We start from the raw sequence: 57,499 nt of genomic DNA, 5'->3' as shown, positions 1-57,499 counted from the left end.
TTACTGGTGTAGTTGCCATTACGAATACACCAATCAGCAGTTGATGCAGAACGAGCTGTGATTCCACGACACTGAAGTAAATCACCGAAGCGATGGCGATACCGGCTGTTCCCCAGCTTGTTCCGAGAGTCGGTGCGTGAATACGGTCGTAGAAACTGCGTAAGTGGTAAAGTCCGAATGAACCGACCAGTGTCAATCCGGCACCGATCAGCAGAAAAAGGGCAATGAGCAATGTGGCCCATATCGGCAGGTCAGCAGCATGATTCATTCGATTACCTCCCCGCGCATCAGAAATTTAGCCAATGCCACGGTTGCCACAAAACCCAGCGCACCAATGATCAGGGAAATTTCAAAATACAGTGAATTACCGGTGCGTATGCCAAAAACGAGCATCAGCAGCATCGAGTTATTGTAGAGTGTATCCAGCCCCAGCACTCTGTCCTGAGCACGCGGTCCGCTGATCATGCGGGCCAGTGCCAGTACCATGGCAATTCCCAGAGCAATTTGTGCCGTGGTAACGGCCCAGAAAAGAATAGTGGCACTCATTCAAATATCTCCTGTAACAGGTATTCATAGCGATTCTTGATCAGATTCAACCAGGCGGTCTCATCAACCAGATCAAAAACATGCAGTATCAGGATATTACGTGCAGAGTTGTAGTCGATCCAGGCCGTGCCGGGGGTACCCGTTATGATGATGGCCAGAATGGCCAGTCCCATGGGGTCGCGCAGATCGAGCGGAATGGTCATGAAACCGGATTTCCCGACTTTTCTACCCCCATGCAGAATGATTCCGGCTACGGCGATGTTGGAACGCACGATATCGTAAAACACGATGGCAAAGAGTCTGGGCAGTAAATCCCAGCGCCGGAGTCGTGGTTTTGCCGGGTGCAGCGCGGCCAGTCCCCAGGTGGCGATAATTGCAGTGAGGGTGCCAAGCAGAAACTGGCCGACTGAGAAACCGGCCAGCATCAGCCATGTGATGATCAGTAAGATGATCAGCAACGGGTATGGGAACAATCTGTTCATTCTGTCGTTTCCATCGGCTGTGGTAATACCGCACTCTGTGTCTTCATGACCCCTTCAATGTATGGCCGTGGTGCGTGCAGGCTGTTTGCGGTTGCTTCCATGAAACGCATCACCGGTCCCGCCTGTATGGTCAGTACGAGTGTCATGCACAGCAAGGCGGCAACCGGTACGATTTCGATCAGCAGTACCCGTGGCAGTGCCGTATCTACCGGGGGTGCCCAGAAAGTACGTATGCCGGAGCGGCTCATGGCGATCAGGGTAGCCAGCCCGGAAAAAATGAGCAGCGCCAGGAACCACCAGAGAGTGGCGGGAATGAAGTGCATCTGCCCTGATTCACCGGGACTGAACAGGGCGTTGAGGATGACAAATTTGGCAATGAAACCCGAAAGGGGCGGCAAACCGGCCAGCAGAATGGTGCAAGCGGCAAAGCATGTGCCCAGCACGGCAATCGTTCTTGGAATGGCCACTCCGATGATTTCCTCGTTTTCCGTTTCTTCATCGTCATAACCGAATGCTTCCATGGTAACGGCCAGAACGCTTGCTGCCATATTCTGCCCTCTTTCAACCAGTTCGATGAGCATGAACAGTGCGCTGATCGCCAGTGTGGAGCTGGCGAGATAAAACAGGGCACCGGCAGTTACTTCGGTTTGTACCAGACCGATGCTTGCCAGCAGTGTACCGGATGAGATCAGCACTGAAAAACCGGCAAACCGTCCCGGTGTCTGTGAAGCAAGTACCCCGACAGTGCCAAAGCTGATCGTCGCCAGACCGCCATAAAGCAGTATCTGTGCTCCCAGACTTTCCGGAAAACCAGGGTCACTCCCGAAAAACAGCAGTGACAGACGCAGCAGCACATAAATGCCGACTTTACTCATGATGGCAAAAATGGCTGCTGACGGCGCTGGTGCTGCGGCGTAGGTCGTGGGCAACCAGAAATTCAATGGCCACATACCTGCCTTGATGAGAAAGGCCACACTCAGAATGGCTGCCCCAGATTCCAGCATCGTGCGGTTTGCCTCATTGATTTGCGGGATACGTATGGCCAGATCGGCCATGTTGAGCGTGCCGGTAACGCTGTAAATCAGAGCTACTCCGATCAGAAACAGCAGTGAAGCGACAAGGTTGATGGCAATGTAGTGTAACCCCGCCTTCACCCGCAATAATCCTGATCCGTGTAATACCAGACCGTAGGATGCTGCCAGCATAACTTCAAAGAATACGAAGAGATTGAACAGATCTCCGGTCAGGAATGCGCCATTCAACCCCATCAGCAGCAACAGAAACAGGGTATGAAAATGGACACCGGCCTTGTGCCAGCGCCCGAGTGAAAATACCAGAGAAGGTAGAGCGAGCATCGCGGTCAGAACCAGCATCATCGATGACAGGCGATCCAGCACCAGGTTGATGGCAAATGGGGGTGGCCAGTTACCCAGCAGGTAGACCGCGATCCTGTCTTCATTCACACTGTTATCCGTATGCACAATGCACAGAAGCAGGATCGATATCACCAGCAATACAATGGTGGATAGAACAGATACGAAGGCTTTGACGTGCCGCGCACGATCATCGAGAAAAAGCAGCAGTACTCCGGCGATGAATGGAATCAGAACCGGTGCAATGACAAGGTGTTCCGGAGATAAATTCATCGGTCGGGTTCCTTGCCATCAACATGATCGGTGCCCGTCAGACCGCGTGAGGCAAGCAGGACAACCAGAAAGAGTGCCGTCGTGGCAAAACCGATGACAATGGCTGTCAGTACCAGTGCCTGAGGTATCGGATCGGCAAATGTTGTCGGATCAATTTGAGCACCTGCCTGCGTGACCGGCGGTTTGTCTGTTACCAGCCGTCCCATGCTGAAAATGAACAGGTTGACAGCATAAGAGACCAGTCCCAGCCCGATGATGACTTGGTAGGTGCGAGGACGCAGCAGCAGCCATACACCTGATCCAACCAGTATGCCGATACCGAGAGACAGAACCAGTTCCATTAATCTTCCTCCCCGGTTTTTTCAGTGTCGGCGGAGCGCGTGCGATAGCTGCGAAGGGATTGATGGGCTATTGCAATCAGCATCAGTGCGGTTGCACCGACAACCAGTAACAGGACACCCAGATCGAAGAACAGTGCTGTGGCGACCGGTAATTCTCCGATCAGTGGTATTTTCAGATGATCGAAATGAGAAGTCAGGAAAGGGAATCCAAACAGCCATGATCCTGTTCCGGTCAGCACCGCTAGCAGTAAACCAGAGCCAATCCAGCGAACCGGCCGAATATAGAGACGGTCTTCCACCCAGCGGGTTTCACTGGCGAGGTACTGTAACAGGAGGCCGATAGCCAGTGTGATACCGGCAGCAAACCCGCCGCCTGGCAGATCATGGCCGCGCAGAAAGAAATAAACCGCCAGCAGAATGATGAACGGGAACATCCACTGCATGACGATTGAAGGTACCATCAGATAGTCATGCATGGTTTCTCCAATGCTGCGTTCGGGATGATTGTCATCAAAAGCATTCTGTCTGCGCTGCTGCTCGGGAATATCGATACTGTCCGGTGCAGGCCGGAAACGCCGCAGCAGTGCGTAAACGGTGAGTGCCACGATGCCCAGTACGGTGATTTCACCGAAGGTATCAAAACCACGAAAATCGACCAGGATGACATTGACGACATTGTTACCACCTCCTTCCGAATGAGCTCGCTCCAGAAAAAATTGAGCGATCGAATCGGGCAATGGTGTATTGGTCATTGCTTTGTAGGCTATTAGTGCCATTCCCCCCCCACAGCCGACAGCCAGCGTCAAATCCCGGAATCTGCGTATCCAGGCAACCGGTGTCAGAGCATTGTCGATTTGTTCTACCCTTTTTGGCAGCCAGCGCAGACCCAGCAGGATCAGAACGGTAGTGACGATTTCTACCAGTAACTGGGTCACTGCCAGATCGGGTGCGGAAAACCAGACAAAGGTGATACAGGTGACGAGACCTGCTCCTCCCATCAGAATCAGTGCAGCCAGACGGTGATATTTGGCCTGATAAGCAGCACCAAGTGCACAGGCGATGCCGATTCCCCAGAGTATTGCAAAAACAGGGTCGATTCCAGTCAGTATCGGCGAACTGAAATCGATACTTGTTTCAAAGAACGGCCAACTGCCGGCAATCAAGGCAATCAGCATGACCAGAAACAGTTGCGGTTGAAGACGATGTGTGCCGAAAAACTCTTCCAGCCAGCGTGCCCATCGCCACGAGAGCGTAACCAGCATCCTGTCAAAAATATGCTGACCTTTGAAATGACTCAGACCAGGCGGGCCATCTTCACATCGGGCAAGATAATTTTTCAATAACAGATAAAGCAATACCCCGCTGATGAGTGCAATCACACTCATGATCAGCGGAGTATTGATGCCATGCCATATGGACAGACTGTACTGCGGGGTGTGTTCACCCAGTACCGAGGTCACGGCGGTATGCAGATAAGGGCCGACAGTCATGCCCGGAATGATGCCGACAATGAGACAGGCCAGCACCAGAAACTCGATTGGCAATCGCATCCAGTGTGGAGGTTCATGGGGTTCGCGCGGGAGATCCAGTGCTTTTTCACCGAAAAAGACGGTATGGATGAAACGTACGGAATAGGTCACGGCAAAGGCACCTGCAATCGTTGCGACATAGGGAAGCATGCCATCCAGTACAGAACCGGAATGTTGCCCGAGTGTTTCGGCAAAAAACATTTCTTTCGAAAGGAATCCATTGAGGAGCGGTACACCTGCCATGGCAGCACTGGCCACCATGGCGAGCGTGGCCGTGATCGGCATGTAGCTGAACAACCCGCTCAGTTTGCGCATATCCCGTGTTCCGGCTTCATGATCGATGATGCCGGCAGCCATGAACAGGGATGCCTTGAAAGTAGCGTGATTCATCATGTGAAAAATCGCTGCTACAGCGGCCAGTGGACTGCCGAGGCTCAGTAGTGTGGTAATCAGGCCGAGATGGCTGATGGTCGAATAGGCCAGCAATCCCTTGAGATCCTGTTGGAAAATGGCGAAGTAAGCGCTGAGCAGCAGCGTACTCATGCCAGCCAGCCCGAGTATGAAAAACCATTCATCAGTACCGGACAATACCGGCCACAGCCGGGTGAGCAGAAACACACCTGCCTTTACCATCGTGGCTGAATGCAGATAGGCGGATACCGGTGTGGGGGCAGTCATTGCGTTGGGCAGCCAGAAATGGAAAGGAAACTGCGCACTTTTGGTCAGTGCCCCCAACAGGATGAGTACCAGTGCAGGAACGTACAGCGCATGCTCCCGGATTCTGTCGCCTGCTGCCAGAACGCTGTCGAGGTCATAGCTGCCGACGATGTGACCGACGAGAATCAGCCCGGCAAGCAGGCAAAGCCCACCGGTTCCTGTGATGATCAGCGACATGCGCGCTCCTTCGCGTGCTGCCGCATTGTGATGCCAGTAGCCGATCAGCAGAAATGAAAAGATGCTGGTGAGCTCCCAGAAAATGGCCAGCAGAATCAGGTTGCCTGCGATGACCATCCCCTGCATGGCACCGGCGAAAGCCAGCAGAAAGGAGAAAAAACGCGGAACCGGGTCTCTGGGGGACATGTAGTAACGTGCATAAAGCACCACTAGAAACCCGATGCCGGTAATCAGCATCGAGAACATCCACGCGAAACCATCCATCCTGAGTGTAAAGTTCAGGCCAGATCCGGGCAACCATTCGATTTCATTACGAAGAGCTTCTCCTTCGGAAATGAATGGATAAAGGCCGGCAGCGATGATAAACGCCGCGATCATTACGCTACCCGCCAGCCACGCTTCCGTATTACGGGCATTGGCCGGCAGTATTGCAGCCAGTGCACTGCCGGCGAAAGGTAACGCTATCAGAAAATACAGGAGATCCTCGCTGTTCATCCTCAGAAAAATAATGTAAATGGTATTGCCGGAGATGCCGGCAGAATTAAATCAGATGATCGACACCAGTGATTGCACCGGGCTGATATCCGACAGGGTAACAGTTCGCAGTTGCCGGAAATATGTATCAGGCATACTTCGGAAACCCGTTGATCCCGATCCGGGCACAGGTTCCGTGATGAGTTGCAAATTGCTGGAAATTATACTGTCGATAATCCGGTGGTACCCGCCGGATTAAAAATGATTTCCCGGTCTGATTTTATTTTTGTCCGGTCAGTCCGGTAATAGTAACAAATCTCAAATGTTGCTGCACGGGCGAAAAAGATTACTTCAGGAACCTCTGATCAACCGGAACAGTCTGCCTGATCTGGTCCGAGTACGGAATGCAGTACAATCATTCGTGGCGCAGGGCTTCCACCGGTTTGAGTGCAGCAGCTTTCCGGGCGGGATACAGGCCAAAGAAAATGCCGATAATCGAGGAAAAAGAGAATGCCAGGGCGATCATTCCCGGTGTGATCACAATTTCGAGTTCGGCAATTCGGCTGGCCAGCCAGGCTCCCCCGATTCCCAAGGCGATACCGGTGATCCCACCCAGGATACAGATCATCAGCGATTCCAGCAGGAACTGAGTGAGAATCATCCGCTGATTCGCACCGATTGCCATACGGATGCCAATTTCACGAGTACGCTCCGTGACGGATACCAGCATGATATTCATGATGCCAATACCTCCCACCAGGAGAGAAACCGAGGCAACTGCGCCCAGCATCCATGCCATGACCCTGGCAGTGTTGCTTGCCACGGAAGCGAGTGCAGTCAGATTGCGAACGGTGAAATCGTTTTCCATATGGGCGCTAATACGGTGGCGCTGACGCAGCAGGCGGGTGATTTCTGCTTCGGCGGCTTCCATGCTGTCTGCCGTTTTTGCCCGAACTGTCATGTGATTGATCGATCCGGGGAACTGGTTGCCGATGATCTGCCGTTGTGCGGTGGTGAGCGGAATGAATACGTTATCATCCTGGTCACGTCCTGAAAGGCTTTGGCCTTTGGCAACCAGAACGCCGACAACTGTGAACGGCCGGTTGGCAATCCGGACAATCTTTCCTACTGGATCTTCGTTTCCGAACAAGCTGTTTGCTGTGATCTGGCCCAGCACGGCTACGCGGGTGCCGGAGCGTAAATCTCCTTCGGTAAAGATCTCGCCATCGGCCATTTCCCAGTTGTTGACGGAAAAATAGTCCGGGGTGACGCCTGTCAGCACGGTGCTCCAGTTGTTGGCACCATAGTTGAGCTGTGCGGTACCTGAAATCACCGGTGCGGTTGCATCGACCATGGGCAATTCTGCAATCGCGTGCGCATCCTGTACGGTCAGCGTTTTGACACTGCCGCTGCCCCAGCGCAGTCCGCCGGATGAAGTTGCGCCGGGCATGACGATCAGCAGATGGCTGCCCATTGAGGCAATGGCACTGTTGATGCTGGTTTGTGCGCCCTGTCCGATGGATAGCATCAGTACCACTGCAGCCACGCCGATGATCATGCCGAGCATGGTGAGCGCAGTTCGCAGGCGGTTGGTCTGCAGTGCCCGCGTGGCCTCACCGATGATAGTCAGTAAATTCATGATTTGGAAAGAGGAACGACTGGTTTGGCTATCGGCCTGTCTTCAATGATTCGCCCGTCCTTGAGCCGGATCAGACGGCGAGTCCACGCAGCAATGTCTTCTTCATGCGTAACGATGACGATCGTCATGCCTTCTTCACGATTGAGGCGGTCGAACAATTGCATGATTTCGTGGCTGGTTTGGGTATCCAGATTGCCGGTAGGTTCATCCGCAAGGATGAGTTGCGGCTGATTGATCAGTGCCCGACTGATGGCGACACGCTGTTGCTGTCCCCCGGAAAGTTGGCCGGGTTGATGCATGACAAACTTTTCCAGCCCGGTTTGCTGCAGCAGCGACATTGCCCGGCGACGACTTTCTGCCCGGCTGTAACCTGCGTACAGTAATGGAATGGCCACGTTATCCAGCGCAGTCATGCGCCTGAGCAGATTGAACCCCTGGAATACGAAACCAATTTGCCGGTTGCGCACGCTGGCGAGCTGATTGCCGGAAAGGGTTGACACATCGTGTCCTGCCAGCCGGTAGTGGCCGCTGGTAGGCGTATCCAGACAGCCGAGTATGTTCATCAGAGTGGATTTTCCGGAGCCGGAATGCCCCATGATTGCGACAAACTCCCCACGCCGTATCGTGAAACTGACATCGAACAGTACCTGCAGGTTGAGGGAGGTACCGGCGTGGTTACCCAGCCGGTAGATCTTGCAGAGCTTTTCCACCTCAATCAAAGGTTCACTGGAACCGCCGGGATGGACCATCAGAACATCCTGAATCTGAAATTGCTGGCAGCCGACTTATCCTGTTTTTTACCGATCGTTTCTTCGATGATGAGCGGATCGTTCACATTGAGTTCATTGGAGAGAATTTCAGTGAAATTACCGTCGGTAATGCCGGTGGTTACACTGATCGCTACCGGCCGATTGCCCTCCAGCCGGTAGAGCAACCGTTTGCCAGGTTGTGTTTCCGCTGTGGCGATCAGTTCTTCCAGACTGGGTTTATAGCGCAGGGCGGCATTGGGTACACGCAATACTTCTGTTTTTTCGTTGACGATGAAACGCACGTTGGCTGTCATCCCGGGCAGCAGAGTGCCCTCTTCATTGATGACGGTTGCGATGACATTGTATGTCACCACGTTTTCCTGAACCGTGGGGTTGAGGCGTATCTGCTTGACGATGGCAGAGAATTCGCGATCCTGGAACGCATCCACGGTGAATACCATCGTCTGGCCGGTATGGATCTGACCGATATCTGCTTCTGCCACACTGATATTGATCTGCATCTGTTTCAGATCACGCGCGACCTGAAACAGGGTGGGTGTCTGGAAATTGGCGGCAACGGTCTGCCCGATATTGACGTTCCGGGCGACGACGACACCGGAAATGGGTGAGCGGATGATACTGTAATCCAGGTTGGCCTGATCACGTGCAACCTGTGCCTGGCTGACGATGACCTGTGCCCGTGCAGAATCGAGTAATTCTTTGACTTCATCCATTGCTTCTTTCGAGAGGAAGCCTTTTTCAATCAGGTTACGGCTGCGGTTGGCTTTATTGATGGTGACCGATAAGGCAGTCTGCGCACTTTTCAGACTGGCCTCGGATTGCCGCAGTTGCGCATTGAGCAGAGCCGGATCGAGTTTTGCCAGGATCTGGCCGGTTTTTACCTGATCATTGAAATCGGCGAACAGCTCGATCACCCTGCCGGAGATCTGTGTGCCGATATCGACCAGTTCCAGCGGTGTGAGCGTGCCATTGGCGGATATCGTGCGCACGATATCTCCCTGGTCGGCAGCCCGGGTTGTATACCGTATTTTTCCGGATTCTCCCTGTAGTGAAAAATAGCCGTAAATGACACTCGTAAACAGGATGATCAGGAAAAGAACGATTTTTCTGCGTGAGCTGAACATGAAAACAATACCTTTATCGAATGAGGCGTATCGGGCCGCTGAATTTTTAGCAGAAGAAATGACCGAATGGAATCTATTTTTTTTCTTTCTCTGCAGCCACGAATTCCTTGATCTGTCGCAGACGTGCTTCCACGCTGGATAACTGGTAGAAATTATCATGTTTATGGCGCAAAGCGATCTGGAGCTGCTCTATTGCTGCCCGCAGATTACCTTCGCGGATCAGGGCCTCGGCTTCAGCCTGATGTTGCAGCAAGGCATTTCCCAGTGCGGCATGGCACTGGGCCGTAAGCCGGTAAAGCCGGATATCGTCATGGATGAACTGGGACTGGCCATTGATGAAATCCAGCGCAGCCTGTGCATCCTTGTGTTGCAGCAGTGCATCGGCGTAACCGTAAACCAAAGCGCGATAATGCGGGAAGGATTGCAATGCAGACTGATACAGCCGGAAAGCGTCATCGGTCTGCCCACTGGCAAATTTGACGCGTGCTGCAAGTGTTTCAATCATGGCAGCGGATTGCAGATAATCCCCCTCCACCTGAATAGATTTTCCCAGACGATGATTCTTGAGTGGCTGGGCCGAAGAATCGGATTGAATGGTCCGGTAAAGCGTATTCAATTCTTCATCTGCTAGTTTGAACTGTCTCGCACGCAGCAAAGCCTGGATCAGGCCGTATCGTTCTGCAATTTCGTTGATATAGCGTTTATCCTGCAGACGTGCCTTGAATTCATTGATGACTGAAGCCGGATTACCGCGGGAAGCACGGATCTTGGCGCGAACCAGATGAAATTCCAGGCTGTCCGGCACCTGCCGGTAACCCAGCTCCTGAGTGCGATTCTGAATATCGGCGATACGTTCATGCGTGACCGGGTGAGTCATGAGGTAAGAAGGCATGCCATTTTCGTAATAGCGGCTGGCATGCTGCATGCGCTCAAAGAAGGATGACATGCCGTGCGGATCGAACCCGGCCTTGATGAGCATGTTGAATCCGACACGATCGGCTTCTTTTTCATGCTTGCGGGTGAAATTCAGCTGGGATTGTATGGCGCTGGCTTGAGCGGTGGCCAGGACTGCCTGGCCGGCATTGGGGTTGGAGCGGGAAGCAAGAATAGCGATGGCCAGTGCTGCGATCGACCCGAGTAGGCCTAAATACGAGGTTCCGGAGATCATTCGGGCAAGATGCTTTTGAGTAACGTGCGCAATTTCATGCGCCATGACGCCGGCCAGTTCCGATTCGTTTTGTGCGGCGGTGATCAGGCCGCTGTGAAATCCCACGAATGCGCCCGGGAGGGCAAAAGCATTGATCGAGGAATCATTGATGGCAAAAAATTCGAACGGATTGTCCGGATTGGTCTGGCCTGAGGCAGCAATCAGCCGGTTGCCCAGCCGGGTCAGGTAATCGGCAATTTCAGGGTCGTCCAGATAGCTGGAATCCGCGCGGATCTCGCGCATGATCTGTATGCCGATCTGTCGCTCCTGGTGAGGAGTGACGCTGGCCTGGGAAACATCACCCAGATCGGGCAGTTCCTGTCCAAATATATGGGCAGGGAACAGCAAGGGCACAATGATGAGAAGGTAGCGGAATTTCATATCGCGTTTGATGGTTGCTGGCAGATCGAGTTCCATCATATCGGTGAACCGACTTGTGATCCTGCAGCTGGCCCGGTGAATACAGTAATGTCATCCGGGCAGCTCAATCTGGAAACCCGGAAGTCAGCGGGAATCGCCACGATCGGCCGAAATCACGCCGGGTGATCCGGATACCGGGCGCTGCTTGTCGGCGTTTGTATTCACTGGAATGGATCATGCGCAGCACGCGCCGAACGGTTTCCTCAGGATAGCTCATAGCGATGATTTCTGCTGCCGACAGATCGTTTTCCACGTACGCCTCGATGATTGCATCCAGTACATCGTACGGCGGGAGGCTATCCTGATCGATCTGGCCCGGGCGCAACTCAGCCGAAGGCGGGCGTTGCAGAATACGTTGCGGAATGATGGGTGAAATCTGGTTGCGATAATGGCAAAGCCGGTAAACCAGTGTTTTGCTGACATCCTTGAGTATCGAAAATCCGCCGGCCATATCTCCGTATAACGTGCTGTAACCCACTGCGGTTTCAGATTTGTTACTCGTTGGCAGCACCAGCATGCCGGACTGGTTGGCCAGTGCCATCAGCAGTGTTCCGCGGATACGAGCCTGCAGATTTTCTACAGTGGCCGAAGTACCGGAATCAGAGCAAGCCTGCAACTCGGCCTGTAACGCCTGCTGGAACTGATCGAACAATCCGGTAATCGGTATCCCGGCATGGTGCACCCCCAGGTTGTCTGCCATGGTCTGCGCATCCTGAATACTGATATCGGCGGTATAAGGTGAGGGCATCATCACGGTTCTGACTCGTTCGGCACCGAGGGCATCCACTGCGATTGCCAGTACCAGTGCAGAATCAACACCACCGGACAGACCGATCAGTACGCCAGGCAATCTGTTTTTGGTGATGAAATCGTGCAGACCCAAACGCAACGCGGTGTAAATACTCCCGGCCTGATCCGGCAAGGTAGAACATTCTCCGGAGATCGACTGATTACCGTGAATCGCGATCAGAGCGAGTGCTTCCTGAAAAGCGGGCAGCTGACAAACGAGTTTACCGCTGTGATCCATCGCGAATGAAGCACCATCGAACACCAGCTCATCCTGCCCGCCGACCGGATTGATATAAACAGCAGGCAGCCCGGTTTGTGTGATCCCCTCGCGCAGTATCTGATAACGGTCGATCTGGCTGTCGATGGAGTAGGGAGAAGCATCCACGGCCAGCAGAACCTGGGCACCGGCAGCATGTAGTGACTGCAGATGAGCCGCATGCCGGTAATCGGAGCCGGTCATCAATCCAAAAAGTATACCGCTGCATTCAAACGTGCAGAGTGAGTTGCCGGCACTGAAATAGCGACGCTCATCCTGTAACCGGTCAGAGAACAAATGCTGTTTGCAATGTGTCGCCAGCAGACGGCCGTCCCGGACGGCAGAAACGGCATTGAACAGATTGCCATTCATATTGTGAGGGTGCCCGACGATCAGCATAACATCGTGCACCTGTGCGGTAAGCTCTGTCAGTGCCTGATGGCAGGCTTGTACAAACTCTCTGCGCAACAGCCAGTCTTCCGCGAGATAACCGCATAGCGACATTTCCGGAGTGATGACCAGATCAGCACCGGCTTCCCTGGCTTGCCGGCAGGCATGCAGTATTTTGAGTTGATTTCCGCGCAGATCACCTGGTGTACAGTTGATCTGTGCAAGCGCGATCTTCACGGCAAAAAGAGATGTAAGAAGAGCTGCCGGTAAGCGGCTGATGCCCGGTCAGAAGGGCAGGGCTGCATCCGGCCTGGCTTGCAGGATGACCCGTCGGAAATCCTGCTGAATGCGTTCCAGCGCAGCCTGATTATCCGCCTCGAAGCGCAGTACCGCGACCGGAGTGGTGTTGGATGCCCGGATCAGACCGAATCCGTCTTTGTATTCCACTCGCAAGCCATCGATCGTAATGACCTGGTTGGCTTCAGGAAAGTCTGCATCGCGCTGAAGCTGGGCGATCAGGGCATGATTTTCTCCTTCTTTGAGCCTGATCTGCAGTTCGGGCGTATTGATCGTATCGGGCAGGGCGTGCAGTACCGCAGCCGGATCAACCTGTTTGCTGAGCAATTCCAGCAGACGTGTACCGGCATACAGACCATCGTCGAATCCGTACCAGCGTTCCTTGAAAAAAATATGGCCACTCATTTCACCGGCCAGCAATGCACCGGTTTCTTTTAGCTTGGCCTTGATGAAGGAATGCCCCGTTTTCCACATGACTGGCTTACCACCATGCCGGATGATCCAGGGTGCCAGTGTGCGTGTGCATTTGACATCATAGATGATCTGACCGCCAGGGTTCCTGGACAGTACATCGGCAGCAAACAGCATGAGCTGGCGATCCGGATAAATGATGCTCCCGTCTTTGGTGACAACGCCCAGACGATCACCATCGCCGTCGAAGGCAAAACCGATTTCGGCATCGGTGGTAGCCAGTGTCCGGATGACATCCTGCAGATTTTCCGGTACTGAAGGATCAGGATGATGATTCGGGAAGGTACCATCGACTTCACAAAACAGTTCGATTACTTCGCAGCCCAACCGGCGATAAAGTTCGGACGCCAGCACACCGGTGACACCATTGCCGCAGTCAACAACGATCTTGACCGGCCGGGCAAGTTTGACGTCAGCGATGATTCGTTGCAGATAGCTTTGTACGATGTCATGCTGACGATAACTCCCTTGTCCGTGCTGGAAGTTAGCCTGCTCGATACGCAGACGCAGTGACTGGATTGCTTCTGCCGCCAGCGTTTCGCCACCCAGTACGATTTTGAGACCGTTATATTCAGGCGGATTGTGGCTGCCGGTCACCATGACTCCCGAGTAGCCGCATAATTCGTGTGCGGCGTAGTACAGCACCGGGGTGGGGACCATACCCACATCGATGACATCGATTCCACTTTTGCGGATGCCGTTCGTCAGTGCCTGCGCCAGCTCCGGCCCGGACAGGCGGCCATCGCGGCCGATCGCGATGGTGGTAAGCTGACGCTCGCGTGCTTCAGAGCCAATGGCGTGGCCGATAAGTTCTACTGTTGCTGGTGTCAGCGCAGTTTCTACGATGCCACGGATGTCATAAGCCTTGAAAATTTCAGGTGCGATATTACTCATGCAGTGACGACTCCCGGGTTCGGATTAAATGATGAATGGCAGGAAGGCCGGATGCCTGTCCATGTCATGAATGATGGTGATCCGGATTTGGCGTACCTTTCAGGATATATTGCGTACTGCAGTAGGGACACATGGCGCTGCCGGTTGCTTCGATCTCGAGAAAAACGCGCGGGTGCCAACTTCTTGCATCCATCAATGGATTCGGGCAATACAGCGGCAAATCATCCGGGCTGATTTCGATTTCTTGTGGATAAGCGGGTGTAGAAGAAGTATTCATTGGCAATTTCATCTGTTCAACAGTTAAACATAATGCGTCTAATCGGCGTAATGCAGCCAATCTGCATGTTTGTCTGATTTGCCGTTGACGCAGTCAAAAAATGCGGTTTGCAGTTGTTCGGTGACAGGACCGCGTTTACCGTTACCAATCATACGACAATCCAGTTCACGGATCGGCGTGATTTCTGCTGCCGTACCGGTAAAAAAGGCTTCATCCGCGCAGTAGACTTCATCACGGGTAATCCGTTTCTGAATGACCTCGATACCGGCTTCTTGCGCCAGTTGAATGACCGATGCGCGTGTGATGCCTTCCAGGCAGGCTGTCAGATCAGGTGTGTAAATCTTGCCTTTTTTGATGATGAAAATGTTTTCACCAGAACCTTCCGCGACATAACCATCCACGTCCAGCAGCAAGGCTTCCTCATAACCGTCCTGTGCAACTTCCTGATGCGCCAGGATCGAGTTGGTATAAGTGGCGACCGACTTGGCACGGCACATGTTGATATTGACGTGGTGGCGGGTGAACGAGGAGGTTTTGACGCGAATCCCGTTTTCCAGCGCATCTGCGCCCAGGTAGGTTCCCCATGACCAGGCAGCGATGGCGACGTGGACAGACAGGTTCTTGGCGGATAATCCCATGGCTTCCGACCCGTAGAAGACGATTGGACGAATATAGCCGGAGGTTAACCTGTTCTGCCGGACGACATCCAGCTGTGCCTGTATCAGCGTGGGCTGATCAAAAGGGATTTTCATTCTGAAGACATGTGCCGAGTAAAACAGACGTTCCGTGTGCTCGGGCAGACGGAAAATGGCCGGCCCCCCGGGTGTCTGATAGGCGCGCAACCCTTCGAATACACCCATTCCATAATGCAGGGTATGGGTAAGTACGTGGGTCGTGGCATTGCGCCACGGAACCATCTCTCCGTCATACCAGATAACCCCGTCACGGTCCGCCATCGACATGCTGAAACTCTCCTGTGTTAAATTTGTAAACTGAATGACGGGAAGTGTCCGTCACCCGGATCATCCGGCGCTTCCCCAAAAACCTTGCTGTATTCTAGCGTATTTTTGCCGGCGGCAATGCCGGCAGCACGCGATGGATTCGAAACCATGGCAAAAAATGTGATAATTTCGGAAAGCAGATTCACTCTTCCATCATTTCTGAGCAGTCAACGTTATTCATGCAACCACTTCGTTTCGATGCACTGATCATTGGCAGCGGTCTGGCCGGGCTGACACTTGCCCTGAATCTCGCAGAAACCCAAAAGGTCGCGCTGGTGACCAAGCGGACATTGCATGACAGCTCCAGTGCCTGGGCGCAGGGGGGGATTGCCGCCGTGCTGTCGATCGAAGATTCACCAGAAGCACATATCCGCGATACGCTGATCGCCGGTGCAGGTTTGTGTAACGAAACCATGACCCGTCATATCGTGGAAAACGGTCCACAGGCTGTCAGATGGCTGATTGCCAGAGGGGTTGATTTTACGCGGGATGATCACAATGAAACCGGTTATCACCTGACTCGTGAGGGTGGTCATAGTGTGCGTCGCATCATTCATTCTGGTGATGCCACTGGTAAAGTGGTGCAACTTACACTGACCAGACAGGCAGCACAACATCCGAATATCACCGTGCTGGAGCACCACATTGCAATCGATCTGATCACCAGCGAGAAATTGTCTCATGCCGGGGAAAATAACCGCTGCTACGGCGCTTATGTGCTCGATATCCGCGCCGGAAAAGTGCGCACGATTGCGGCACGTAATACGATTCTGGCCACCGGCGGTGCGGGTAAAGTTTATCTCTATACCACTAATCCCGATGTATCTACCGGGGATGGTATTGCCATGGGGTGGCGTGCGGGGTGCCGTGTTGCCAATATGGAATTTGTCCAGTTTCATCCCACCTGCTTGTATCATCCGCATGCCAAGTCCTTTCTGATCACTGAAGCAGTGAGGGGGGAAGGGGGTATACTGAAGCTGCCCGATGGTGAGCGTTTCATGCTTCGGCATGATGAACGAGCCGAACTTGCTCCGCGTGACATCGTGGCGCGTGCAATCGACTTCGAAATGAAAAAACGCGGGCTGGATTGTGTATTTCTGGACATTTCCCACCAGCCAGCCGATTTTCTGGTGCAGCATTTTCCAACTATTTACAAGCGTTGTCTGGAACTGGGCATCGACATCACTCGTGAGCCCATTCCGGTCGTCCCGGCAGCTCACTATACCTGTGGCGGGATCATGACCGATCAATGCGGACGGACTGATCTCGACAATCTGTATGCCATCGGTGAAACGGCGCATACCGGTCTGCACGGCGCCAATCGCCTGGCCAGTAATTCTTTGCTGGAATGTCTGGTCACTGGTCTTTCGGCGGTCGAGGATATTCTGGTTCGCTCTCCTGCGCCAGATCTGCCGTTACCGGACTGGGATGAAAGCCGTGTGACCGATGCCGACGAGGAAGTCGTGATTTCCCATAACTGGGACGAGTTGCGCCGTTTTATGTGGAATTATGTAGGTATCGTGCGCACCAGCAAACGTTTGCAGCGGGCGCAACACCGCATCAGGCTGCTGAGTGAGGAAATCGGTGAGTACTATTCCAATTTCCGGGTGACCAGTGATTTGCTCGAACTGCGCAATCTCGTGTGTACTTCCGATCTGATCGTTCGGAGCGCAATGCTGCGGCACGAGAGTCGCGGACTGCACTTCAGCCGGGATTACCCTGAAACACTGCCGCAAGCCGTTGATACGATCCTGTCACGATAATGATAAAAAATCAGCAAGGTTTGTATGTGCTCTTTGTGGTGGTGCTGCCATGCAACGGATATGATCAGCGGATAAAGTGCTTCATTCCGTGCCGGTGGGAACGGAATCGCTGATGGATGATGAATTGAAGTCGCTGGAAGACAAGATCGGCCTGCTGATCAGGTTGTATCAGGAAACTCGTGAGGAAAATGCCAAATTGTATCGTCTGCTTGAAAATGCGGAGGCGGTAAACCGCCAGCTTGCCGAGCGGATGCAAACCGCAGCCGAACGCCTCAAGGTTTTACTGAATAATCTGCCCGAGGGTTGAAGTGAACAAAGATACTGTTTTGAATGTAGCCGTAATGGGGCGGGAATTTCGTATCCATTGTTCCGGGGAAGAACGTGAAGAGTTGCTGCTCGCCGTTTCCTGTCTCAACAGAAAAATGCAGGAGATAAAATCTGCAGGAAAAATTGCCGGAACGGAACAGATTGCCATTGCCGCCGCCATCAGCATGACCCATGAATTGCTCAGTATCCGTTCACAGCGTGGTTTTGACATGAATGAATTTAAGCGTAGAATCGAGTTGCTGGAGTGCAGGGTGAGTGACGCGCTTACCGACCAGGGCATTTATAAGAATTTATAAGAATAAAATCGAATAATTTAGCGCGGCGTGTATTGTGTGCCAGAGCAATTACAACAGATTTAATCCCTGCGGTGTTTGTCAAGGTTTGTATTCTTTGAACCAATTCGTTGTATCTGGCTGCCAGTCAATGGTCGCTGTTGTGCGTACTCTCTCGTGGAGCATGCCTGATGCGGCCGACAGGCGGCCACTCTTGAACCTGTGGTTCAAGATAACAACCTGACGGCATTCGCGGGGACCCCTCTTTTCTTTTAGTAGTTTCAGTTCTCTCCCTATTCATATTCGTAAAAATATGCGTTACTGGCTGATGAAATCAGAGCCGTCGGAAGTGAGTATCGATGACCTTGCTGCTCGGCCAGGGCAGACCGTACCTTGGGATGGTGTGCGCAACTATCAGGCGCGTAATTTCATGCGCAACCAGATGCAGCCTGGAGATATGGCTTTCTTCTATCATTCGAGCTGCCCCGAACCAGGTATTGCCGGCGTCGTCGAAGTTTCACGGCTTGCTTATCCGGATGAAACACAGTTCGACCCGGCCAGCAAATATTTCGACCCAAAATCGACGCGCGAGAATCCGCGCTGGTTCAATGTCGAAGTCCGGTTTCTTCGTAAAACCCGGTTGCTTTCCCTCAGGGAGCTGCGCAGCTATCCTGAACTGGCCGGTATGCGTATCCTGCAGAAAGGTAACCGGCTGTCCATTACTCCCGTCGATCCATCGGAATGGAAATTCATCGAAGCAAAGCTGCAGTCGTGATGCCATGCACTTGCCTGTTCCTGATATTTTCATGCTTGTGCATCAGGATAGCTGAAATCACCAGTGAGATATCCCAAGTATGGAAGCATGGCCGGTTTACCTGCTGACAGGGAGTGCAGTCGGTTTCTTTGCGGGATTGCTGGGCATTGGCGGCGGTCTGCTGATGGTGCCGATACTGGCTTCCGTTTTCATGTCTCTGGGTTTTCCGGCTGACCATATTCTGCATATCGCACTGGGAACGACGACAGCGATCATTACCCTGACCGCGATTTCCAGCCTGCGTGCTCACCATGCCCATGGTGCCGTGAACTGGTGGATCGTGCGCTATATTACGCCTGGAATCATTGCGGGTGCGCTGGCTGGTTCCACTCTGGCCGGCCAGTTGTCGAGCCGGATATTGGGTATCATTTTCGTTTTGTTCATCTATTTCGCAGCCACGCAAATGTGGCTCAATCTCAAGCCGGGTACGGGTCATGTTCTGCCGGGAAAAGCCGGTATGTTTGCTGCCGGCAGCGTGATCGGTGCGTTATCCAGCCTGGTGGCAATTGGCGGGGGATTACTGACGGTACCGTTTCTCACTGCTTGCCAGATCCGGTTGCACCATGCCATCGGTACGGCAGCCGCTGTCGGGTTTCCGGTTGCGCTGGCCAGTGCGGCGGGCTATGCCATCAATGGTCTGCTGCTGACACAGCCGTTGCCGGATTATGCACTGGGCTATATTTATCTGCCTGCTCTGATCACGGTGGGGTTGGCGAGTACGGTGACAGCACCGCTGGGGGCCAGAGCGGCACATGTTCTGCCGGCAGCGTTACTCAGAAAAATTTTTGCAGGTTTGCTCTATTTGCTGGGAACCAAGTTGTTGCTGGATTTATGGAATTAGTACCGGATTTTCAATTATTAGAAAAATTTTTCAGATTATGACCGACAATTTGTTGAAATACGGGCCGCTGGGTCTGCCGGAGTATTCCGAGCGACGGTTACTGCATACCGAGCTGAATGCAGATGTTTATGAACTGGTCAATATCCCGTTACAGCTTTCTCATCTGGTCTTGCTTTCAGACCGACAGTGGGTGAACAGGGAGCGTGAGCTGATCGTCCAGATTTGTGAACATTTCGGTATCCGGATGCTCAATGGCGCCTTCGATCAGTTGAGTGTCGAACTGGGTGGTTTTCAATTGCGTTGGGAACGGCATACGGAATATTCCACTTATACTTTCTATAGTGAAGGCCCGTTCGAGGTACCTTTTGCTCAGCCTGCCATCGCCCATGTTCCTCCGGAATGGCTGGAGAAACTGCCAGGAGAAGTGCTGGTCGCTACGCATATTGCACTGGAAGACCGCAGGCGCCCCAGCCGCAGCATGAGTGAGCTGTCCTCCCTGTTTTCCTCGAACACGGTGATCGGCTCCAAGGTTTCGGCAGGGAGCGCCAGTGTCTGGAGTGATAACCAGATTCATCCGGATGGATTTACCCGTTTTCTGATTCATGATGATAACTTGCGCAGCCGCCAGGTTGGCAGGCTGGTACAGCGTCTGCTCGAGATCGAGACTTATCGTATGCTGGCGATTCTGCCGATGACCACGACGCGCGAAATCATTCCCCAGCTGGAAAGATATGGCGATCAACTGACAGAGCTGATATCAACCAATATCGCGCCCAACTCTATCGAAGATGAACAGCTGCTGCTGGTAAAACTGACTGCATTGGCTACAGAAATCGAAAGAATCTCTGCTCAGTCCAGTCATCGTTTCAGTGCATCGCAGACATATCACACGATCATGCAGCAGCGAATCACAGAATTGCGTGAAGAGCGTATCGAGGGACTGCAGATGTTGTACGAATTCAGAAAACAGCGGGTTACCTCAGCCATGAGTACCTTTGATCTGGTCTGGTCCAAACTTGAAACATTGTCACTGCGCGTGGAGCGGGCGACTTCGATGCTGCGCACCCGGGTGGATATCTCGATGGAATCGCAAATCCGGGATCTGCTCAGGTCGATGGATACCCGGGCGTATCTGCAACTGCGTCTGCAAGAGACGGTGGAGGGCCTGTCAGTGGTCGTACTGAGTTACTACCTGCTCGGTATTACCGGTTACGGGCTGAAAGCCGCCAAGGCGGCAGGGCTGAATATCGATATCGAACTGATGACCGGTATCGCGATACCGGTCATCGTGACCATCGTGTTTTTCGCAATCAGACGGTTCCGCCGGATAGTAAGTAAATCAGCTTCCGGTGAAAACAAAGGGGGTGAGTAAATACACGCTGGAAAGAAAGGTGAAAAGAGGGGTATGAACATTACTACTTGAAGGAGAGTGAAAATGGATGACGCCAAAAAGAAGCTGACCACCAGTGCCGGTGCACCCGTAGCGGATAATCAGAATGTCATGACTGCCGGTCCGCGCGGCCCGATGTTGCTACAGGATATCTGGTTTCTCGAGAAACTTGCTCATTTCGATCGTGAAGTGATCCCGGAGCGGCGGATGCACGCCAAGGGATCCGGTGCCTACGGTACCTTTACAGTGACGCACGATATCACTCGTTACACGCGGGCAAAGATTTTTTCTCAGATCGGGAAAAAAACCGACCTTTTCGTTCGCTTTTCCACGGTGGCGGGAGAACGGGGCGCTGCCGATGCAGAGCGTGACATTCGCGGTTTTGCCATCAAGTTTTATACTGAAGAAGGTAACTGGGATCTGGTTGGCAACAATACGCCGGTATTTTTTCTGCGTGATCCGCTGAAATTTCCGGATCTCAATCATGCCGTCAAACGCGATCCACGAACCAATTTGCGCAGTGCGCGCAACAACTGGGATTTCTGGACGCTGCTTCCTGAAGCATTGCATCAGATTACCATCGTCATGAGTGACCGCGGTCTGCCTGCAACCTATCGGCACATGCACGGTTTCGGCAGCCATACTTTCAGTTTCATCAATGCCCGACAGGAACGTTACTGGGTGAAATTTCATTTCAGAACACAGCAGGGTATCAAAAACCTGACCGATGCCGAGGCGGAAGCACTGGTCGGCAAGGATCGGGAAAGTCATCAGCGTGACCTGTACGAAAGCATTGAAAATGGTGAATTCCCGCGCTGGACATTATTTGTGCAGATCATGCCGGAAAGCGATGCAGCCAGTCTTCCCTATAATCCGTTCGATCTGACCAAGGTCTGGCCGCACAACGATTATCCGCTGACCGAAGTCGGCGTGATGGAGCTGAATCGTAATCCGAATAATTATTTTGCCGAAGTCGAACAGGCTGCGTTCAACCCGGCCAATGTCATTCCGGGAATCGGTTTTTCACCGGACAAAATGCTGCAGGGACGGCTGTTTTCCTATGGTGATGCACAGCGTTACCGTTTGGGTGTCAATCACTATCAGATTCCGGTCAATGCAGCCCGCTGTCCTTTCCATCATTATCATCGTGACGGCGCCATGCGCGTCGATGGCAATCATGGCAGTACCCTGGGATATGAGCCGAATGGTTATCAGGAGTGGCAGCAGCAGCCTGAGTATGCAGAGCCGGCTTTGGCACTGGAGGGCGCCGCTGCTCACTGGAATCATCGTGAGGATGAAGACTACTATACCCAGCCGGGTAATCTGTTCCGGCTCATGAGTCCCGCGCAGCAGCAGATACTGTTCGACAATACTGCACGTTCGATTGGTGAAGCACCGCGGGAAATTCAGGCTCGGCATATCGCCAATTGTCTGAAAGCGGATCAGGCTTATGGTGAAGGAGTTGCCAGGGCACTGGGAATCCCGTTGAACGAAGCAGAGTAGCTCAGCTCTGGCGTGATGGCATTGTAAAGATGGATAAAGCTGGCATACTTTGTCGCTACCATTGAGACGAAGAGTTCCGTTTATCCATCAGTGCCTGAGCGCCAGAATCAGTACGCTGATGGCGGTCATGGCGATATCGAATCATTGCAGAGCACCAGTGTCAGTATCAGTCCGAGTATTGTCACTGCCAGATTGACCAGAAGGCCCCATTTTGCTGCATAACCGGGTGGGAATTCATCGGGTGTGAGTGTTCGCAGGATGACTGCATTACAATCATGATCTGTATTTTACTGACCCGGTATTTACCAGATTCCATTCGATTGCCCGGCTGCGCCAGTGATCTTCGATGGTCTGAACAAATTCCCGGTTGACCAGTTTTGCCCGGTTTTCACACCAGAGCGGGGAGTCACAGCGAATGACGATCCCTTCGACCTTTCCGCTGCGGTACCGGCTACAGGTATCATCCAGTAGCCGGATGAGTTGATCCCGTGTGACCTTGGCGCGTTTCAGTAGAGGCACCGTACTGATATTCAATTCCTGAGCCAGTCGATTGCGCTGTTCGAGGCTCCAGAATTTGCCTGCTTTACGATCATAAACATCGAATAGCAGAAACCAGTCAGGCAGCTTGTCGTAATCGAGTGAGTGTCTGGCGGCACACCATTCACCAAACAATATCAGTTCCGGTGTCAGCGTTTGTCTGAGATTCTCTCCATGCTGGCCAAGCCAGCTGTTCAGGCGGGAGAACTGTCCGGAAAAAGGTTGCGGCAGATACTGGCCGCGATTCTGTGCACGCAGTTCACCCTGCTCATCCAAGGAGATCCCCAGGTTGGCACCATCCAGTTTTTCCTCGATCAGCACTTCATCCCGCAGCAGTGCGGCTACTTCCGCATCGGATAAAATCTTGTCATCTCTGGGTTGACCCTCTCCCAGCCAGAGCAGGTGGGGAGTATTGGGGAAACGGAAGAATTCAGTCATGGTTATCAGTATCTCATTTACCAGGCAGCCTCAATCACCCTGAAGCAAACTGGATAATGATCCCGATTTATTTAAACTGGTAATCTTTCCAGTGGTTTTATATCAGGTACAGGTTGTTGCTGAGCCTGCCATAAATCCCACTGTGTTTGTATCCCCAGCCAAATGTCCGGGCTGGTGCCAAGCCATGCTGAAAGGCGTAATGCCATACTGGCGGTTATTCCTGCCTTACCATTCAAAACTTTAGATAATGTGACACGGGAAATTTGTAGTTCTCTTGCCGCTTGCGTGATGGTTATGTTCTCCGGTATCCATTCCCGCAACACTTCACCTGGATGCGCCGGGTTATGCATTCTGCTCATGTGTTCAGCTTCCTTAATAGTAATCCTGGTAATTGACCAGAACAGCATCTTCACCTTCAAAAATGAAAGTCATGCGCCAATTTCCGTTTACTTGCACAGAATAGTGATCTGCGTGATCACCAATCAGCCGGTGTAGTTTCCAGTCGGGAACATTCATATCATCGGGTTGCCTGGCATTATCCAGTGCGGTCAACATCAGTCGTAATTTTCTGGAATGATTCGGCTGGATACCTGCCTTATTTCCTGTTTTGAAGAAGGCTTCAAGCCCCTTATGACGAAAGATTCTGATCATGCTGGATTGTATGTTGTTAATTAACACATATCAACGCAAGTCGTTTTTCAGAAGTTTCTTAAGAATGTATTTCTTCCAGCCAGGGTTGATGGGGAATATTAGAGAAATAGAAGAAGGTCATCTGTTTGCCTTTTCGGCGTGTTTGGCGCGAGACCAGTCTTCAATGAGGGGTTCCAGCGACAACCCGGCATGTATCAGTGCTTGTTCCCAGTCATGCCAGTCGGTATCGCCGGCGAAGGCGATCGTGCTTTCACCGTAGAGCTTCAGGGCTGCCAGTGCGGCAGCGACCATTTTCCGGTCTGCCAGGTCGTATACCACCGAATCCAGGGGGGGCTGCAGCACGGCATGGCCATCGGCATCGTATTGCACATCTACGTTATCTACTGCCGAGGTACTCCATTTATGGATTACGACCTGAATTCCGTAATCGTTGAACCCGAGTTTGTGGTCATATTCTTCCTTGATTTTGCCGACTGAATCGAGCACCAGTCGTGCCGGACTGCTTTCAAATTCGACCAGCCATTGCCACACCTGAAATCTGAGTGCAGGATCCTGCGGTGTCGCGTCGATGTCCTTTGGGGCAACCGGATCAGCCGCACTGGCTGTGATCAGCACGTTGGTATCCACCACATAACGTTGCTTCATTTTCTGTGCTGTTCCTGGTGATGGGCATGCAACAATCGTGCCTGTTCACGTGTTTCGCCCAGCGCATCTCCAAAAAAGTATTCGGGCCAGTTGCTTACCCGGCCGAATGTGTCAATTTCCAGTGTTCGCAATACTGCGTTATTTGCTTCTTTTTCCACGAAAAACATGGCGACCTGTTCAGCTGAGGTTTCTTTTCGTGCGATCAGTGTTTGCATACGGCGGAACAGATGCTCCGAGTGCGTTTCCACGATGAACTGGATGTGGCGTGATCGGCTCAGCGTCACCAGAAATTCTGCCAGTACCGACTGTGCCAGCGGGTGGAGGTGTACTTCAGGCTCTTCCAGGATGACGGCGCTGCCCGGCGGTGCGAAACAGGCTGTGATCAATACTGGCAGAACCAGCGATACGCCGATACCGACATCACGCAGATTAGTGGCAGTTCCCGCTTTATGCACCACGATTTCATAGCGGGTGGAGCGACCCAGTTGCCTGATTTCCAGCCTCTCTGCCACTTTCATTCTGTTCAGCCAGAAGGAAACCTCATCCAGAATTTCATTCTGTTTGTCATTTTTGATCAGTGCACTGGAGAGCAGTATATCCATGGCACGGTGACCGTCACTCTCGATCTGACCGGGAGTCGTTTTGTTCCATACGTAATCACGTTCCGGTTTGCGTCGAAGCGGGCCCAGATAGCAGATATTTTCCAGTTCGCGCCGGATGGCAAGGCTGATATCTTCAGCGAGAGCGCCAGTGCTGCCCAGTGCGACGATGGCGGCGGCAGGGAGTGCGATGGAACGCTCCGGTGCAAGCTGCTCACCTTTGGCGCGCGGCCGGGTTTCATCATCAGTGAAGATTGCGTAGCTTCCCTTTTCTCGCCGTATCGCGCGGAAACGATGTTCAGCAGCGGACAATACCAGTTCCTGAATCGCAGTGACGCCAGTTGCCGTTTGCCGATAGCTGCAGGAAAACTCGCCGCTGTTTATTCGTGATTGTCCGGCAGTCTGGAAGGTAAATGTGATCGAGAACTCGCGCGGAGAGGGTGTACCGTGTTTTATTACCTCATCGAAATGGCCAAAGTCGAACAAATCGCTGATTTCATCTCCACCCAGGTTGAGGTGGATCGAACGATCCGGAGATTGCACCGTTTGTTTCAACAGCAGCAGGCTCTGGATGAGTGAAGATTTACCTGATGAGTTGGTGCCCAGCAAAACGGTAACCGGTTTCAGCGCAATCATGCCGGTGTCTTGCCAGGCTTTGAAGTGGGTCAGTCTCAATGAAGTGAACATGATCTTCTGATTGAAGTTCTATGATGGTTTTCTGTCGATTCTATCATCAGGGAGTTTTACAGACTCCCGGGTCTATAATAGTGTTGTGGATTGTCTGGAAAAACCGGATGCCGGAGTGAGCCTGTCCCGGATAAGTCGGAAGAAGGTTGAAAATCAATGAATAACTGTGTTGCGGGTAAATTGAAAATGGAACGTGAAAAACTGGAACTGCCGGAGAACGGTAAAAAGTTACTGCTGCATTCCTGCTGTGCACCCTGTTCGGGTGAAGTCATGGAAGCCATCGTTGCTTCCGGAATCGATTTTTCCATCTTTTTTTACAACCCGAATATCCATCCGCGTAAGGAATACGATTTACGCAAGGATGAAAATATCCGTTTTGCCGAGAAGCATGGTATCCCGTTTATCGATGCTGATTACGACATGGATGACTGGTTCAAACGGGCAAAGGGAATGGAAATGGAACCTGAACGCGGAATCCGCTGCACCATGTGTTTCGACATGCGGTTTGAGCGTACGGCTTTGTATGCCTATGAAAACGGATTCGATGTCATTTCCAGCTCACTGGGTATTTCCCGCTGGAAAAATATGGATCAGATCAACGACAGCGGTGTGAGAGCAGCAGCGCAATATCCGGGGATCACTTATTGGACGTGTAACTGGCGCAAAAAAGGAGGCTCTGCGCGCATGCTGGAAATCAGCAAACGGGAGAAATTCTATATGCAGGAATACTGTGGCTGCGCCTATTCGTTGCGAGATACCAACAAATGGCGAGTGGAGCATGGCAGGGAAAAAATACGGATCGGGGAGAAGTATTATGGTGATGTTACTGAGTAAATCCTGAAATTCCTGAAGTTACGATGCTGACAACGGTGGAGTGCTGAAGGGATTTGATGTGTGTTACACGATCTGCTCATTGGTGCCTTGAAAAGAAAAATCTCCTGATGTGTAGTAGTTCAGATTTGATCTGACAGCAGGTCTTGCCAAGAGGTGGGATTACCCGGTTTGATAGAGGTGCGAATCTTTATCAACCAAACGCGAAAGCGTAAAGGAGTAATCCCATGAGCAGTGTTCATCATAAAATCATTAAACACAAGATTGGCTTGCTTAATCTGGCAGCTGAGCTTGGCAATGTATCCCGTGCCTGTAAGGTGATGGGTTTTTCTCGCGATACTTTCTATCGCTATCAGGCAGCTGTGGAAACAGGAGGTGTTGAAGCTCTGATAGATGCAAACCGACGTAAGCCCAATATCAAGAACCGTGTAGAAGAAGCGACGGAAGCAGCGATCCTGGCCTTTGCTCTGGAGCAACCGGCTTTTGGTCAGGTTCGTGTTTCCAACGAACTGCGTAAGCATGGAATTTTTGTTTCTCCGTCTGGTGTCCGTTCGGTATGGCTGCGCCAGAATCTGGAATCGTTCAAGAAGCGTCTGTCAGCCTTGGAGAAACATATTGCTGAGACTGGGGCAGTGCTGACCGAAGCACAGGTGCAAGCATTGGAGAAGAAGCAGGAAGATGATGTTGCTCAAGGCGAAATTGAGACGGCTCACCCCGGGTATCTCGGTAGTCAGGATACCTTTTACGTCGGTACCCTCAAAGGTGTGGGACGAATTTACCAGCAAACCTTCGTCGACACTTATTCCAAGTGGGCAGCAGCGAAGCTGTATACCAACAAAACACCAATTACATCAGCTGATATGCTCAATGACCGGGTACTGCCGTTCTTTGCTGAACAGAGTATGGGCATTATTCGCATTCTGACCGACCGCGGTACCGAATATTGCGGCAAGCCGGAAAATCATGATTACCAGCTTTATCTGGCACTCAATGACATCGAACATTCCAAAACGAAAGCCAATCATCCGCAGACCAACGGTATTTGCGAACGCTTTCACAAAACCATCTTGCAGGAGTTCTACCAGGTGACATTCCGGCGCAAGATTTACCAGTCCATTGAAGAGTTACAACACGATCTGGATGATTGGATGGCGTACTACAACAGTGTGCGGACTCACCAGGGAAAAATGTGCTGTGGACGCACCCCGATGCAAACTTTAATTGACGCAAAGGAGATATGGGACGATAAAATTACCGAATTGAATAACTGAATCTGATCTAACAGGCACTCGTCAAATCGGGTAACTGTCAGATCAGATCTCAACTACTACACCTGATGATATGGATCCCACCATCAGGAGATTTTTTATTTTTCCCGGATATATCCGATTATCCTGAAAAACGAGAATCAGTTGACCTTGAGTGCTCCGCCGCGTCCTAATCCTCCTTCTACCTTCTGTGCTTCATAATGTTTGAGTGCCCGTACCATTCCGTTATAAGCATCGAAAAAAGCAGCGACTGTCGCCTTGCCTGCGGGAGTACGTGAGAAACCACCCAGGGCGCCGCCTGCACCACCACCAAATCCACCCAATGCAGCGCCGTAGTTATTGGCGGTTGAGCTTCCTTCCGAGATGGAAATCTGGACACTGGAACGAATGTCGAACAGCGACAGTGTGACGACGGAAACCTTGGTTTCAAGAGCGCCAGCCAGTGCACCGACCAGCGGGTTGAATGCTCCTCCGATTGCAGCACCGACTTTTCCGGTCGAATCATTGTCGATGATGATCTGCGGCTCCATATAGTAATCTGCAGCGACACGTTGTCCTTTTTGCTGTTTCGAGCCGGCACGATATTCACCGGAGTTACGCTGCATATCAGTAATACGGGAAAGGCGGCTATCTGTCCGTGCATTACCGATGGAAGTAAGCACGAAGCAGTTTGATTGCTGAACCGCAAGCCGAATGAGTGGTTCGATTGTGGTAATGCTGGTAGCACTGCCAAAACTGTGGTACCAGTTTGCTTCCCTGCCGTCATCGACAGCAAGTGTGCCCAGTGTTTTATCACAACGTTCCAGACTGGCATTGGCGCCCGCACTGGCACCTCCTGCAGCCGCACCGGTAACGGCTGTACCGCCGGTGCCGGTCGTTACGTTTGCACATCCTGTGAAAAAAGGTATGCAAATGGATACTGCTACTAAAGATCGAATTGAACTGCTATTTTTTTTCATAAAATGACTCCCTTTCATAAAATTAAAAGCTATTTTTATTAGCTTGGTTTATTGTTACTTATGTTCAAATTCGATCTTTATATGATATATGAAAGGAATGTAAGAAAGTGAATATACAAATCATTTTATCGCTTATTTTCAGTATGATCCTGATGGCTTGTACGACATCTTCACCCCAAAAGGATCTGTCGCGAATTTGTGATTCTTCCGGTTGTTCAGATCGTTCCGGTAACTATGTTTCTAATCATTCATCTGCAGCTTCTTCGGATGAAGAGGCCAGGATCAGGGTGCTCGAGGATGTTGCGCGCCAGGATCCGCGTGCAGCGTATGATCTCGGCCTTCGATATTTCCGAGGGGATGGGGTGCGTCAGGATAGCTATCAGGCATTACAGTGGATGCGTGAGGCAGCAGAAAGGGGCGATCTCAATGCACAAAAGGCACTGGGCCGCCTGTATCTGACGGGGCTTGAAGAAATGGGCGCAGACTATCGTGAAGCGGAAAAGTGGTTACGTATCGCTGCGAGCAGAGGGGATAAGGAATCCGAGCAGTTGCTCGTGGAAGCGGCTGCTTTTGCATCGGAAGAACGCAGATCAGGTGAAATTTACCACCGGTGGGTCAATCGCTGGCAGCCTGTTTTTTATCAGAGGTGGTACTACGGCTATCCCTACCTGGGAACCTGGCGGGGCAATTACTGGTATTACTGAATATGAGGCTTTGAAATATTTTTCAAAGCCTTTCTATAGCGAGCCTTCTTTTTACGAAATTACGATGATTCATCCGGTTCAGGATCTTCCGCCCGGGGAGCACTGGCCTGCATCTCTACCGGATGTGTCTGGTTTGTGGTGCTTCCGGGAATCCTGGGAGTGGTGCAGACGACATCCGCATTTTGTGCACGGTGGCGCAAGGCATGATCCATCAGCACGATGGCCAGCATAGCCTCCACGATGGGAGTTGCCCGGATGCCGACACAGGGATCATGCCTGCCATGGGTTTCGACCAGTACAGGATTTCCTGCCTTGTCGATCGAATGTCGTGCCAGACGGATACTGGATGTGGGTTTGATCGCCACACTGACAACAACCGGCTGGCCGCTGGAAATTCCACCCAGAATCCCGCCGGCATTGTTGCTCAGGAAACCTTCCGGGGTGATCTCATCCGAGTGTTCGGTCCCTTTCTGAGTAATGCTGTTGAATCCGGCCCCGATTTCCACACCCTTGACGGCATTGATACTCATCATGGCGTAAGCGATATCGGCATCCAGCCGGTCATAAACCGGCTCACCCCAGCCGACCGGTACGCTTTCAGCCACGACATTGATTCTGGCGCCCGCTGAATCACCTGATTTGCGCAAGCTGTCCATGAATGTTTCCAGTTCCTGAACATAATCGTTATCTGCAACAAAAAACGGATTCTGATTGACGACATCCCAGTTTTTGAAGGGAATGACAATCGAGCCGAGCTGTGCCATGTAACCCCGGATGACAATACCATAGCGCTGTTGCAGCCATTTCCTGGCAATGGCACCAGCAGCTACTCGTACGGCTGTTTCCCGTGCGGATGAACGGCCTCCTCCCCGGTAGTCGCGGATGCCGTATTTCTGCCAGTAGGTGTAGTCTGCATGGCCGGGGCGGAACACATCCATGATCTTGCTGTAATCCTTGCTGCGTTGATCCTCGTTACGGATCAGCAGGGCGATCGGTGTGCCCGTCGTTGTGTTTTCAAATACGCCTGAGAGTATCTCTACCCGATCCGCCTCGCGTCGCTGTGTGACATGCCGGGAAGTGCCGGGTTTGCGTCGATCCAGTTCCTGTTGGATGTCTTCGACCGACAAGGTTAATCCAGGCGGGCATCCATCCACGATACAGCCGATTGCCGGACCGTGAGACTCACCGAATGAAGTGACACTGAACAGTTTTCCGATGCTGTTGCCAGACATGACAAATCCTTGGTTGAACGGGGAAACGCAAAGTCTAACATAAGCCAAAGCGGGGAGATGGGCTGGGGGCCACCTGTCAGCGTGGTTTCAGCGTGCCAATTCAGGGTTGTGCAGGTAGAATTGGCTGAAAAAACCGATTGGTGAACAGCATATTACATGGGGAGGGAATATGAATTTTGCACAGGTCAAGGATTACCTGGTTGATTTGCAGAACAGAATTGTGACTGGACTGGAGCAGGTCGATGGCCAGTCGTTCCGCCGTGATACCTGGGACCGCCCGGAAGGCGGGGGAGGGATCAGTTGTGTGATCGAGGAAGGCAACGTACTGGAACGCGGGGGAGTCAATTTCTCGCATGTGTTCGGTAAGGGGCTGCCCGCCTCGGCCACTGCAGCCCGGCCCGAACTGGCCGGCAGAGCATTTGAAGCAGCAGGTGTTTCGCTGGTGCTGCATCCGCGTAATCCTTATGCGCCTACTGTCCACATGAATGTCCGTTTTTTTGCAGCCACCAGAGAAGGGGCGGAACCGGTGTGGTGGTTTGGCGGCGGGATGGATCTCACCCCTTATTACGGCTTTGAAGAAGACGCCATCCATTTTCATCAGGCTTGCAAGGATGCACTCCAGCCTTCGGGTGAAGAGTACTACCCGCGTTTCAAGAAATGGTGTGATGAATACTTTTATCTGAAACACCGCAAGGAACCACGCGGAATTGGCGGGGTATTTTTTGACGACCTCAACCAGCCGGATTTTGCCACCTGCTTCAACCTGACCAAAAGTGTCGGTGATCATTTCCTCGCAGCGTATGTTCCGATTCTGCAAAAGCGACGCGATCTTCCCTATAGTGAACGTGAACGGGATTTTCAGGCCTATCGGCGTGGCCGCTATGTGGAGTTCAATCTGGTATGGGATCGCGGAACGCTGTTCGGTTTGCAGTCGGGAGGGCGTACCGAATCCATCCTGATGTCGCTGCCGCCTGTCGTCAAATGGCGTTATGACTGGTCACCCGCGGCGGGCAGCCCGGAAGCAAAACTTTATACCGATTTCCTTACGGGTAGAGACTGGTTGCCGCTTGGCTGATACTGCAACTCTGCAGAATGATATTTTTCAGGACATGCAGCTTACCGTGGAAGAAATGCTCGGCACCGGGAATGACAGTCACTGGAAGCATTTGCGGAGCTGCCCAGTCCAATACGCTCTGAAGCGGTACGATCGTATCCTGATCACCCTGAATGACCAGGATATGCTGGGCATGATCGACCACGGGCGGGGCCTGCAGGCGCTCCACTGACGGTGCGACCAGTACCAGCCTGGAGGGCTTCAGCTGCTGCGCAACGTGTGCCTGGACAGCACCGCCGAATGAAAAACCGGCCAGTGTCAGCGGCAGCGGTTCCGGCCCGCTATCGTATTGCTCACGCATGGCCTGAGTAACAGCCACGACGTCTTCGATCTCTCCTTTTCCTTCGGCATAACTGCCTTCACTTGCGCCCACGCCACGGAAATTGAATTTCACCGTGATGTACTGCTGTTCGATGAAAGCCCGGCTGAGGATGTAAACGACCTTGTTGTCCATGCTGCCGCTATAAAGCGGATGTGGATGCGCCACGATGGCAAGACCGCGCGGCGCCTCCTCTGGCAGCGTGACAACGGTTTCCAGTCGACCGGCCGGGCCGGTTACGAAGCGTTTCTGTTCATTCGGCATGGATGATAAACCCTGTAACAGATGACTGTTTCATGACAGACAATTATAGTATAGGGCGGTTTACCGGATGATGAGTGAATGCCGGGTGCTGTATTTACAGCGCGTGATTTCCTGAACCGCTATCTGTTCAATCCAGGATTGTTTCCTGGATTAGTAAAGGAGGCAGGTGTAAAGGGATAAAAAGTTGATGGGTAAAAAGATCATCATCATTGCCGGCCAGAATACTCAAGCAAGAAATAATCATGATCATTTTGTCACACAGCGGCTGTCTCGGAGTGGTATGGGAGGATACATCCGTACGGTATGAGATGATCATATTCTCAGGCGTTCGACGATTTTTCCGTTCTGCAGGTGAGATTCGATGATTTCATCGATATCTTCCTGATCGACATAGGTGTACCAGACTTCTTCCGGGTAAACAACGATGACCGGGCCTTCGCTGCAACGATCGAGGCAGCCGGCGTTGTTGATGCGGACTTTCCCCTTGCCATCCAGCTTGAGCGCCTTGATGCGTGCTTTGGTGTAATCGCGCATTTCCTGGGCGTGGTGGTCGTTGCAGCAGCGTTCGCCATTGGCGCGCTGGTTGATGCAAAAGAAAACATGGTGCTGATAGTAGGTCATGTCCTTTACCTCAGTTTGATTTCTGTCCATATCCGGCTGAGCAGCCGGCGTTGTGTGTGGTTGATATCTTCCAGCATTTCCAGCCGGGCAAATTGTGCTGCATCCGGGAAAATGGCCGGGTTGGCAATGATTTCGGGATGGATATGGGGTCTGGCATCCAGATTGGGGTTGCCGGAGCCGGTCAGGTTGGTCAGCTCGGCGGAATTGTCACCTTCCAGCATGAAATTGATGAAGCGGTGTGCCAGATCGGGACGGTGTCCGCTGCGGTGGAGCACCATGCTGTCGAGCGATAATACTGCGCCTTCCTTCGGAATGACGAAATCGATACTGAACTGGCGCCCTGTTTTTTTTGCATCCTGTGCAGCCTGGAACATATCGTTCGAATAGCCGTGAGCAACCCACAGATTGCCAACTGCCAGTTCACGGATATAGCTGGTGTTGTTGAAAGCGGCCCAGTAGGGTTTTGCGCGGATGATCAGTGCCTTGGCCTGCTGCCAGTGGGCCTCATCGGTATCGTTGGCGGAGTAGCCCAGATATTTGAGTGCAGCGGCCAGCAGTTCGCGCTGGCTGTCGAGCACTGTCACGCGTCCCCTGATTTTTTTCAGATATTCCGGCTCGAAGATGATTGCCCAGCTATCGGTAGGTAACCCCAGCCCGATAATTTTTTCACGATTGAATCCCAGCAGGGTGATGGTGTTGGCATACGGGACGGAATAGCGGTTGTCCGGATCAAATTTGGTTTTCAGGTAGCCGGGATCGATATTTTTCAGATTGGAAATCTTTGATTTATCCAGCTCCCTCAGCGCGCCCTGCCGGATCAGTGTATCCATGGCATCACCCGTCGGAACGAGCAGATCATAACCGGTTGCGCCGGCCGCCAGTTTGGCGAGCAATTCCTCATTATCGGAATAATAGTCCTGTGTGACCCGGCACTGGCACATCTGTTCGAAGCGTTCGACTGTTTTCTGGCTGATGTAGTTATTCCAGTTGAACAGCCGCAGAACGTTATCCTGCTGATTGGATGGATTATCTCCGGATCCGCTCCCGGAAGTACATCCAGCAAGTATGCTGATCAGCAGACAGACGAAATACGATCGAATGATGCCCGCTTTCACTGTTATTCTCCGCGCAGCGCGCCGGCATCGAGCCGGTTGGCGAGAATGATCAGGGCAAGCGTCAGCAGCATCAGCAGCGTGGAAATCGCATTGACTTCGGGCGTCACTGAAATTTTGATCATGGTGTAGATCTGGATTGGCAGAATCGGCTCACCAACGCCCTTGGTAAAGAAGGTGATGACGAAATCGTCGATCGACAGCGTAAACGACATCAGTGCACCGGCGGCTACGGCAGGCATGATCAGCGGCAGAGTGATCAGCCTGAAGGTCTGCCAGGGAGTTGCGCCCAGATCGCGCGCTGCTTCGAAAATGCTGTCATCCATACCCTGCAGGCGGGCGCGCACGATGATGGCGACAAAGCCGATACAGAAGGTCGTGTGGGCAATGATGATTGAAACCATGCCCAGTGTCAGGTTCAGCACCTGCAGGAAAAACAGCAGCAGCGAAACGCCCAGCAGGATTTCCGGCATGGCGATGGGTGTAAAGGCGAGTATCGGCAGTACCTTGAGCCGGTAGCGGTGAATTGCCAGTCCGGCCATGGTTCCCAGTACAGTGGCGAGCAGGCTTGCGGTTACTGCAATGATCAGCGAATTGCGGGCAGCCAGCAGCATTTCGCCATTGCTGAACAATTTGTAGTACCAGTCCAGCGTAAAGCCCACCCATTCCGCATTCAGGCGGGAATCGTTGAACGAATACACCACGACGACAATCAGCGGAATATAAAGAAATGCATAAACCGGGATGGCTGCAAGCCACAGTGTCAGATTATTACGTTTCATGTCAGTGAATTAATTGCTGGAAGCAGTGCGGGAACGGGCGAACCAGGTGGCTAGTCCTGCCACGCTCAGCACCGCCAGCGTGAGCATGATGGACAGGGTAGAGCCAAACGGCCAGTCGCGCGTACCGAGGAACTGATCCTTGATCAGGTTGCCGATCAGGATATCGCCGGTGCCACCCAGGATATCCGGTATGGCAAACATGCCGAGTACCGGGATGAATACCAGTGCCGAACCGGAAAACACACCCGGCAGGGATTGTGGCCAGGTCACCCGCCAGAATCGCTGCCAACGGTTCGCACCGAGATCCTGGGCTGCATCGAGCAATACCGGATCATGTTTTTCCAGATTGGTGTAGAGCGGCAGGATCATGAACGGCAGATGCACATACACCGTGCCTACCAGCACAGCAAAGGGAGAAAACAGCAGCATGACCGGTTCTAAACCCAGCACATCGAGTACGCTGTTGATCAGGTGGCTGAATGTCGATTCCGGCCCGAGAATGATCATCCAGGCATAGATGCGGATCAGAAAGTTGCTGGCAAATGGCAATACCACCAGCAGTACCATCAGATTGCGGTATTTTTTTGCACTCCGGGCGATCAGCATGGCGACCGGGTAAGCCATGACCAGGCAGATCAGGGTGGTGGCCGTTGCAACCGCGAATGATTTCAGGAAAATTTCCGCGTACAGGATATCGCTGAAAAAGAAACGGTAGGTTTCGAGTGTCAGACCGTACAAGCCGGAACCCTCTTCTGCGGGACCCGTTGCCGGCACCGATAGAGGTGCCAGCCCGCCAAATTCACCTGGGTAGCGGAAAGAGGTCACGATCATGAGCAGGCTGGGTGCCACAAAGAACAGCAGCAGGAACAGTGTCGGTGGCAGGCTTACCAGCCAGCGTGTCAGGCGAAGTCTGTTCATGTTCAGTTCATCAGAAATTGGGCGGCTTCCCGTGTCCAGCTGACGATGACCGGATCACCCACTTCAAAGAAACGCGCGCGTCCGGGTGAGGAGTTCGCCAGCAGGGCTTCCACGCGGATACCGCAATCCAGTTCGACGATATAGGTGGTGACATCGCCAACATAGAGAAAATCGAGCACTTTGCCGGTATGGGCATGGGGCAGTTCCGCATGCCTGGCCAGTGCATGTACGCTCACTTGTTCCGGGCGGATCGCCATCACGCCCTGATCTCCGGTTTTGATACCTTGTTTGAGTGGGAGTGTGGTGGTGCCGAGCTGGTCGATTTCCAGCGTCATGTCGTTGTCGGAAACCTGTGTTACCCGTGCTGCCATCAGATTGATCTTACCGATGAAGTCGGCAATGAAGCGATTGGCCGGGTGGCTGTAAATTACGGAAGGCTCACCGATCTGCTCGACTTGCCCCTGATTCATGACAGCAATCCGCTGCGAGAGTGCCAGCGCTTCATCCTGCGAATGAGTGACAAAAACGAAAGTGATGCCGACCTCTTTTTGCAGGCTGATCAGCTCCCGTTGCATATCTTCTCGCAGCTTTGCATCCAAGGCGCCGAGCGGCTCATCCATCAGCAGCAGGCGTGGCCGGTTGATCAACCCGCGGGCAAATGCCACCCGCTGCTTTTGTCCGCCGGACAGTTCATGCGGAAAACGGTGTGTGAATCTGGACAGTTGTACTTCTTCCAGTGCTTTTTCTACTCGTTTTTTGATTTCGGCAGGTGTCTTTCCCGACATCTTCAACGGGAAAGCAACATTGTCCGCTACTGTCATGTGCGGAAACAGGGCGTAACTCTGAAAGACCGTATGAATAGGACGTTTCTCGGGTGGAGTGTTGGCGATATCCTGTCCATCCAGCAATATCTGGCCGGAATCAGGTACATCGAACCCGGCAATCATGCGCAGGAGTGTCGTTTTTCCGCAGCCGGACGGACCCAGTAAGGTGAAGAGCTCGCCTGCCTCGATCGACAGATTGACGCAGTCTACTGCGGTGAAGTCGCCAAAACGCCGGGTAACGTCGCGCAACTCGAGTAACGCCATGACTTTATTCCAAAAAGCCGGATTTTAACAAATTTGATTCTGCCGGGTTGGGAAACTCTGAATGCCTTTATATGAATGACGGCGAAGACTGGGATTCGGAGTTTCTCAGCCTCGTTCAGAGGTATATCTGGGCAAGTAGTAGTCCTGCCAGTAACAGTGCAAGCAACATCAGCAATCTGCTTTGCCGTTTCTCCTGTGCGACCAGTTGGGCCAGTCTGTCTTCCAGATTCTGGGCGCGTTCCTGGCTCAGGTTGTAGTGCAGCAGGCGGGGAAACTGCGGCAGAATGACTGCCCAGTTGGTTGCTTCCTTCTGGAGATGGGTAACCAGCCCGCGCAGGCCGACCTGCTCAGCCATCCAGTTTTCCAGAAAGGGTTTGGCGGTTTTCCAGAGATCGAGATCCGGGTCCAGATCACGACCCAGTCCTTCGATATTGAGTAAGGTTTTCTGCAGCAGAACGAGCTGGGGCTGGATTTCCACGTTGAACTGGCGCGAAGCCTGAAACAGACGCAGCAGCACACGGCCAAAATAGATTTCTTTCAGCGGCCGGTCGAAAATCGGTTCACAGACGGCACGAATAGCAGATTCGAAGTCATCCACGCGCGTATTTCTCGGTGCCCAACCTGCTTCGATATGTGTTTGTGCTACGCGACGGTAATCGCGGCGGAAAAAAGCCAGGAAATTCTGCGCCAGGTAGTTTTTATCCTGATCACTCAGCGAACCCATAATACCGAAATCCACGGCGATGTAGCGCCCATCACTGCCAACGAAGATATTGCCGGGGTGCATGTCGGCATGGAAATAGCCATCCCTGAACACCTGGGTGAAGAAGATCTCCACTCCCATGCGGGCAAGTTGAGGAATATCGATTCCCTGTGTGCGCAACGAGGCGACATGGCTGATGGGAGTGCCAACGACGCGTTCCATTACCATGACTTCCGTGTGGCAGTAATCCCAGTACACTTCCGGTACCAGCAGTAGAGGAGAATCCAGAAAATTACGCCGTAACTGGCTGCAGTTGGCTGCTTCCCGGATCAGGTCGAGCTCATCTCCCAGATGCCGTGCGAATTCTGCCACCACCTCACGCAGTTTCAGCCGTTTACCATCCGGCCAGATGGATTCGAGCAACCAGGCGCCGGTTTCCATCAGTGCCACATCATGTGCGATGACCGGCGCGATGGTCGGTCGCAGGATCTTGACAGCAGCGCGTGTGCCGTCATGCAGTACCGCATAGTGCACCTGGGCAACCGATGCACTGGCGACCGGTTTGATATCGAATTCGAGAAAAACCTCATGAACCGGTCTACCGTAAACGGTTTCCAGAATTTGGACTGCCTGCTCCGAAGGGAAGGGGGGTACCCGATCCTGCAGCAGTGCCAGTTCCTCGGCAAAATCCTGGGCAAGTAAATCCCGGCGAGTGGACAGCATCTGTCCAAACTTGATGAAAATAGGCCCCAGTGTTTCCAGCGCCAGACGCAACCTGACCGCGCGCGGCAGCTGGAGCCGTGAGCGGAATGGCAGCAAAGCCGAGAATACCTTGAGTATGCGCAGGCGAACTTGAGTGAACAGGATTTCATCCAGACCGAAACGAAAAGCGATCAGGATGATTTTGAGTAGGCGGAAGAAACGCATGAGGCAGTTGACCGGTCAGTGAAATTACCGGCAAACGAGGCCGGTGTCAGTGTGGCACGCAGCACAGCACTGCGTCATACGATTCTCGGTCATCGGCCAGTCCGGGGCAGATTGCCCGCAATCGAAGAAAACGATGGAACGAGTGCGGTAATCCGCTTCTCGAGTCGTAAAATCCGCCGCTGCAGTGATTCAACCTCGGAAGCAAGCTGATGGAACCGATTTCTGCTCGCGGTTACCGGCTGCTCCTCGCTCAGGAATTCACCCAGTGCTCGCGACAGATTGCGGATGCTTCCCAGATGCCAGCGTACCAGCTCCTGTCCGGTCAAGGTTGCCCGCCGGGCAAGCACATCTCCCATGACCGAGCTCAGATTTTCTTCGATTCCCGCCTGAAAGATCTTGCCCATGTAAAGCAGAGTATCTGCCAGTTCCGGATCACCGCAGATGATGATTTTATCGAACGCGGCCATCTCGCCGGAAGCAATGCGGGGGATGAGCTCGGCCGCTATGTCGAGAATGACCGCAGCTTGCGTATCTTTGGCGGCTGTCGTGAAATGGCCGTCCTGCGTAATCGTGACAGACAGGCTGGCCAGAGGGTCGATACGGAAACATACGGTTTCATTCGCATGAGCCTGTAACCGCTGTTTCACCTGGCTTGATTTATTGGCCAGACGATTCAGACAGCCAGCCAGGGGGTAAGTCAATAGTGAAGACTGAGTGATCATTACAGAAACGGATTGTCAACATGGCCTGCTATCAGTGCAGGGCGGGTATGCCTGCCGCCGGATGGTTGAGAGTACATCCGGTGGCAGATCAGCTGGTCAGATTATAGCGCGATTTGGCGGGTGGACAGGCGGTTGCATCATTGCCGCTCAACCGGTTGACGATGACTTCAGACAGGGTGAGCTGCTCCTGCAGCGCGATTTCGGAAAGAATTTTCCACGCGCGATGGGTCACGCTGATGGTTTTATGCGGCTCAGCAGCGTATCGCAATCTTGTTTCCTGCCGGTCTTTGGCTATACAGATAGCCTGTTTGATTTCTGCCCATTGGCTTTCATTCAGCCACTTCTGGCACCATGCATTGAAACTGGCCGGGTCGGTCCTGGCCTGCAGATATTCCTGCCCGGCGATCACCCGCTGAGATTCGGTTTCATTGAGCCACGCGTGGTTTTGATTCAGCTGATTATCGATGAAGCTGATGGCTGCATTTCTGTCCTGTTGCCGGATGACGTAAGTGTGGTTTGTCATTTTTATTTTTGCTCAACTTGTTGCTCGAATTTCCGAAATATAAATAACGTCTTACGAGTGAGGATATTACAAGGGAACGTACCTTGGTCGCAACGTGAATTCCTGTCGTTCAGACGCCTGCCTGATTTCTTTTTTCGCCGTTATGTGCTGCCATTTTTCCGGTTTTCAGAGCGGGGAGGGTGGAAATGGCTGTCATTGCGTATTGTACCCGGCTTTGGAATCAGCAGAAATGAAGCCGGTTTATCAATCTGTTTGAAATTACATACTTGTTTTGCTGCAGTAATCTGTTGCAAATTTAAGACAGGAGCCCTTATGAGCACTGACCTCGAGCAATTTTACGAGATATTTTTTGAGGAAGCAGGTGAATTGCTGGCAGAAATGGAAACACGCCTGCTGAGGCTGGATATTCTGTCGCCTGATCCGGAAGATCTGAATGCGATATTTCGTGTGGCCCATTCCATCAAAGGTGGAGCGGGAACCTTCGGTTTTACCGATATGGCAGAACTCACCCACGTGCTGGAATCCCTGCTGGACAGATTGCGCAGGAATGAGCTCGAACTGCGCGCTGAAATGGTGGATGCTTTCCTGCATGCCCGGGACGTGCTGAAACACCAGCTCGACGGTCACAAGGGCAACGGTTCAGCCGATCCGGCGGAAGTGGAAGCAGTCAATCGCAAACTGAAAGAGCTGGAGAGGGATACCGGCAGCAGTCATACGCTGTCTGAATGTCTGCCTGAAACCATCGAATCTGCACCGGTGGAAGAATCTGCCAGCGCTGTCGGTGCTGCTGTACCGGTCGCTGTTGTGGAACTGTCCGCGGCAGTAGCTCAACCGGTTTCCGTTCCGGAAAATGCAGCCACCTACCGGATCGAATTTGATTGCACGAACCTTGCCCGGCCGGTCATGGAAAAACTGCTGGCCGATCTCTCACGGCAGGGGCAACTGAAAAACCTGACCGAGCCGGGCAATGAAACGGTCTGTACATTGCAGCTTTCCACGCAGATCAGTGAGGAAGATGTATGGGAATCACTGGCATTTCTGGTGGATCCGACCAGTTTGTCTATCGAGATCGCTGGAAAAATTGCGGACGATTCGCCATTGGCTGCAGTGGTTCCCGAGCCGGTGATCGAATGTGAACAGAAACACCCTCCTGTCATCGATCAGACAGCTGCAACAGTTGTTGAGGTGCAGGAGGAGAAAGAAGAAACCATAACACCCGTCCTGTCCAATTCTGCCAGTCCTGTCAGTCTCGTGAGTTCCGGTGCGAAGCAACCCGCAGGAGCAACTGCCGGCGCACCGCGCTCGAAACCATCGGCAGAGCAATCCACAGTAAACAGCGAATCTTCTTCCATTCGTGTCAGTGTCGAGAAAGTGGATCAGATGATCAATCTGGTGGGTGAGCTGGTCATTACCCAGGCCATGCTGGCGCAAACTGCCAGCCAGATCGATCCGGTCATTTTCGAAAAACTGCTCAACGGCCTGAATCAGCTCGAACGTAATACGCGCGATCTGCAGGAAGCCGTCATGTCGATCCGTATGATGCCGATCAGTTTCGTCTTCAGCCGATTCCCGCGTGTAGTGAGGGATGTTGCTTCCAAACTCGGCAAGCAGGTCGATCTTAAAACCGTAGGTGAAGGTACCGAACTGGATAAAGGGTTGATTGAAAAAATTACCGATCCGCTGACCCATCTCATCCGCAACAGTCTCGATCACGGTATCGAAACACCGGAAAAAAGAAGGGAGCTGGGTAAACCGGCGCGCGGCACGATTACCCTGCGTGCTTCTCACCAGGGGGGAAGTGTCATCATCGAGGTGGCGGATGACGGCGGCGGACTGAACCGGGAGAAAATCCTGGCCAAGGCACAAAGCCGTAGCCTGCCTGTCAACGAAAACATGACCGATCAGGAAGTGTGGATGCTGATTTTCGAAGCCGGCTTCTCCACCGCCGATGTCGTGACGGATGTCTCCGGCCGTGGTGTGGGCATGGATGTGGTCAAACGCAATATCGAAGGGCTTGGTGGACGGGTGGAGATCGATTCGATTACCGGACAGGGCACCCGGATCTCGATCCGTCTGCCGCTGACGCTCGCCATATTGGATGGATTGTCGGTTGCCGTGGGTGACCAGATGTTCATCATTCCGCTGACCTATATTACCGAATCACTCAAACCTGCTGCAGAGGATATCCGCACCATACAAGGTCAGGGGCGTGTGGTACAGGTGCGCGGAGAATACTTGCCGGTGATTGCCCTGCATGAAATTTTCAATCTGGAACCGGCCGTCAAAAACATCCACGAGGGCATTCTGGTGATTCTCGATGCCGAAGGCAGCAAGGTCGCCATGTTTGTCGATACGCTGATCGGCCAGCACCAGGTGGTGATCAAGAGTCTGGAAAGCAACTATCGCCGCGTAGCGGGAGTTTCGGGTGCCACTATCATGGGCGATGGCAGTGTTGCTCTGATCCTCGACGCTGTGGGACTGGTCAATGTCACAAAACAGAGAATGATCCATGCAGCGTAATAAATTGATCAAATTTCTGTGGGGAAGGCCGTTAAAACTGCTACCCGATTGTGCACATTACTGAGGAGCAAACCATGTTGTTGACACAAGCCGCAGCCGCCGGTGAATCGCTTAACCCGGTTGGAAATCTTGCCAGCAGTGAATTCCTGATTTTTCGCCTGGGGAAAGAGGAATACGGTATCGAGATACTCAAAGTCCAGGAAATACGCGGATACGACGCCATCACCCGTATTGCCAACGCCCCCGAATTCATCAAAGGGGTCATCAATCTGCGCGGTGTCATCGTCCCGATCGTCGATATGCGTATCAAATTCAATCTGGGTGAGGCCCTCTACGATCAGTTCACCGTGGTCATCATTCTGAATCTGTCCGGGCGTGTCATCGGCATCGTGGTGGATGGTGTATCCGATGTGATCAATCTGGATACCGAACATTTGCGCCCCGCCCCGGAGTTTGGCGGGGTGATCGATACCGAATACATCATCGGACTTGGCACCATGGAAGAACGCATGCTGATTCTGGTGGATATCGAGAAGCTCATGAGCAGTTCGGAAATGGGTCTGCTGGAACAGACAGGCAAATAGTTGTAGAAATCAGTGGCTGTGACGGGTGCACAGTATTTATTTTGGGAAACAAGTTACTTTATCGGGAGCAGAAATGTTGCAGAACATGACGATCAAATCACGGCTGATTTTTATAGTCGGCCTGCTGTCTTTGGCACTGATCAGTGTGGGATCCGTCGGGTTGTACGGCCTGTATCAATCCAAGACAAAGCTGGAAACGATTTATCAGGATAGGGTGGTGGTGCTTGGTCATTTCTCGCAAATACTGGACAGCCTGCTGCAAGTGCGCATGTATGCGTTACTGGTAACCAATTTGCGCGATACCGGCGTTGCCAGGCAGCGTGCCGCGCAGGTAGTCGACGAGGATGCCAAAATTAACGAATTGTGGCGAAAATTCACCCAGACCTACATGACCCCGGAAGAACAGTCACTGGCCGGACGTTTTACTGAACAATGGAAGGTTTACCAGGCAGCGCGCAACCAGACGCTCAATCATGCGATCAATGGCAATTTCGATGCAGCGGTAGAAGTTACCCTGCAGGACGCTGGCCCCAAATATGAGGCAGTACATGGCTCATTGATGCAACTGATCGGTCTGCAGGAAAGCGTGACGGCACAGGAATATGAACAGTTACAGGCAATGACTTCTATTATTTTTGCCACCACGATTACCCTGACCGTGCTGGGAATTCTGCTGGCGGGCGGGGTGGGATTCGTGCTGATCCGTGGCGTCAGCCGTTCGATCAATCAGGCGATGGAGGTAGCGGATGGTATTGCCAACGGCCGGCTGGATCAACGCATCGAAGTGACTGGCCGTGATGAAATTTCCAGGTTGCTGCAGTCGATGACGAAGATGATGGAAGTGCTGAACGGTTTCATGTCTGCCCAGCAAAAAATGAGTCAGCAGCATGACGCCGGGGCGATCAGTTACCGTATTCCGGCAAACCAGTTTCCCGGCAGTTACGGTGAAATCGCCAATTCTGTCAATGAACTGGTGGCATCCCATATCGCCGTCAAACAGCGCGTGGTAGAAGTCGTTACACGCTATGCACAGGGCGATTTGTCAGTGGATATGGATCGATTGCCCGGTGAGAAGGCAAAAATTACTGAGGCGATGGATAAGGTCAAGGCCTGCTTGCAGGCGATCAACGGGGAAATCAAACATCTGGTGGAAGGCGCTACGGCGGGTGATTTTTCTCGCCGTGGCCATGCTGATAAATATCAGCACGAATTCCATGCCATGGTGAGCAGCCTCAATCAGTTGATGCAAACCTGCGAAACCAGCCTGGAGGATGTCATTCGCATCATGGATGCGCTGGCGGAGGGTGATCTGACGCAGAAGATCACACGAGAGTACCAGGGAATGTTTGCCACCATGAAGGATGATGCCAATATCACCGTGGGACAGCTTGCCAGTATCGTCAGACAGATCAAGGATGCAACCGGACTGATTTCCACCGCATCGAAAGAGATTGCCGACGGTAATTCGGATCTTTCACAACGCACGGAAGAGCAGGCGGCCAATCTGGAAGAAACTGCTGCCAGCATGGAAGAGCTGACTTCGACGGTGAAACAGAATGCGGACAATGCCCGTCAGGCCAACCAGCTGGCGGCTTCGGCTTCCGATGTGGCCGTGAAAGGCGGCGAGGTCGTCAGTCAGGTGGTACAGACCATGAGCGCGATCAACGACAGTTCCAAGAAGATCGTCGACATCATCAGTGTGATCGACGGCATTGCCTTCCAGACCAATATTCTGGCACTGAATGCGGCGGTGGAAGCGGCGCGTGCCGGTGAACAGGGACGCGGGTTTGCCGTGGTGGCAACCGAAGTACGCACGCTGGCACAACGCTCTGCGGCAGCGGCGCGGGAAATCAAGGAACTGATCAGCAATTCGGTGCACAAGGTGGAAGATGGCACCCAGCTGGTGGATCAGGCTGGCAGGACGATGGAAGAAGTGGTGCTGTCAGTCAAGCGTGTGACCGACATCATGGGCGAGATTTCGGCTGCTTCCCATGAGCAGAGCTTGGGGATCGAACAGGTCAATCAGGCCATTTCACAAATGGACGAGATCACGCAACAAAATGCGGCGCTGGTGGAAGAAGCGGCTGCGGCTTCCGAATCGATGCGCGAACAGGCGGATCAACTATCCCGTGCGGTGGCAGCATTCAAGCTGGAGCACGGAATGGCTGCAGCTCATACGGACAACCAGCCATTCGTCGAGCGGCGCGGCCCCAACCGGGCAACCAACGTCGAACGCCTGCCGCAACAAGTAAAAGGCCACAGGAAAACTGCTTCCCCGGGTGCATCCTCCTCCGTTCCAACCGGTACGGATGGTGACTGGGAAGAGTTCTGAAACAGAATAAAACATTCGTCACTACAAAATAATTTGAGCATGAAGCAGTCCGGTAGCAGCAGCACTGGATTGCCACGTGACTACATGACTTGCAAAGACAAAATTTTGAATTGTACAGCCTGCAATATTTTTTATATGAAGGAGGAGAACGCCAATCAATCCGGCTGATGCCGATAAAACAGTATTTCTGTCAATAACGTAACTTACCAAGAAAGCGAGATCATGCGAGTCAATATGCCGGTTACCAATGTGGAACGGGAAATGCGGGATGGAGAGTTTCTCGTTTCCATGACGACACCCAAGGGGGTCATTACTTATATCAATGAACCCTTCATCCGAATGAGTGGCTTTACAGAGCAGGAATTGGTCGGACAGGCGCATAACATCATCCGCCATCCGGATATGCCGCCGGAAGCCTTTGCAGATTTCTGGAATACGCTCAAACGGGGCAGGCCGTGGAGCGGTATGGTCAAAAATCGTTCCAAGGATGGCAGCTGTTACTGGGTATATGCCAATGTGACACCCATCAGGGAACATGGCAAGGTGACCGGACACATGTCTGTGCGCAGCAAGCCATCGCGTGATCAGATTCAGGCAGCCGAGACACTCTATCGCCAGATGCGTGAGGGTATGGCAAAGGTGCGAATCGTTGCCGGAGAGGTAGTGGCAGATAACTGGCTGGGGTCATTGCGCGAGAAATTCCGCCATCTCAGCCTGAAAACACGGATCACCGGGTTTGGTGCGGTACCTTTGCTGGTCATGGCGGGTTCTGCCTGGCTGATGATGCAGGGCCAGCTGAATCTGGCGTTTGCCGGGATGGGGTTGAGTGTCTGTCTGGCAGTTGGAATGGGCGTGCTGCTGTATCGCTGTATCCGCCAGCCGATGGATACCATGATTCATCATCTGGACAAAATGGCGCAGGGTGATTACACCAGCCAGATCCTCCTCGATCGTAATGATGAAATCGGACGGCTGACCGAAGCACTAAAATCCATGCAGATTCGTGCGGGGATCGATTTCACCGAAACCAAGCGGATGAACATCGAGAATCTGCGGGTACGTAATGCGCTGGATATCGCAACTTCTGCGGTCATGATTGCTGATAACACCGGAACGATCATTTTCATGAACCGGATGGTGCAGGAAATTCTGGTCAATGAAGCCAATGAAGTGGATGTATGCGAATCATTGCAAAGTCGATTGAGAGATCTGGCCGGGCAGCAACAGATCGATAACGTCAGAATCGGAGAGCGGACGTATTCACTGCTGTTGATGCCGGTTACCAGCGAATCGGGTGAACGGGCAGGTGCTGTGGTTGAATGGCGTGACCGTACTCAGGAGCTGACAGTCGAAAAGGAAGTCATGGAAATCGTTCAGGCGGGTGTGGCGGGTGACTTCAGCAAGCGTTTGGTGTTGGCTGGTAAGGAAGGTTTTTTTCGGCAACTGGCAGAAGGAATCAATCGGCTGATGGAGAGCACTTCACAAGGGTTAGATGAGATGGCTACCATGCTGGAGGCTCTGGCACAGGGTAACCTGACCATGCACATTACCCATGACTATCAAGGTATGTTGGGCAAGTTGAAAGATGATTCGAATTCGACCGTGGATCAACTTGCCAGCATTGTCAGACAGATCAAGGATGCAGCCGGACTGATCACCACAGCTTCGAAAGAGATTGCCGATGGGAATACCGATCTTTCACAACGTACCGAACAGCAGGCAGCCAACCTGGAGAAGACCGCTGCCAGCATGGAGGAACTGACTTCGACGGTAAAACAGAACGCGGACAATGCTCGCCAGGCCAACCAGCTGGCGGCTTCGGCTTCCGATGTGGCCGTGAAAGGCGGTGAGGTCGTCAGTCAGGTGGTACAGACCATGAGCGCGATCAACGACAGCTCGAAGAAGATTGTCGACATCATCAGCGTGATCGACGGCATTGCCTTCCAGACCAATATTCTGGCACTGAATGCGGCGGTGGAAGCAGCGCGTGCCGGTGAACAGGGACGCGGGTTTGCCGTAGTGGCGACTGAAGTACGCACCCTGGCACAACGTTCTGCGGCAGCGGCGCGGGAAATCAAGGGACTGATCAGCAATTCGGTGCACAAGGTGGAAGACGGCACCCAGCTGGTGGATCAGGCTGGCAGGACGATGGAAGAAGTGGTGCTGTCAGTCAAGCGTGTGACCGACATCATGGGCGAGATTTCGGCTGCTTCCCATGAGCAGAGCTTGGGGATCGAACAGGTCAATCAGGCCATTTCACAAATGGATGAGATCACGCAACAGAATGCGGCGCTGGTGGAAGAGGCGGCAGCTGCATCCGAATCCATGCGCGAACAGGCAGAACAACTGTCGCGTGCAGTAGCGGCGTTCAAGCTGGAGCATGGAATGGCTGCAGCTCATACGGACAACCCGCCATCCGTCGAACGGCGCAGCCCTAACCGGGCAACCAACGTCGAGCGCTTGCCACAAACCCGAAACCGGAAGAAAGCAGCTACCAGAAGCTCTGTTGCATCGGTTTCCGCCGGCACCGAAGGGGGATGGGAAGAATTTTGAAACCGGATCTTGTTGATGACACCGATCGATGAAAATATTCGTCTTGGCTCAATCCTGGCCGTTTTTGCGAGTGCCATCGGCGTGAAGCAATCCGGTAGCGGCGGTAATAGAGACATTGAATCGTTATTCACCACGCTTTATTTGCGGCTAAACGGCACTTGCGGTCTTGCGAAGACAAAATTCGGGGCTGATGACGGGAGGAAAGACATGCAATACACGATGACGGAATCCGGGGTCGTACAACCTGAAGTGGCAGAGGTGCGCGAAGTAAGGTGGGGGGGGGATTCCCTGCCTGTCATCATTACGGTGATGACAGGTAGCAGGTTCTGTTCACCTGACGGTCATCTGCCATGAATGCACGTGCTTCGGGTGAACACAATACACGTGAGTACGCGTTTTCCTCACATGACTTCGAATGTGTGAAAAAGCTGATTTATGCGCGCGCCGGCATCGCACTGGCCGAGAATCGTCAGGAGATGGTGTATACCCGTCTTTCGAAACGTCTGCGCGCAACCGGGACGAACAATTTCAACGACTATTTGCAGCGCCTGGAAAGAGATAGCGAGGATGTAGAGTGGGAGTCATTCACCAATGCGCTGACCACCAATCTGACATCGTTCTTCCGGGAAGCTCACCATTTTCCAATGCTGGCCGAGCATGTGAAGAAACGTCAGCCTGGCCACACGGTGAAACTCTGGTGCAGCGCGGCTTCTACCGGGGAAGAACCTTATTCGATGGCCATGACCATGGTGGAAACCTTTAATTCAATGAAACCCCCTGTCCGTATCCTTGCCACCGACATTGATACCGAAGTGCTGGCAGCAGCGCGTGAGGGCGTTTATCCCCTCGACAGGCTGGAATCCATGTCCTCTGAGAGAATCAGAAGATTTTTTCTCAAAGGGAAAAGCAGTACCTCAGGCTATGCCCGGGTGCGACAGGAATTGCGTGACTTGGTTACATTCAGGCCATTTAATCTGCTGGATCCCAAGTGGCCGATGCGCGGACCTCTTGATGCGATTTTCTGCCGTAATGTCATGATTTATTTTGATAAGCCGACGCAGTATCGGATTTTGCAGAAATTTGTACCGTTGCTTGATCGTGACGGACTGCTGTTCATGGGCCACTCGGAAGTGTTCCAGCATGCTTCCGACCTGATCAGGCTCATTGATCGCACTGTTTATAAGCCAGTTAAGAAATAGGCAGCAGAATCAGGGCTATGCCAATCTCTGTACCAAAAACAGATTTGATAAATTATCGGGTAGCTCTGCCTTGCTATGGTTAATCCTCAGTTTGCTTCAAATTTCTATTTCGATCAGCGCCTGAATACGGAAGCGGTCAAACTGCTGCCGGGAGAATATTTTGTGACCACTCGGAATATGGTGCTGAGTACAGTACTGGGTTCCTGCGTTTCAGCCTGTATTTATGACGGTCAGAGCGGCGTGGGCGGAATGAATCATTTTATGCTGCCTAGAGGCGAAGATGACCAGGGACTTCAGGTGGAATGCGCGCGTTTCGGTGGCTATGCAATGGATATCCTGATTCGCGAGCTGCTCAGAAACGGGGCACACAAGGAGAATCTGGTTTCCAAGGTATTTGGAGGGGGTAATGTGCAGCGTGCCATGGTGTCATCAATGATCGGTTCGCAGAATACCCGGTTTGTCAAAAAATATCTGGCGGAACGGGGGATTCCAATTCTGGCGGCAGATCTGGAAGGTAATCATCCACGCAAGATCCATTTTTTCCCCAAAAACGGCCGAGTGTTGCAGAAGAAATTATATGTATCGCGTAACGATACCATTGTCGAGCGCGAGCAGAATTACAGCCGGTTACTGCTGTCTGTAGCGCAGTCTGCAATACAGCCAGGTACGCGTGAAAATTGAGGAGGAGCTCATGAAAAAGATCAGTGTACTTATCATTGATGATTCAGCCCTGATTCGCAAATTACTGACCGAGATCATCAATGCCCGGCCGGATATGGAGGTGATTGGTGCGGCCCCGGATCCGATAGTGGCGCGTGAAATGATCCGGACATTGAATCCGGATGTACTGACGCTGGATGTGGAAATGCCAAAGATGGATGGCCTGGAATTTCTGGAGAAACTGATGCGATTGCGGCCCATGCCGGTGGTGATGGTATCGACACTGACTGAGCGGGGATCAGAAGTAACCTTTCGGGCGCTGGAACTGGGGGCCGTTGATTTTGTTGCCAAACCAAAGATGGATATCCGCAATAGCCTCGAAGCCTACACAGATGAAATTACAGGAAAAATTCGTACTGCCAGCACGGCACGTATCCATCGTCTGGAACCCGTTGCCAGCAATGGTGCTGCAAGTGGAAGTATTGTACAGATGCCGCGGCATCACGGTATTTCTACCGAAAAGCTGATCATCATTGGGGCATCTACTGGCGGTACCGAGGCCATCAAAGATGTGCTGATTCATTTGCCGCCGGATTGTCCGGGTATACTGATTACTCAGCATATGCCGGAAGGGTTTACCCGTTCCTTTGCCGAGCGGCTCGACCGGTTATGCAAAATCCGGGTCAAGGAGGCCGAAGGAGGCGAGCGGGTGCTGCCGGGTCATGCATATCTCGCACCGGGTCATTCCCATCTCCTGCTGAAGAAAAGCGGTGCTAACTATGTGACCGAATTGAGTCAAACAGATCCGGTCAACCGCCACCGCCCATCAGTGGATGTACTGTTTCAGTCTGCGGCCCATTGCGCCGGGAAAAATGCTGTCGGCGTGATTCTGACGGGGATGGGCAAGGATGGTGCCGCGGGAATGCTCGATATGCATCATGCAGGTGCCTATAATCTGGCGCAGGATGAAACCAGTTGCGTGGTGTTTGGTATGCCCAAAGAAGCTATTACCCTTGGCGCTGTCGATGAAATCGTCCCGTTGCAGGATATGGCCAGACGAATATTGGCGAGACTGGTCGGCGCAGGTAAACAGGCTGTCCGTGTATGAGATTGCCCTGTTATCACCTGCTTTCTGCCCATTTCCAAGATAGTTCTTATTTCATCAAGGAGCGGTGCGGGGTAAGGAATTACCTCGTGAGGTCGTGATACTCTCTCTTTAACCGCAAATGGAGTGTGGCAAGTAGCGGTGATCTGGTACCTTCGTAATTGATGGGTTGGATTGTTTCATACCTGTCGGCATTTACAAAGAGACTGAAAATCAGGATCCGGATTTTTCAGCGTATCAACTTTACCAGAATGAAGTACCGTGTTCCCAATCTTGGAGATGGTATCCTTCAGTGGCGTCAGTAGCGGGCGTGCACCAATGTCCTGGCATCATTCGGCGTGATGCGCAGCAGTTCACCGATTTCAGCATAATCATCCGGCAGGGCAGCATCATCCCAGCCATGGGCGCTATGTCGTGCAAGGTTGACCGCCAGTACGACATTACGAACTCGTGGATGGGCGATATGCTTTTTGTCCATCAGCATGATCAGCAGTTCTGGCAGTGCCCAGGCTTCTATCAGCGTAGCTTGCAGATCGTATACCGTGAAGCCCAATATCGTTTTTTGAACGGTGGCGCTGCGCAGTGTGCTGTCCTGTCGTTGCAGGGCATCGATTTCGAGCATTTTGTCAGGAACGAAGCAGCGCAGCAGCATTTCAGTGATGTCGTGCAACAGTGCGGCGATACGAATTTCCTCGAAATGAGTGTCGTACAGGCGTATGGCCCATTCAAGTGCATAGTTGGAGGCAATATGCGCACGGTGTATCCGTTGCAGCAGGTTGACCAGTGCAGCGGGGCGCTGTTGCAGTAAATGTTGCACGAGAGGTTCAGCGACAACCTGATCGAGTGCGTTTTCCACACCCAGCATGATCAGTGCCTGTTCGACCTGCACGATTTCCTGCTGCTGCCGCTTATGCTTGTGTTGTTGCAGATGGCGCAACAGCTTTACGGTCATGAGCGGGTCATGCCTGATGATGCGAGCGACGTTACGTGCACTGGGATTGGGCTCCTGTTCTCTCAATGCTGCCAGATCGTTGGCAGTTTTACGCAATACGGGAATTTCCACTTCACTGAGAAATTGAGCCCATTCAGTCAGTTTGCGAAAATTTTCCGGCTGTATCGTCATCTTTTGTATCCGTCCTGATTGATTGGGGGTTCTGATCTGCTCCAGAGCCGATGCTCCGGAGGGGTATTGAAGTTTCTTCGGCAAACGGATGGAATAGTTTAGGAAAGTCCTGAGGAATTGCTGTATCCAGCCATACTGAATTGGAATCAGGCATTGGGATGCTCGTTTACTGCAACTGAGCCTTCCCCGCCGGGTTCTACCTTGCCGCGCTATCGTTTGCTTCCTTTTGCAGTATGTTCCTGGTGTTTGTGAAACGTGGCCATGATTTCGATATGCGGAGTATGAGGAAACAGATCCACGAGCTGAATATCGCTGAAGCTCCATCCGTTTTTGCAGAATGTCCAGGCATCGCGTGCGAAGGTTACGGGATCGCAGGAGATGTAGCAGATGGTTTCAAGTGAAGTGAAGGTTTCGAAGAATCCGCGCAGGGTTTTCAGCCCGGAGCGGGGCGGGTCGAGCACCAGGATGCCAGCATCCTGCACATTCTTTTTGAGAATCTTCCAGATGAAGGGGTGGTAGAGGTCAGCCGTTCTGGCATCTACGCCGGGCAGATTTTTTTGCCGGAGAACGGTGATTGCCTGCGGATCAGCTTCATAAGCCAGTATCTCTGGGCATCCGGTTTGCGCGATTACTTCAGTGAAATTGCCTGAACCGCAGAATAATTCGACGATTTTGTGCGAGTGACCGTGCTGTTCGAGTGCGTATTTCAGCCACGATCTCATCCATTGATTCTGTGCATCATTGCCTTGTCGGAAAGGTTGTTTCCGGTTGAGCAGTACCGGTTCTGCCGGTGATTGATCGTCCAGATCGATGAAATTCCAGTCGTCGCCCGGTGCCGGATTCCATTCGCGGCTGGGCAGGTGCTTGCGCAGGGTTTGCAGATGTTGCCGGCAGGCAGGATTGAGAATCAGACAGTCTTCGATCGGGACGATATGATGCGATCCCTCGGCCACGAAGCCCAGTTTTTCACCATCTGTTTTGACCTGAAAACGGTTGCGATAGCCGAACAGATCCGGAGAAGGCTGTACCGCTCCGATGTTCAGATCAGCGGGATCGAAGCCAGCTCTGTGCATGGCGTAGAGAAACCGGTTTTTTTTCTGTTCCAGCTGGCTGTCGTAATCCGCAATCATCCACGGGCAGCCGGAGCAATCATTGCTGCTGAAACCGAGAAACCGGCATTCAGGTGTTTTACGATGACGGGAAGACTGAATGAGGCGAATCAGACGGGCATAACCGTATTTTCTGTTGTTCAGGGCGCGATCGGTTATTTCGAATTCCCCCCTATCTCCAGGCCAGGTGCCGGCAACGAAGTAAGAGAGCCCGTTCTCCGGGTGCCGTACGACTCCCAGCCCTTTCTGGGATAGATGGGTGATTTCGCCCTGGAATGACATGGTTGGCTGAAAAAAACAACCCTCTGCCACTGTTGCGGGCAGAGGGTGTCGGGTGATCGATCGCTCAGGCTTGTTCGGTGGCAGGTTGGTTCTGTTCCTGCTCCAGATGACCGGACGGATCGGTGAACTGGTCGTTCAGCATCTGGATGTAATCGTTGGCATCTTCCTTGACTTCAGCCAGGATGCGACGATTTGTACCATTCCAGCCAGCCGGTTTCTTCAGGAACATGGGGCGGTAACCGGCCGTGCTTTTACTGAAGGCGCGGCTGAATTGCTTGGCTGCATTGTGATCGTGTCCGAATTCCTGCGGGAGCTGTTTCAGAATGCTGCGGGCGACACTTTTACGCACGGCAAAGTGAATATAGCCGATGACTCCCAGCAGAAGCATGATGGTGATGATCGGCAATATGCCACCGGCAGAAATCCCGTCGATGCATTCCTTGAGCAGATGCCAGCTGTCCGTAACGGTCAGTGCTATTCCTGTCAATGCTGCCAGCAGGCCTACCAGTATGCCGTCGAGTGTGAGTACCTGGCTTCTCCACTGATCGAGTGCAGTTTCCAGTTTACCGATGACCTGGTTTTCGATGGTGTTGGCTGTTTGTTCGAGCATGGCGGCAATGCGGTACGAGCGTTCGATTTCGATTTGTTGCATGCGTGTGCTGATATCTGCCAGATCTTCCTCGCGTTTTTGTTCGAAACGTTCCCGGATTTGCGGATTTTCGATGGGGGTGGCTGCATCCTTGTCATAAATCCGGTAGAAACGCCCAGCCAGCAAGCCGGCCTGAGCCAGTGAACGTTGCCAGGCGGAGATGACTTCCTCGGGATTGTCTTCTTTTGCCGTCACATCGATCTGGTTGAGTATGTACAGAAACTTGTTGGCATCCGGGCGATTGATGGTGGCGGCGACCAGATATTCGAGCGTGTCTTTCATGGCACCGGGTTCCGGGTGGCGTGCATCGAAGAAGACGAGCACCAGGTCGGACAGATCGATGATGTGCTGAGTGAGGCGCAGGGTGGAAGTACGCTGGCTGTCTGCATCAAATCCCGGGGAATCGATCAGGATTTTGCCGCGAATCTGTTCCGACGGGCAGGTTTTGAGCTGAATGTAGGCATCGATGCGCTGTGGTCCGGCTTCTGCAATTTCGTCGATGCTATGGCTGATCTGATAGAACGGGAAGCGCGGATCGGCATCGAGTGCCACACCGGGGAGTGTTTTGATTTCATCGTGGCGGCTGTAACAGATCACGGTGAATTTATCGTCGACCGCCTGATTGCCGGTGCGCTGCAGCGTCATATTCAGATAGGAATTGATGAAAGTCGATTTGCCCGACGAGAAAGTGCCCAGCACTGCAATCATCGGCCACCAGGTGACATAGGTGGCGTATGACTCGTTCAGCTCCAGTAATCCGAGCGCCTGGGCGACACCATCCAGTTTTCTGAAGCTGTGGACGGCTTTGGTCAGGACCGGATTATCCGGATGTTCCTCTGCGAGATGTTTTTCCAGATTGGCAAGGTGCTTGAGGATATTGGTCGTGCTCATAGTTGATGATCCTTGTTTGGTTGATGAATATCTGCCGCAACCCGGGTATTGCAGCATGATCCACCGTTGGTAAATGGGGGTTGCCCGTCATTTGCGCTATGTTTTCTGGTTGTGCCTGAGGTTGCACATGGCTGGTGCAGTCCGGTGATGACGGGTTACTGGTGCTGAAAAGCGCTGGTAAAAGCGTTGGTTTGTGGCAAATATCTCCTTTCTCGTTACTTGGGTCATTTTATTGTGACTGTTGCTGCTTGACAATGAACGTGATTACACGGGTAGGTCTGCTCATCAATAAAGTTCGGCCAGTAATTTTTTCATGGTGGTTTCCGCCTGGCTCAGATACTGCGGCCCGAACAGATTGAGATGATTGAGGATGTGGTAAAGGTTATAGAGCTGCTTGCGGGTGGCATAGCCGGTTTCCACTGGCCAGGCATCGCGATAGGCAGCCTGGAAATCGGGCGGGAAGCCACCAAACAGTTCCGTCATCGCCAGATCTGCTTCCCTGTCGCCGTAATAAACGGCCGGGTCGAAAATGACGGGCTGCCCATCCTGATCGAAAGCGTAGTTGCCTCCCCACAGATCGCCATGCAGTAGTGACGGGAGTGGCAGGGTATCGGTAAAGAAATGTTGAAATTCGGACAGAAGACGTTCCCCCAGTGATTGCAGTGAACCGGTGTGGCCATTTTTGCGAGCGAGATTCAACTGATAACCCAGCCGGTGTTGTCGCCAGAACGAAATCCAGTCGCTGGCGGTGGCGTTTCTCTGGGGGGTCGAGCCGATCGTGTTGTCGCGTATCCAGCCGAATGTTTCCGCGGTGTGCCGGTGTATGTTTGCCAGCCCGATGCCTAGTGCAGCTGCATTTCCCCGGTTCTGAAGATCGATGAATTCCAGTACCAGCCAGGCATCATCGTGATGACTTCCGCAGCAAAGTGGTTGAGGGACACGCAGGCTGGCAGAATCGAGTATTTCTCCCAGTCCCGCTGCTTCGGCTTCGAACATGGCCAGATTTCCGATTTTGTTCAATTTGACGAAGTATTGCCGTTCGTGATCACGGATGCAGAAGGTCTGATTGATACAACCTCCACCGATCGGGGTGAGGCTTTCCGGGACAAATGTCTGTCCGGTGTGTCGTGAAATCTGTGCAGCCACGGTTGTCCACAAAGAGGAGGCGGTGTGCAGAAATTCCTGTTTCATCCCGCGTTCTGTCTCCAGCTTAGCCGGGTAACTGTGACCGGGCACGACAGATGGCTTCACGCACTTGTTCCGGGGCAGTGCCGCCAGGATGATTGCGACTTTGCAGGGAACCTTCCAGCGTCAATACCGCGAAGACATCCTGTTCGATGACTTCGGAAAATTGTCGCAAATCTGCAAGCGAGAGTTCACTCAGATCACATGCCTTGCTTTCTGCGAAACGGACTGCCTGGGCGACTGCTTCGTGCGCATCGCGAAACGGTATCCCTTTTTTGACCAGATAATCGGCCAGATCGGTGGCCGTTGCGTAACCGCGCAGTGCAGCCTGGCGCATGGCTTCCGGGTTGACGTGCAGCCCGGCCAGCATGTCGGCGTAAATGGTCAGGGTGTCCTTCAGGGTATCGACCGTATCGAACAGAGGCTCCTTGTCCTCCTGATTATCTTTGTTATAGGCCAGCGGCTGGGATTTCATCAAGGTCAGCAGCGCGACCAGATGGCCGTTGATGCGACCGGTTTTTCCGCGTACCAGTTCAGGCACATCAGGATTTTTCTTTTGTGGCATGATCGACGAGCCGGTGCAGAACCGATCTGCCAGCCGGATGAAACCGAAGGCCGGATTCATCCAGAGTATCAGCTCCTCTGACAGGCGGGAGAGGTGCATCATGATGAGTGCAGCGCAGGCACAGAACTCGATCGCGAAGTCACGGTCGGAAACGGCGTCCAGCGAGTTGTGGCAGATATCATCAAATCCCAGTTCATGCGCAACCATTGCCCGATCGACGGGATAGCTGGTGCCGGCCAGAGCGGCAGCGCCCAGCGGCAGTTGATTGACGCGCTTTCGGCAATCTTGCAGGCGCTGCCCGTCACGCTGCAGCATTTCATGGTAGGCAAGCAGATGATGTCCGAACGAAACAGGCTGAGCCACCTGTAAATGAGTGAATCCGGGCATGATCGTGGCGGCTTGCTGTTCTGCCAGATCCAGCAGTACATATTGCAGCGTGTGGATGAGATCGATAATTTCGTCGATCGCGGTGCGCAGGTAGAGTCGGATGTCGGTGGCCACCTGATCGTTGCGTGAGCGGGCAGTATGTAATTTCTTTCCAGCATCTCCGGTCAGCGCAGTCAAACGCCGTTCGATGTTCAGATGGACATCTTCCTGTTCGAGTTGCCATTCGAACTCACCCTTACTGATTTCTTCACGGATTTGTGCCAGCCCCTGTTCAATGGCGGCCAGATCAGCGGGCTGGATGATGCCGGTGGCAGCCAGCATACGGGCGTGTGCGAGCGAGCCCTGGATGTCATA

The 57,499-nt window shown here is 52.7% G+C and carries 55 protein-coding genes and 1 other RNA gene (2 of these 56 only partly in view); 20 read left to right on the top strand and 36 right to left on the bottom strand.

Annotation, left to right across the window (positions count from 1 at the left end):
• The 15 genes from mnhG to HRU73_RS07825 all read right to left on the bottom strand — a co-directional run.
• Positions 1 to 268, bottom strand: the 5' portion of a protein-coding gene (mnhG, locus tag HRU73_RS07895; protein WP_011112443.1) for a monovalent cation/H(+) antiporter subunit G. It extends 158 nt beyond the left edge of the window; only the first 268 of its 426 coding nucleotides appear in the window; the start codon lies at positions 266 to 268; its stop codon lies off the left edge, out of view.
• The gene (locus HRU73_RS07890) at positions 265 to 546 is read right to left on the bottom strand and encodes a K+/H+ antiporter subunit F (RefSeq protein WP_011112442.1); all 282 of its coding nucleotides are present in this window, start codon (positions 544 to 546) and stop codon (positions 265 to 267) included. The genes mnhG and HRU73_RS07890 overlap by 4 nt, the downstream gene beginning before the upstream one ends.
• On the bottom strand, positions 543 to 1,028 hold the full coding sequence (locus HRU73_RS07885) for a Na+/H+ antiporter subunit E (protein ID WP_011112441.1): 486 nt from the start codon (positions 1,026 to 1,028) through the stop codon (positions 543 to 545). The genes HRU73_RS07890 and HRU73_RS07885 overlap by 4 nt, the downstream gene beginning before the upstream one ends.
• A complete protein-coding gene (locus HRU73_RS07880; protein WP_287398348.1) occupies positions 1,025 to 2,674 on the bottom strand; it encodes a monovalent cation/H+ antiporter subunit D in 1,650 nt (549 codons plus the stop codon). Before HRU73_RS07880 ends, HRU73_RS07885 begins: the two co-directional genes overlap by 4 nt.
• Positions 2,671 to 3,015, bottom strand: coding sequence for a Na+/H+ antiporter subunit C (locus HRU73_RS07875; protein WP_011112439.1), 345 nt, complete (start codon positions 3,013 to 3,015; stop codon positions 2,671 to 2,673). The genes HRU73_RS07880 and HRU73_RS07875 overlap by 4 nt, the downstream gene beginning before the upstream one ends.
• A complete protein-coding gene (locus tag HRU73_RS07870) occupies positions 3,015 to 5,933 on the bottom strand; it encodes a monovalent cation/H+ antiporter subunit A (RefSeq protein WP_287398347.1) in 2,919 nt (972 codons plus the stop codon). The genes HRU73_RS07875 and HRU73_RS07870 overlap by 1 nt, the downstream gene beginning before the upstream one ends.
• 394 nt (positions 5,934 to 6,327) lie before the next feature.
• Positions 6,328 to 7,551 carry an ABC transporter permease gene (locus tag HRU73_RS07865; protein WP_011112437.1) on the bottom strand — a complete coding sequence of 408 codons (1,224 nt, stop codon included), beginning with the start codon at positions 7,549 to 7,551 and terminating at the stop codon, positions 6,328 to 6,330.
• Entirely contained in the window at positions 7,548 to 8,300 is a 753-nt protein-coding gene (locus tag HRU73_RS07860) for an ABC transporter ATP-binding protein (protein ID WP_287398346.1), read from the bottom strand. Before HRU73_RS07860 ends, HRU73_RS07865 begins: the two co-directional genes overlap by 4 nt.
• A complete protein-coding gene (locus tag HRU73_RS07855) occupies positions 8,300 to 9,445 on the bottom strand; it encodes an efflux RND transporter periplasmic adaptor subunit (RefSeq protein WP_287398345.1) in 1,146 nt (381 codons plus the stop codon). The genes HRU73_RS07860 and HRU73_RS07855 overlap by 1 nt, the downstream gene beginning before the upstream one ends.
• A gap of 73 nt (positions 9,446 to 9,518) precedes the next feature.
• On the bottom strand, positions 9,519 to 11,072 hold the full coding sequence (locus HRU73_RS07850) for a M48 family metalloprotease (RefSeq protein ID WP_287398344.1): 1,554 nt from the start codon (positions 11,070 to 11,072) through the stop codon (positions 9,519 to 9,521).
• A 64-nt stretch (positions 11,073 to 11,136) separates the two neighbouring features.
• On the bottom strand, positions 11,137 to 12,744 hold the full coding sequence (locus HRU73_RS07845) for an NAD+ synthase (RefSeq protein WP_287398342.1): 1,608 nt from the start codon (positions 12,742 to 12,744) through the stop codon (positions 11,137 to 11,139).
• 48 nt (positions 12,745 to 12,792) lie between these two features.
• Positions 12,793 to 14,169 (bottom strand): phosphomannomutase/phosphoglucomutase, encoded by a 1,377-nt coding sequence (locus tag HRU73_RS07840; RefSeq protein ID WP_287398340.1) that lies wholly within the window; start codon positions 14,167 to 14,169, stop codon positions 12,793 to 12,795.
• 64 nt (positions 14,170 to 14,233) lie between these two features.
• Positions 14,234 to 14,446: a zinc-finger domain-containing protein gene (locus HRU73_RS07835; protein ID WP_041356810.1), complete on the bottom strand. Its 213-nt coding sequence runs from the start codon at positions 14,444 to 14,446 to the stop codon at positions 14,234 to 14,236.
• 38 nt (positions 14,447 to 14,484) lie between these two features.
• A complete protein-coding gene (locus HRU73_RS07830; RefSeq protein ID WP_011112430.1) occupies positions 14,485 to 15,408 on the bottom strand; it encodes a branched-chain amino acid transaminase in 924 nt (307 codons plus the stop codon).
• Between the two features lie 17 nt (positions 15,409 to 15,425).
• The gene (locus tag HRU73_RS07825) at positions 15,426 to 15,593 is read right to left on the bottom strand and encodes a hypothetical protein (RefSeq protein WP_287398339.1); all 168 of its coding nucleotides are present in this window, start codon (positions 15,591 to 15,593) and stop codon (positions 15,426 to 15,428) included.
• 33 nt (positions 15,594 to 15,626) lie between these two features.
• On the opposite strand from HRU73_RS07825, the gene nadB reads away from it, so the two are divergent.
• From nadB to HRU73_RS07785, 8 genes are all read left to right on the top strand, one after another.
• Entirely contained in the window at positions 15,627 to 17,210 is a 1,584-nt protein-coding gene (nadB, locus tag HRU73_RS07820) for an L-aspartate oxidase (RefSeq protein ID WP_287398338.1), read from the top strand.
• 112 nt (positions 17,211 to 17,322) lie between these two features.
• Complete coding sequence (locus HRU73_RS07815; RefSeq protein WP_011112428.1) at positions 17,323 to 17,517, top strand: hypothetical protein; 195 nt, start codon at positions 17,323 to 17,325, stop codon at positions 17,515 to 17,517.
• A gap of 1 nt (position 17,518) precedes the next feature.
• Complete coding sequence (locus HRU73_RS07810) at positions 17,519 to 17,833, top strand: cell division protein ZapA (protein ID WP_276818096.1); 315 nt, start codon at positions 17,519 to 17,521, stop codon at positions 17,831 to 17,833.
• Positions 17,834 to 17,893: 60 nt separating this feature from the next.
• A non-coding RNA gene (ssrS, locus tag HRU73_RS07805) (6S RNA) lies at positions 17,894 to 18,072 on the top strand.
• 50 nt (positions 18,073 to 18,122) lie between these two features.
• Positions 18,123 to 18,584, top strand: coding sequence for an EVE domain-containing protein (locus tag HRU73_RS07800; RefSeq protein WP_276818097.1), 462 nt, complete (start codon positions 18,123 to 18,125; stop codon positions 18,582 to 18,584).
• 79 nt (positions 18,585 to 18,663) lie between these two features.
• Complete coding sequence (locus HRU73_RS07795) at positions 18,664 to 19,464, top strand: sulfite exporter TauE/SafE family protein (RefSeq protein ID WP_011112425.1); 801 nt, start codon at positions 18,664 to 18,666, stop codon at positions 19,462 to 19,464.
• A 37-nt stretch (positions 19,465 to 19,501) separates the two neighbouring features.
• Positions 19,502 to 20,836: a DUF3422 family protein gene (locus HRU73_RS07790; protein ID WP_276818098.1), complete on the top strand. Its 1,335-nt coding sequence runs from the start codon at positions 19,502 to 19,504 to the stop codon at positions 20,834 to 20,836.
• Positions 20,837 to 20,899: 63 nt separating this feature from the next.
• On the top strand, positions 20,900 to 22,357 hold the full coding sequence (locus tag HRU73_RS07785) for a catalase (protein WP_287398337.1): 1,458 nt from the start codon (positions 20,900 to 20,902) through the stop codon (positions 22,355 to 22,357).
• Between the two features lie 273 nt (positions 22,358 to 22,630).
• On the opposite strand, the gene HRU73_RS07780 is transcribed toward HRU73_RS07785, so the two are convergent.
• The 5 genes from HRU73_RS07780 to HRU73_RS07760 form a co-directional block, all read right to left on the bottom strand.
• A complete protein-coding gene (locus HRU73_RS07780) occupies positions 22,631 to 23,332 on the bottom strand; it encodes an RNA ligase family protein (RefSeq protein WP_287398336.1) in 702 nt (233 codons plus the stop codon).
• A gap of 71 nt (positions 23,333 to 23,403) precedes the next feature.
• Entirely contained in the window at positions 23,404 to 23,691 is a 288-nt protein-coding gene (locus tag HRU73_RS07775; protein WP_287398335.1) for a HigA family addiction module antitoxin, read from the bottom strand.
• A gap of 13 nt (positions 23,692 to 23,704) precedes the next feature.
• The gene (locus HRU73_RS07770; protein WP_287398334.1) at positions 23,705 to 23,983 is read right to left on the bottom strand and encodes a type II toxin-antitoxin system RelE/ParE family toxin; all 279 of its coding nucleotides are present in this window, start codon (positions 23,981 to 23,983) and stop codon (positions 23,705 to 23,707) included.
• A gap of 117 nt (positions 23,984 to 24,100) precedes the next feature.
• Positions 24,101 to 24,628 (bottom strand): hypothetical protein, encoded by a 528-nt coding sequence (locus HRU73_RS07765; protein ID WP_287398333.1) that lies wholly within the window; start codon positions 24,626 to 24,628, stop codon positions 24,101 to 24,103.
• Entirely contained in the window at positions 24,625 to 25,914 is a 1,290-nt protein-coding gene (locus tag HRU73_RS07760; protein ID WP_287398332.1) for an AAA family ATPase, read from the bottom strand. The genes HRU73_RS07765 and HRU73_RS07760 overlap by 4 nt, the downstream gene beginning before the upstream one ends.
• Positions 25,915 to 26,070: 156 nt before the next feature.
• Here HRU73_RS07760 and HRU73_RS07755 point away from each other — a divergent pair, with 156 nt between their 5' ends.
• Both HRU73_RS07755 and HRU73_RS07750 read left to right on the top strand, forming a co-directional pair.
• Positions 26,071 to 26,748, top strand: coding sequence for an epoxyqueuosine reductase QueH (locus tag HRU73_RS07755; protein ID WP_287398331.1), 678 nt, complete (start codon positions 26,071 to 26,073; stop codon positions 26,746 to 26,748).
• A gap of 224 nt (positions 26,749 to 26,972) precedes the next feature.
• Positions 26,973 to 28,016, top strand: coding sequence for an IS481 family transposase (locus tag HRU73_RS07750; protein WP_287398330.1), 1,044 nt, complete (start codon positions 26,973 to 26,975; stop codon positions 28,014 to 28,016).
• Between the two features lie 137 nt (positions 28,017 to 28,153).
• Here HRU73_RS07750 and HRU73_RS07745 read toward each other — a convergent pair whose 3' ends face one another.
• Positions 28,154 to 28,972 (bottom strand): hypothetical protein, encoded by an 819-nt coding sequence (locus HRU73_RS07745; protein WP_287398329.1) that lies wholly within the window; start codon positions 28,970 to 28,972, stop codon positions 28,154 to 28,156.
• Between the two features lie 107 nt (positions 28,973 to 29,079).
• On the opposite strand from HRU73_RS07745, the gene HRU73_RS07740 reads away from it, so the two are divergent.
• A complete protein-coding gene (locus HRU73_RS07740) occupies positions 29,080 to 29,676 on the top strand; it encodes a tetratricopeptide repeat protein (RefSeq protein ID WP_011112416.1) in 597 nt (198 codons plus the stop codon).
• 59 nt (positions 29,677 to 29,735) lie between these two features.
• On the opposite strand, the gene aroC is transcribed toward HRU73_RS07740, so the two are convergent.
• On the bottom strand, positions 29,736 to 30,908 hold the full coding sequence (aroC, locus tag HRU73_RS07735; RefSeq protein WP_287398328.1) for a chorismate synthase: 1,173 nt from the start codon (positions 30,906 to 30,908) through the stop codon (positions 29,736 to 29,738).
• 169 nt (positions 30,909 to 31,077) lie between these two features.
• Between aroC and hemF the strand changes: the two genes are divergently transcribed.
• Complete coding sequence (gene hemF, locus HRU73_RS07730; protein WP_287398326.1) at positions 31,078 to 31,983, top strand: oxygen-dependent coproporphyrinogen oxidase; 906 nt, start codon at positions 31,078 to 31,080, stop codon at positions 31,981 to 31,983.
• Here hemF and HRU73_RS07725 read toward each other — a convergent pair.
• From HRU73_RS07725 to HRU73_RS07685, 9 genes are all read right to left on the bottom strand, one after another.
• Positions 31,952 to 32,605, bottom strand: a complete 654-nt coding sequence (locus HRU73_RS07725; protein ID WP_287398325.1) for an alpha/beta hydrolase — start codon at positions 32,603 to 32,605, stop codon at positions 31,952 to 31,954. The genes hemF and HRU73_RS07725 overlap by 32 nt on opposite strands.
• Positions 32,606 to 32,917: 312 nt before the next feature.
• A complete protein-coding gene (locus tag HRU73_RS07720) occupies positions 32,918 to 33,226 on the bottom strand; it encodes a (2Fe-2S) ferredoxin domain-containing protein (RefSeq protein ID WP_276818109.1) in 309 nt (102 codons plus the stop codon).
• A gap of 5 nt (positions 33,227 to 33,231) precedes the next feature.
• A complete protein-coding gene (locus tag HRU73_RS07715; protein ID WP_276818110.1) occupies positions 33,232 to 34,341 on the bottom strand; it encodes an ABC transporter substrate-binding protein in 1,110 nt (369 codons plus the stop codon).
• 2 nt (positions 34,342 to 34,343) lie between these two features.
• Positions 34,344 to 35,120 (bottom strand): ABC transporter permease, encoded by a 777-nt coding sequence (locus HRU73_RS07710; protein WP_281870425.1) that lies wholly within the window; start codon positions 35,118 to 35,120, stop codon positions 34,344 to 34,346.
• A gap of 9 nt (positions 35,121 to 35,129) precedes the next feature.
• Positions 35,130 to 36,038 (bottom strand): ABC transporter permease, encoded by a 909-nt coding sequence (locus tag HRU73_RS07705; RefSeq protein WP_276818112.1) that lies wholly within the window; start codon positions 36,036 to 36,038, stop codon positions 35,130 to 35,132.
• A 2-nt stretch (positions 36,039 to 36,040) separates the two neighbouring features.
• Positions 36,041 to 37,126, bottom strand: coding sequence for an ABC transporter ATP-binding protein (locus HRU73_RS07700; protein WP_011112408.1), 1,086 nt, complete (start codon positions 37,124 to 37,126; stop codon positions 36,041 to 36,043).
• A 115-nt stretch (positions 37,127 to 37,241) separates the two neighbouring features.
• Positions 37,242 to 38,756 (bottom strand): ubiquinone biosynthesis regulatory protein kinase UbiB, encoded by a 1,515-nt coding sequence (ubiB, locus tag HRU73_RS07695; protein ID WP_011112407.1) that lies wholly within the window; start codon positions 38,754 to 38,756, stop codon positions 37,242 to 37,244.
• A gap of 89 nt (positions 38,757 to 38,845) precedes the next feature.
• Positions 38,846 to 39,478 carry a ubiquinone biosynthesis accessory factor UbiJ gene (locus HRU73_RS07690; RefSeq protein WP_287398323.1) on the bottom strand — a complete coding sequence of 211 codons (633 nt, stop codon included), beginning with the start codon at positions 39,476 to 39,478 and terminating at the stop codon, positions 38,846 to 38,848.
• Positions 39,479 to 39,566: 88 nt separating this feature from the next.
• Positions 39,567 to 40,001 (bottom strand): hypothetical protein, encoded by a 435-nt coding sequence (locus tag HRU73_RS07685; RefSeq protein ID WP_276679458.1) that lies wholly within the window; start codon positions 39,999 to 40,001, stop codon positions 39,567 to 39,569.
• Positions 40,002 to 40,313: 312 nt separating this feature from the next.
• Here HRU73_RS07685 and cheA point away from each other — a divergent pair, with 312 nt between their 5' ends.
• From cheA to HRU73_RS07645, 8 genes are all read left to right on the top strand, one after another.
• The gene (cheA, locus tag HRU73_RS07680; protein WP_287398321.1) at positions 40,314 to 42,521 is read left to right on the top strand and encodes a chemotaxis protein CheA; all 2,208 of its coding nucleotides are present in this window, start codon (positions 40,314 to 40,316) and stop codon (positions 42,519 to 42,521) included.
• A 74-nt stretch (positions 42,522 to 42,595) separates the two neighbouring features.
• Positions 42,596 to 43,105: a chemotaxis protein CheW gene (locus HRU73_RS07675; protein ID WP_011112403.1), complete on the top strand. Its 510-nt coding sequence runs from the start codon at positions 42,596 to 42,598 to the stop codon at positions 43,103 to 43,105.
• Positions 43,106 to 43,178: 73 nt separating this feature from the next.
• Positions 43,179 to 45,437: a methyl-accepting chemotaxis protein gene (locus HRU73_RS07670; RefSeq protein ID WP_287398320.1), complete on the top strand. Its 2,259-nt coding sequence runs from the start codon at positions 43,179 to 43,181 to the stop codon at positions 45,435 to 45,437.
• A 222-nt stretch (positions 45,438 to 45,659) separates the two neighbouring features.
• Positions 45,660 to 47,990 (top strand): methyl-accepting chemotaxis protein, encoded by a 2,331-nt coding sequence (locus HRU73_RS07665; protein ID WP_287398318.1) that lies wholly within the window; start codon positions 45,660 to 45,662, stop codon positions 47,988 to 47,990.
• Positions 47,991 to 48,005: 15 nt separating this feature from the next.
• Positions 48,006 to 48,344 carry a hypothetical protein gene (locus HRU73_RS07660; RefSeq protein WP_041356808.1) on the top strand — a complete coding sequence of 113 codons (339 nt, stop codon included), beginning with the start codon at positions 48,006 to 48,008 and terminating at the stop codon, positions 48,342 to 48,344.
• Positions 48,341 to 49,189, top strand: a complete 849-nt coding sequence (locus HRU73_RS07655; protein ID WP_011112399.1) for a CheR family methyltransferase — start codon at positions 48,341 to 48,343, stop codon at positions 49,187 to 49,189. The genes HRU73_RS07660 and HRU73_RS07655 overlap by 4 nt, the downstream gene beginning before the upstream one ends.
• Positions 49,190 to 49,264: 75 nt before the next feature.
• The gene (gene cheD / locus HRU73_RS07650; protein WP_011112398.1) at positions 49,265 to 49,870 is read left to right on the top strand and encodes a chemoreceptor glutamine deamidase CheD; all 606 of its coding nucleotides are present in this window, start codon (positions 49,265 to 49,267) and stop codon (positions 49,868 to 49,870) included.
• Positions 49,871 to 49,880: 10 nt separating this feature from the next.
• Positions 49,881 to 50,957, top strand: coding sequence for a protein-glutamate methylesterase/protein-glutamine glutaminase (locus tag HRU73_RS07645; protein WP_011112397.1), 1,077 nt, complete (start codon positions 49,881 to 49,883; stop codon positions 50,955 to 50,957).
• Positions 50,958 to 51,252: 295 nt separating this feature from the next.
• On the opposite strand, the gene HRU73_RS07640 is transcribed toward HRU73_RS07645, so the two are convergent.
• From HRU73_RS07640 to argH, 5 genes are all read right to left on the bottom strand, one after another.
• On the bottom strand, positions 51,253 to 52,077 hold the full coding sequence (locus tag HRU73_RS07640; protein ID WP_287398317.1) for an HDOD domain-containing protein: 825 nt from the start codon (positions 52,075 to 52,077) through the stop codon (positions 51,253 to 51,255).
• A 209-nt stretch (positions 52,078 to 52,286) separates the two neighbouring features.
• Positions 52,287 to 53,468, bottom strand: coding sequence for a class I SAM-dependent RNA methyltransferase (locus HRU73_RS07635; RefSeq protein ID WP_287398316.1), 1,182 nt, complete (start codon positions 53,466 to 53,468; stop codon positions 52,287 to 52,289).
• A 64-nt stretch (positions 53,469 to 53,532) separates the two neighbouring features.
• On the bottom strand, positions 53,533 to 55,008 hold the full coding sequence (locus HRU73_RS07630) for a dynamin family protein (protein WP_011112394.1): 1,476 nt from the start codon (positions 55,006 to 55,008) through the stop codon (positions 53,533 to 53,535).
• Positions 55,009 to 55,293: 285 nt separating this feature from the next.
• Complete coding sequence (locus tag HRU73_RS07625; protein ID WP_287400046.1) at positions 55,294 to 56,199, bottom strand: fructosamine kinase family protein; 906 nt, start codon at positions 56,197 to 56,199, stop codon at positions 55,294 to 55,296.
• A 19-nt stretch (positions 56,200 to 56,218) separates the two neighbouring features.
• Positions 56,219 to 57,499, bottom strand: partial view of an argininosuccinate lyase gene (argH, locus tag HRU73_RS07620; RefSeq protein ID WP_287398315.1) — the 3' portion only. Its footprint extends 105 nt past the window's final position; 1,281 of the gene's 1,386 nt are visible here — the last part of the coding sequence; its start codon lies off the right edge, out of view — the gene reads right to left on this strand; the stop codon is at positions 56,219 to 56,221.

The organism is Nitrosomonas sp. H1_AOB3 (assembly GCF_015709435.1).
Classification (GTDB): Bacteria; Pseudomonadota; Gammaproteobacteria; order Burkholderiales; family Nitrosomonadaceae; genus Nitrosomonas; species Nitrosomonas europaea.
The sequence above is the reverse complement of the archived record's forward strand: the minus strand, read 5'-3'. Positions and strand labels throughout refer to the sequence as shown.

Excerpts from the sequence above, each read along its gene's own strand:
- HRU73_RS07890 (WP_011112442.1), bottom strand. The coding sequence starts at position 546 with ATGAGTGCCACTATTCTTTTCTGGGCCGTTACCACGGCACAAATTGCT.
- HRU73_RS07885 (WP_011112441.1), bottom strand. The coding sequence starts at position 1,028 with ATGAACAGATTGTTCCCATACCCGTTGCTGATCATCTTACTGATCATC.
- HRU73_RS07880 (WP_287398348.1), bottom strand. The coding sequence starts at position 2,674 with ATGAATTTATCTCCGGAACACCTTGTCATTGCACCGGTTCTGATTCCA.
- HRU73_RS07875 (WP_011112439.1), bottom strand. The coding sequence starts at position 3,015 with ATGGAACTGGTTCTGTCTCTCGGTATCGGCATACTGGTTGGATCAGGT.
- HRU73_RS07870 (WP_287398347.1), bottom strand. The coding sequence starts at position 5,933 with ATGAACAGCGAGGATCTCCTGTATTTTCTGATAGCGTTACCTTTCGCC.
- HRU73_RS07865 (WP_011112437.1), bottom strand. The coding sequence starts at position 7,551 with ATGAATTTACTGACTATCATCGGTGAGGCCACGCGGGCACTGCAGACC.
- HRU73_RS07860 (WP_287398346.1), bottom strand. The coding sequence starts at position 8,300 with ATGGTCCATCCCGGCGGTTCCAGTGAACCTTTGATTGAGGTGGAAAAG.
- HRU73_RS07855 (WP_287398345.1), bottom strand. The coding sequence starts at position 9,445 with ATGTTCAGCTCACGCAGAAAAATCGTTCTTTTCCTGATCATCCTGTTT.
- HRU73_RS07850 (WP_287398344.1), bottom strand. The coding sequence starts at position 11,072 with ATGATGGAACTCGATCTGCCAGCAACCATCAAACGCGATATGAAATTC.
- HRU73_RS07840 (WP_287398340.1), bottom strand. The coding sequence starts at position 14,169 with ATGAGTAATATCGCACCTGAAATTTTCAAGGCTTATGACATCCGTGGC.
- HRU73_RS07835 (WP_041356810.1), bottom strand. The coding sequence starts at position 14,446 with ATGAATACTTCTTCTACACCCGCTTATCCACAAGAAATCGAAATCAGC.
- HRU73_RS07830 (WP_011112430.1), bottom strand. The coding sequence starts at position 15,408 with ATGTCGATGGCGGACCGTGACGGGGTTATCTGGTATGACGGAGAGATG.
- nadB (WP_287398338.1), top strand. The coding sequence starts at position 15,627 with ATGCAACCACTTCGTTTCGATGCACTGATCATTGGCAGCGGTCTGGCC.
- HRU73_RS07815 (WP_011112428.1), top strand. The coding sequence starts at position 17,323 with ATGGATGATGAATTGAAGTCGCTGGAAGACAAGATCGGCCTGCTGATC.
- HRU73_RS07800 (WP_276818097.1), top strand. The coding sequence starts at position 18,123 with ATGCGTTACTGGCTGATGAAATCAGAGCCGTCGGAAGTGAGTATCGAT.
- HRU73_RS07795 (WP_011112425.1), top strand. The coding sequence starts at position 18,664 with ATGGAAGCATGGCCGGTTTACCTGCTGACAGGGAGTGCAGTCGGTTTC.
- HRU73_RS07790 (WP_276818098.1), top strand. The coding sequence starts at position 19,502 with ATGACCGACAATTTGTTGAAATACGGGCCGCTGGGTCTGCCGGAGTAT.
- HRU73_RS07785 (WP_287398337.1), top strand. The coding sequence starts at position 20,900 with ATGGATGACGCCAAAAAGAAGCTGACCACCAGTGCCGGTGCACCCGTA.
- HRU73_RS07780 (WP_287398336.1), bottom strand. The coding sequence starts at position 23,332 with ATGACTGAATTCTTCCGTTTCCCCAATACTCCCCACCTGCTCTGGCTG.
- HRU73_RS07775 (WP_287398335.1), bottom strand. The coding sequence starts at position 23,691 with ATGAGCAGAATGCATAACCCGGCGCATCCAGGTGAAGTGTTGCGGGAA.
- HRU73_RS07770 (WP_287398334.1), bottom strand. The coding sequence starts at position 23,983 with ATGATCAGAATCTTTCGTCATAAGGGGCTTGAAGCCTTCTTCAAAACA.
- HRU73_RS07765 (WP_287398333.1), bottom strand. The coding sequence starts at position 24,628 with ATGAAGCAACGTTATGTGGTGGATACCAACGTGCTGATCACAGCCAGT.
- HRU73_RS07760 (WP_287398332.1), bottom strand. The coding sequence starts at position 25,914 with ATGTTCACTTCATTGAGACTGACCCACTTCAAAGCCTGGCAAGACACC.
- HRU73_RS07755 (WP_287398331.1), top strand. The coding sequence starts at position 26,071 with ATGAATAACTGTGTTGCGGGTAAATTGAAAATGGAACGTGAAAAACTG.
- HRU73_RS07750 (WP_287398330.1), top strand. The coding sequence starts at position 26,973 with ATGAGCAGTGTTCATCATAAAATCATTAAACACAAGATTGGCTTGCTT.
- HRU73_RS07745 (WP_287398329.1), bottom strand. The coding sequence starts at position 28,972 with ATGAAAAAAAATAGCAGTTCAATTCGATCTTTAGTAGCAGTATCCATT.
- aroC (WP_287398328.1), bottom strand. The coding sequence starts at position 30,908 with ATGTCTGGCAACAGCATCGGAAAACTGTTCAGTGTCACTTCATTCGGT.
- hemF (WP_287398326.1), top strand. The coding sequence starts at position 31,078 with ATGAATTTTGCACAGGTCAAGGATTACCTGGTTGATTTGCAGAACAGA.
- HRU73_RS07725 (WP_287398325.1), bottom strand. The coding sequence starts at position 32,605 with ATGCCGAATGAACAGAAACGCTTCGTAACCGGCCCGGCCGGTCGACTG.
- HRU73_RS07720 (WP_276818109.1), bottom strand. The coding sequence starts at position 33,226 with ATGACCTACTATCAGCACCATGTTTTCTTTTGCATCAACCAGCGCGCC.
- HRU73_RS07710 (WP_281870425.1), bottom strand. The coding sequence starts at position 35,120 with ATGAAACGTAATAATCTGACACTGTGGCTTGCAGCCATCCCGGTTTAT.
- HRU73_RS07705 (WP_276818112.1), bottom strand. The coding sequence starts at position 36,038 with ATGAACAGACTTCGCCTGACACGCTGGCTGGTAAGCCTGCCACCGACA.
- HRU73_RS07700 (WP_011112408.1), bottom strand. The coding sequence starts at position 37,126 with ATGGCGTTACTCGAGTTGCGCGACGTTACCCGGCGTTTTGGCGACTTC.
- ubiB (WP_011112407.1), bottom strand. The coding sequence starts at position 38,756 with ATGCGTTTCTTCCGCCTACTCAAAATCATCCTGATCGCTTTTCGTTTC.
- HRU73_RS07690 (WP_287398323.1), bottom strand. The coding sequence starts at position 39,478 with ATGATCACTCAGTCTTCACTATTGACTTACCCCCTGGCTGGCTGTCTG.
- HRU73_RS07685 (WP_276679458.1), bottom strand. The coding sequence starts at position 40,001 with ATGACAAACCACACTTACGTCATCCGGCAACAGGACAGAAATGCAGCC.
- cheA (WP_287398321.1), top strand. The coding sequence starts at position 40,314 with ATGAGCACTGACCTCGAGCAATTTTACGAGATATTTTTTGAGGAAGCA.
- HRU73_RS07675 (WP_011112403.1), top strand. The coding sequence starts at position 42,596 with ATGTTGTTGACACAAGCCGCAGCCGCCGGTGAATCGCTTAACCCGGTT.
- HRU73_RS07670 (WP_287398320.1), top strand. The coding sequence starts at position 43,179 with ATGTTGCAGAACATGACGATCAAATCACGGCTGATTTTTATAGTCGGC.
- HRU73_RS07665 (WP_287398318.1), top strand. The coding sequence starts at position 45,660 with ATGCGAGTCAATATGCCGGTTACCAATGTGGAACGGGAAATGCGGGAT.
- HRU73_RS07660 (WP_041356808.1), top strand. The coding sequence starts at position 48,006 with ATGACACCGATCGATGAAAATATTCGTCTTGGCTCAATCCTGGCCGTT.
- HRU73_RS07655 (WP_011112399.1), top strand. The coding sequence starts at position 48,341 with ATGAATGCACGTGCTTCGGGTGAACACAATACACGTGAGTACGCGTTT.
- cheD (WP_011112398.1), top strand. The coding sequence starts at position 49,265 with ATGGTTAATCCTCAGTTTGCTTCAAATTTCTATTTCGATCAGCGCCTG.
- HRU73_RS07645 (WP_011112397.1), top strand. The coding sequence starts at position 49,881 with ATGAAAAAGATCAGTGTACTTATCATTGATGATTCAGCCCTGATTCGC.
- HRU73_RS07640 (WP_287398317.1), bottom strand. The coding sequence starts at position 52,077 with ATGACGATACAGCCGGAAAATTTTCGCAAACTGACTGAATGGGCTCAA.
- HRU73_RS07635 (WP_287398316.1), bottom strand. The coding sequence starts at position 53,468 with ATGTCATTCCAGGGCGAAATCACCCATCTATCCCAGAAAGGGCTGGGA.
- HRU73_RS07630 (WP_011112394.1), bottom strand. The coding sequence starts at position 55,008 with ATGAGCACGACCAATATCCTCAAGCACCTTGCCAATCTGGAAAAACAT.
- HRU73_RS07625 (WP_287400046.1), bottom strand. The coding sequence starts at position 56,199 with ATGAAACAGGAATTTCTGCACACCGCCTCCTCTTTGTGGACAACCGTG.